We start from the raw sequence: 57671 nt of genomic DNA, 5'->3' as shown, positions 1-57671 counted from the left end.
CGACGGTGGTGGTGATCTCCAGATCGGCCGCGGTTTCGCGGGCGGTCTCCTCGGCGGCGGCGAGGATCGTCTCCCCATCGGCCCGCAGCGCCTGGTTGTCCAGGCCGACGACACTGATCTCCGGGCCGAATGTGACCGGTGCACCGATCGCGTGGACGAGGTGGAGTGGGCAGCAATGCAGCGCCGCGCGGCGGGCCGCCCAGCGCAGCGCGTCCAGGGAGGTGGGCGAACCATCGATACCTACGATGATCGGCGGTTCGGAATGTGTGGCCATATCGGATTGCCTCTCGCCTCGCCGTGCTCGGTGCGGCGGAATCGCGGGGCCGCGTCGTCCTCCGTCGAGGATATGGGCGGCGGCGCGACCCCGGCACGCATGCACCGGACCCGTGTCCGGGTTGTGGCGCAATCGCGACCGCACCGGCGGCGCCGTGAGCCGTGCCCGGAAACCGCAACCGGGCCGGTCCGTCACGGACCGGCCCGGTTCAGGACTGCACGATCAGCGCAGATCGAACCGATCGTTCTCGGCGACCTTGACCCACGCCGAAACGAAATCCCGGACGAAACGCGGTCCGGCATCGCGCTGGGCGTAGACCTCGGCCACCGAACGCAGCACGGAATGGGATCCGAAGACCAGATCGTTGGCAGTGGCCGTCCACTTGCGCTCACCGGTCCGCCGGTCGAAGCCCTCGTAGACGTTCTCCGCCGATTCCGAGGCCTTCCACTCGGTGCCCTGATCGAGGAGGTTGACGAAGAAATCCGTGGTCAGCACGCCGGGGCGATCGGTGAACACGCCGTGCGTGCTGCCGCCGTGATTGATACCGAGGACCCGCAGGCCGCCGAGCAGGACCGTCAGTTCCGGAGCCGTCAGGTCCAGCATGTAGGCGCGATCGACCAGCAGGGTTTCCAACGGGGCCTTCTCCCCTGTCCGCACATAGTTGCGGAAGCCGTCGGCCCGCGGTTCGAGTACCGCGGCCGATTCCACATCGGTGTTCTCCTGGGTGGCGTCCGTGCGTCCGGGCGAGAACGGCACGGTGATGTCGTATCCGGCGTCCTTCGCCGCCTGCTGGACACCCGCCGCGCCGGCGAGAACGATCAGATCGGCCAGCGAAACCCGCTTACCACCGGTGGCGGAACTGTTGAAGTCCTGCTGGATCCGTTCGAGGACGGGCAGTACCTGCGCGAGTTCGGCCGGTTCGTTGACCTCCCAGTTCTTCTGCGGTTCGAGCCGGATCCGGGCACCGTTGGCACCGCCGCGCTTATCGGTGCTGCGGAAACTCGCCGCCGCGGCCCAGGCGGTCTTGACCAGCTGTGCGACCGACAGGCCGGAATCGAGGACCTTGCTCTTCAACGCCGCGATATCGGCTTCGTCGATCAGCTCGTGATCCACCGGCGGTACCGGGTCCTGCCACAGCTGCGGTTCGGGCACCCAGGGCCCGAGATACCGGCTGATCGGGCCCATATCGCGGTGCAGCAGCTTGTACCAGGCCTTGGCGAACTGCTCGGCGAGTTCCTCGGGATGTTCCAGCCAGCGGCTGGTGATCTCCCGGTAGATCGGGTCCTCGCGCAGGGCGATATCGGTGGTGAGCATGCTCGGGGCGCGAGCCGGGCCGTCGAACGGGTCCGGGATGGTGCCTTCGCCCGCCCCGTCCTTCGGTTTCCACTGCCACGCACCCGCCGGGCTCTTGGTCAGCTCCCATTCGTAGCCGTACAGGTTCTTCAGGAAACCGTTGCTCCACTGGGTGGGGGTCGAGGTCCAGATGACCTCCGGGCCGCCGGTGATCGCGTCGCGGCCGGTGCCCGTGCCGTGCGCACTCTTCCAGCCCAGCCCCTGCTGCTCGATCGGCGCGGCTTCGGGTTCGGGGCCGACCAGGTCCGGATCACCGGCACCGTGGGTTTTGCCGAAACTGTGGCCGCCGACGATGAGCGCGGCGGTTTCCACATCGTTCATGGCCATCCGGCCGAAGGTTTCCCGGATATCGCGGGCCGCCGCCACCGGGTCGGGCCGGCCGTTGGGCCCCTCCGGGTTCACATAGATCAGGCCCATCTGGACATTGGCGAGCGGGCCGGAGAGTTCCCGGTCGCCGCTGTAGCGTTCGTCGCCGAGCCAGGTGTCCTCCGGACCCCAGTAGATCTCCTCCGGTTCCCAGATATCGGGGCGGCCGAAACCGAAACCGAAGGTCTGGAACCCCATCGAGTCCAATGCGACGTTGCCGGCGAACACCAGCAGGTCGGCCCAGGAGATCTGTGTGCCGTACTTCTGCTTGACCGGCCACAGCAGCCGGCGCGCCTTGTCCAGGCTCGCATTGTCGGGCCAGCTGTTGAGCGGCGCGAACCGCTGCGCGCCCTGGCCACCGCCGCCGCGTCCGTCGGCGATCCGGTAGGTGCCCGCGGCATGCCAGCTCATCCGGATGAACAGGCCGCCGTAATTGCCGAAGTCGGCGGGCCACCAGTCCTGCGAATCGGTCAGGACCGCCGCGACGTCGGCCTTCAACGCCTCGACATCGAGTTTCGCGAATTCCTTCGCGTAGTCGAAATCGGCGCCCAGCGGGTTGGACTTGGAGGAGTGTGCGTGCAGAACCGAGACGTCGACCTGGTTCGGCCACCAATCCTTGTTGGTACGCGGGCGGCCGTCGGTTTTCACGGTCGGCGCCGGAATCGCCGGATTTTCGCTTTCGCTGTTACTCGAAGTCCCGGTGTCGGGAGCAGGTGGACGGCTATCGGAGGTCACGATATTCCTTCCTGACGAGTGGTGCGGGCTGCTATCGAAAACGGTTCTCTTTCGCGCATTCGGGGCACAGGCCCCAATAGATGACCTCGGCCTCGTCGATCGCGAAGCCGTGATCGTCGGACGCCGTCAGGCAGGGGGAGGTACCGACCGAACAATCGACATCGGCGATCGACCCACATCCCCGGCAGACGACGTGGTGGTGGTTGTCGCCGACGCGGGTCTCATACCTGGCCACGGAACCGGACGGCTGGATACAGCGGAGCAGGCCGGCCGCGGTGAGCGTACGCAACGAGTCGTACACCGCCTGGTGGGATACGGCCGACAGGCGGGATCGCACGACGCGGATGATCGAATCCGTATCGGCGTGCGGGTTGTCGTGCACAGCGTTCAGCACCGCGACCCGCGGTGCGGTGACGCGTAGCGAAACCCCCCGCAGCATCTGCTGGAAATCCTCGGCCGTTTGCACACCGGAAAGTCTCGTCCGTTTTCTGGAATCGGTCAAGGATAGACGGCCTCGTGGCGTTGTGGCGTTCATCCCTGCCGCGCCGGATCACCCCGCGGACGCCGAACTCGCCGCCCGATTCTCCAGCAGGGTGATCGGCAGGCCGTCCTTGGGGAACGGCAGGGAGTGATAGTCCATCGGCGGTACATACGCGGGGTCGAGCGTCCAGTGGTAGTCGCGCAGCAGACGATGCATGATCGCCTTCACCTCGAGGCCGCCGAAATACAGGCCGATACATTTGTGCACGCCACCGCCGAACGGCTCCCACGCGAAGCGATGCGATTTGTCCTCGCGGCGGTCCGGGCCGAAGCGGGCGGGATCGAAGGACGCCGGGTCGGTCCAGTAGTCCTCCATCATGTGGGTGAACTGGACACCCACGATGACATCGGTACCGGCCGGAATCCGGACGCCCTGGATCACCGTGTCCTTCACTGCGTACCGCACCAGGACCGGCACCGGGGCGCGCAGGCGCAGCGCTTCGCGCATCACCAGATCGATCGAGACCAGACCCTCGAGTTCGGCCATGGTCGGCTCCGGGCCGAGCGCGAGCGACTCCTCGCGGCACCGCTGCTGCCATTCCGGATGCTGGCCGAGGTACTGCAGGATCGTGGAGGTGGTGATGGTGGAGGTGTCGTGCGCCGCCATCATCAGGAAGATCATATGGTTCACCACGTCGTCGTCGGAGAACCGTTCACCGTCCTCGGTTTCGACGTGGCAGAGCACCGAGAAGATATCGTCGGTCTGCTCGGCGCGTTTGGCGGGCAGATAGTGGCGCAGGAAATCCTCCAGCACCTTGCGGCCGCGGTAGGCCCGGCCCCACCGGGTGAAAGGGACGTTGGCGCGCACGATTCCGGCGGCGGCCTGGACGCAGGCGATGAATGCCTTGTTGATGCGGTCCATTTCGGCCTGGCTGGTGTCCTGGGCGCCGCCCATGAACAGATCGGCGGCGATATCGAGGGTGAGCTGCTTGAGCTTCCAGTACGACGGGAACTCCTTGCCGGGCTCCCAGCCCGCCACACCCTGTTCGATGGCGGGGTGCAGGCGGCGGGTGTAGGCGTCGAGGCGCGGGCGAGTGAAGGCTTGCTGCATGATCCGCCGGTGCCCGTGATGCTCTTCGAAGTCGATCAGCATGAGGCCGCGATGAAAGAAGGGGCCCACCAGTTCCGACCACGCCGGCCCGTTGGCCAGTGCCTTGTCCTTGTTCTGGAAGGCTTCACCGCAGGCGTCCGCCCCGAGGAGCATGACCGCCGATTTCCCGAGTGCACGGAACGGCGCCACCGAGCCGTAGCGCTCCCAGCGGCTGCGGCACAGCGCCACCGGATCCTTGGCGTATTCGAAAACCTGGCCGAGCACGGGCAGGCCCCGGTCGTCGCGGTGCTGAACCGGAATCGGCCGCGGCGCCGCGGTCTGCGCCGGTGCCGTTTCCTCGCGTGGTCCCAGGGCCTCGGCCGTCATGGTTCACCTCGTGTCGTGTGGTCTCTGTCACGTCCAGCCTGATTCAGGAAGGACGTCCTGTCAACCTTTCATCCGCCGGGCCTGTGGCATGCTGAAAAACGTGGCTGTGCAATCTGGGGTGTATCGGGGCGTCAGCGCCGCCGATCGCGCCGCCGAACGGCGCAGCCGATTGCTCGATGCCGCGCTGACCGTCTGGGCGGATCCGGCAACCCGGACGACGATGACCGCCGTATGCGCCGAGGCGGGCCTGAGCGAGCGCTATTTCTACGAGAGTTTCTCCGGCCTGGACGCGGCGCTCGAGGCGGTGCTGAACCATATCGCCGCCGAGATCGAGGAGATCAGCCGCCGCGCCGCCGACGGGGCCGGCCCGGATCCGGAAGCCCGGGTCCGTGCCTCGGTCCGCGCGTTCGTCCAGCTCCTGCAGGACGACCCCCGTAAGGGCCGAGTCGCCATCATCGAAGCCGTCGCCGTCCCGGAACTACGGCAGCGCCGCACCCAACTGCTCCGCCATCTGGCCCACGAATCGGCACTCGAGGCGCGGGAACATTTCGGCGGTTCCCGCCGCGGCGATACCGCCGACGAAACCGCCGGGCTGTTCTTCATCGGCGGGATGGCCGAACTCGTCACCGCCTGGCTGGACGGCAGCCTGCCGGTATCCGCCGACGAGATCGTCGACGCCGCGGTCCGCGTACTGCTCGGCCTCTATCGCTGACGAGTCCCGACCCCATACATAAGGGATCCACCGCTGCGCACGTTTCGACCGGCGGGTTCCGGGAACCGCGCCGGAAACCGAACGGAGAAGGAGGGTGGCCGTGCCGGACCATCACAAGAGCGCCGACAGCGAGCCGCGACCACAGCGGGTGGTCATAGTCGGCAGCGGATTCGCCGGGTTCACCTGTGCTCGTAAACTCTGCCGCACCCTGGCCGCGGCGGGCGACGATACCGAGGTCGTGCTCGTCTCGCCCACCGACTACATGCTGTACACGCCGCTGCTGCCGGATGTCGCCGGTGGGCTCATCGACCCCCGGTTCGTCGCCGTCTCGCTGACCGACGCGCTCCCCCGGGTCCGGTTGATCGTCGCGACCGCGGAATCGATCGACCTGGACAACAAGACGCTCACCGTGGCCGGCGAAAACCACGGCACCCGCGAACTGACCTGGGACCGGCTGGTGCTCACCCCGGGATCGGTGACCCGGTTGTTCGATGTACCCGGGCTGCCCGAACACGGCCGCGGCCTGAAAACCGTCGCCGAAGCGCTGTATCTGCGCGAGCAGCTGATCCGGCAACTCGAACTCGCCGACCACGAGGACGATCCGGATATCCGGCAGGCCCGGCGCACCGTTGTCGTGGTCGGCGCGTCCTACGCCGGGACCGAACTGGTCGCCCAGCTACGCGCCCTCGCCGACACCTACGCCGCGCGCCGCGGTTTCGACCCGTCCGAGATCCGTTTCCTGCTGCTCGATATGGCCGACCGGGTGATGCCGGAGGTCGGCGAGAAACTGAGCGATCAGGTGCTGTCCGTGCTGCGCGGCCGCGGGATCGATATCCGCCTCGGAATGTCGCTGAAGGAACTCGCTGCTGACCGCGTGGTGCTCACCGACGGCACCACCGTGCCGACCTACACGGTCGCGTGGGTCACCGGTGTGACCGGGGCGCCGGTGCTGAGCACGCTCGATCTGCCGATGGAACGCGGCCGGTTGACGGTGAACGCCGATCTCCGGGTCCCCGGCCATCCCGACGTATTCGCCGGCGGTGACGCGGCCGCGGTCCCGGATCTGACGCAGCCGGGAAAGATCACGCCACCCACCGCCCAGCACGCCACCCGTCAGGGCAAAGTCCTGGCCCGCAATGTGGCCGCGAGCCTGGGCATCGGGGCGCCGGTGCCGTACAAACACCGCGATATGGGACTGGTGGTGGACCTGGGTCCGCGTTTCGCCGTCGCCAACCCGCTCGGGCTTCGCCTCTCGGGCCTGCCCGCCAAAGCGGTCACCCGCGCCTACCACACGTACGCGGTGCCGCGCGGGCTCAACCGGTGGGCGATCACCCTGACCTACCTGACCAACGCCGTCACCCCGCGCCCCCTGACCCTGCTCGGTCTGGTCAGCCCCGAGGAGGCCAGCTTCCACGCCAGCGAAGGTATCCGGCACCAGGTATAGACCGGATGTCCGTTACCGGAAGCCGCTCACGAGATCGGACGATGCTGCCCGGCCTCGGGGTTGTCGACGGCGCCGTTCGGTGGCCGCCGAACGGGTGATTTCCTACCGCACCGCGACCACAGCCGGACCACCGGTGATCTGGGAGAGAACCTCGGCCAGCGCCTGTTCGACATCGGCGGTCTGGTCTTGCGGGCTGCCGCGGGTGTGGGCCGCGACGGTGAACCCCGGACCGAAGGATGCCGACGCGACCTCCGGCGGCGGAAGATCCGACCAGCCCCATTTACTGCCCTGGACGCCGGGCAGCCGCGCGGTACCCCAGTTCTGCTGGGTACCGTCGGCGGCGGTGGGCGGTGCACTCGCCATCCAGCCGAGAATCGGCGAGGTAGGATCGGTCGCCTGTTTCGCGGCGAGGAAATCGGCGAGATCGGCCGTACTGGTCGTGGCGGTGTTCCAGCCCGCGCCCGCTGTGGTCTGCGCCAGGCCGTACTCCACGGCGACCGCACCGATGGCCTGCGGATATTTCGCGGCCACGAGATCGGCGGCCGCATCGTCGGAGAGCCGGATCATGCGTTCGGCATGCATCCGGTCCGCCGGGAAACCGTCGCCATGGCGTAGTGCGTAATCGGCCAGGTAGAGCTTGGCCATCGACAGCGCGCTGCGGGTTTCGAATTCGTTCGGCGTCCCCCAGCGCAGCCCGTTCGGCCCGCGCACCGAAACCGCGCTCCGCGCCGGCATGCTCTCGGCCGGAGCGTCCGGCGGCGGTAACGGTTGCGCGACCGCCGGCACCGGACCGGAACAGGCGGCGGCGATCAGGGTCGCCAGGATCAGGGTGCGATAGCTCATCACTCGCCTCGTTCCGGTTCGGGACACTGCCGGCGGATCGCGCATACCCGCTCCGCCGGGAAACGAACCGGCCAGTTCCGCCAGGCGCCGCGGTCACCCGCCGATTTGTGCGACCGGGACCGGGAATGCGCAGCGGCGACGGTAGGGTGAGCGCACAGTCGACCGCGACGGTCGGCCGGCGGCGGTCACGGATGATCCACCGGCGAAACAACACCTGTGCAGAGATCGGTTACCACATGACGGCAAAAGCCGCCGAATACGCTGTTCCCGCCGACCGGATCGACGAACCGCGACGCGCCCGCACCACCCGGAGCAGCGACTATTCCGGGTTGTTGCAGCAGGTACGCGACGCCGGGCTGCTGGACCGCCGGCCGCGGTACTACATCTGGAAGGCCGCGGCCGTTCTGCTCGCGCTGGTCGCCGGGTGGACCGCTTTCGTCCTGATCGGCGAATCGTGGTGGCAGCTCGCAACCGCGGCGTTCCTGGCCGCGGTCTTCGCACAGCTGGCCTTCCTCGGTCACGATGCCGGGCATCGCCAGATCACCGGCCGCCGCAACCGCGACTATCTGCTGGGGATTCTTTTCGGGAACCTCGCGATCGGGGTCGGTATCGGCTGGTGGACCAGTAACCACAACCGCCACCACGCGCACCCCAACACCGAGGATGCGGACCCGGACATCATGGGGGTGCTCGCGCATTCGAGCCTGCGCGCCCGCACGGGCCAGGGGTTGCGCCGGGTGATCTTCCGGTACCAGGGCTGGCTGTTCTTCCCGATGCTGCTGCTGGAGGGCTGGAGCCTGCACTTCTCCAGCGTCCGCGCCATCGTGCGCCGCGATATCCCCCGGCGCGGACTGGAAGGCGCGACGCTGTTCGCGCACGCCGCCGGCTATCTGACCGTCGTGTTCCTGGTCCTGCCGCCGCTGCAGGCGCTCGTTTTCACCGTGGTGCAGCAGGGCCTGTTCGGCCTGTACATGGGTTCCACTTTCGCGCCCAACCACAAGGGTATGGAGGTGCTCCCGGCCGGTGACAACACCGACTATCTGCGCCGTCAGGTGCTCACCGCACGCAATGTCCGCGGCGGATTCGTCGTCGACACCGCTTTCGGCGGCCTCAACTACCAGATCGAGCACCACCTGTTCCCGTCCATGCCCCGCCCCAACCTGCGCCGCGCCCAGCCGATCGTCGCCGCGTACTGCGCCGATCTCGGGGTGCCCTACTGCGAAACCGGTGTCATCGCCTCCTACGCCCAGTCCATCGGGCATCTGAACACGGTCGGACGATCGACTCGCACAGCGGTCCCGGTGGGCAGCGCGCTGTAGAAGCTCGCGGCGGTCCCCGCATTCGTGCGGGCGACGCGCCTGATCAGCGGCGCGCAGTGCGTGGCGCCTTTTCCTCCCGCAACCGCGCCACGATGACGGCCGCGGCGATATCGGCCGCGTAGTCCGGTTACGGTCGCGGGTCCGCGTGTCGCGGCAGGCCGGACCCGTCGTCGGTCATGGGCGGCGGGGGCGGCACATCGACACCCAGATTCAGTAGTGACGAGCGGACCACCACGTCCCAGGCCGTGTGCTGAGAGGCGGCGAGGCGGCAGCGCTGTTCGGAATCGGCGACCACCCGCCGGTGTGCCTCCAGTTCGGCGGTCATGGCCGCGATCTGCCGGGACAGCGGTTCGACCATCTGCGCGGCCGCCTGCGTGAGTACCTGAACCGCATCGGCCCGGCGTTTACGCCTGCTGAGCAACCCGGCCGCGCAGACACCACCCACGCCGGTGACCAGGCCGCCGAGGACAGAAGCCAGTTCGGTGAGCATGCTGTCCTCCTCTCCGGCCGGATCGGCGCAGCCCCTCAGGCGCGCCGGTCGCTGGTGGGGTCGCGGAACCCGGGAATCTTCAGGGCCGCACCGATCACCCCGAGCGCCTCGGCGGTCGTCCGGTCGCCCAGGAAATCCCAGCCCGGGAAATCCGCGCCGCGGGCGGTGCCCGATCCGGCGAGCTGGTCCAGCGCGAGCCCGACATGTTTGTCGAGGTAATGCAGCATGGTCCGGACGGTGACCTCGTCACCGTGGTGGTTCGTGATCTTCTCATCGAGGAAGGCCATTTCTTCGCCCCTTCCGTCCAGTAGTGCCTGTACATCCCGGCGGAAGGCGTTCATATCGATACCCGCCGGGTCGATCTTTCCCTCGCTCGAGTACTCGTGATGGGCCACGCAATCGCCGGCGCCGCGGCCGAGGCGGCCCAGGATCGCGGCGCAGCCGCGTTTGTAGGCATCGAGCTGCGCCGGGGTCCAGTCCCAGGGCGGGGTGCCGCGGGAGACGGCTTCGATTCCGATCGTGTGATAGTTCGCGTTGTCGGTGGGCCAGCCCGGCCAACCGCCGCGGCCGGCGTGCCAGCAGACACCGACGGCGATCACCCGGTAGCTGCCGTCCTTTTCGAGCACCAGTTGTGCGAGTGGCCCCGGGAGCCCGGGGCGTCCGTTCTGCACGACGCGCCAGTCGTCCGGGCCGCCGCCGGCCGTGTGATGGCACAGGACGCCGCGGATATCGAGGAAATCGCCGTGGCCGCGTTCGCGCCAGCCGTCGTGTTCGATAACGGCGAGGCCGGCGTCGCGGAGCACATCGGCCAGCCAGATCGGGTCGCCGCTCCAGCTCATCGGACCCTCCTGCCCTCGTTCGAATTGCGCATGCACCGCGCGATTCCCGGTGCCGCCGGCAACCATCACAGTTCGAGGTTCTGAACTGCGGTGATAGTCACCCGCTCTACTTCAGAGTATGCCCGCATTGGTCGCTTTTCAACCTATTTCAGTCTGTAAATACCCCCGTACGGTCCCTTTGAAAGGAGACGCTCTGCACGCCGTGCCGAAGCTATCGGGCACTTGATTAAGACCCTGCCCCCTCCCAGAATGGTCGACATGAATGCGACGCCCGCCGAGTCGGAGGACGCGACCGCCGAGGAGGCGAGGCTGGACGCGGCGCTGGGCGCGGAGGTGCGTGCGATGCGCGCCCGCCGCGGCTGGACCCAGGAGGCACTGGCCGAGGCGACCGGCTACAACAAGAAGACCATTGCCCGGCTCGAACACGGCGAACGAGCGATGACCGTGACGCAGCTGTACAAGATCTGCCGGGCGTTCGGGATCCGGCCCAGCGAACTAGTCGGTGCCGCGGAGAAAGAAGTCGGCATCCAGTAACTGCGACGGATCCACACCGCGGCGACGCGCCTCGACGACGAACGACGAAACCGTTGTCGTAGCGGGGTCGTTGTCCAGACGGTCCGCCAGCGCCGCGGTGGGGTCGCGAGCTTCCTTGCCCATGAGCGTTTCCAGTTCCTACCGATCCACGCTCGCGAGGCCGATCCCGCATTCCCCATCGAGCCCGACAGTTCCTACTCGATACCCTCCACGAGGGCCAACGCATGGAGCCGGGCACAGGCTCTTCACCCGAACCCGACGCCGAGTGTAATTTCTCTCGCGCGATCCGCCCAGGCCCGGAAGGAACATCACGGCAATGCGTTTCGCCCACCACACGAACCGCCGGGTAACACGCCGTTGCCCGCATCGGCACACCGGCAAGGCCATCACCGAGCAAATCCGGGACAGCGCCTGTCGCCTGGCAGGTGGCGGCGCGCGAATCACCCTGCACCAGCGAATAGCCCGGCTACGTCGGCGGCGGTGGTGCCACACTATCGGCCGGGGACCACAGAGATCGGCGGGCACCTGGCCGAGTGAACTGCCGGGGCCGGCTAACCGTTATGCGCAACCGCTCCTTTCGTCAGCGGCAGGACCAGCCGCGACGGGTGGGCGGCGTCGCGATAGATCTTGTGGGTGACCGGGCGGCCGACCGGCAGGTGGAACGCATCCGGCGGTAACAGCGCATTGTGGTCGTCGGCCAGTGGTTCGTCACAGGACAGTTCCGCCACGAGACGATGCCCGGGGAGCAGCGTGGCCGCGAACGGGTACAGGCGCAGCACGTACTCCTCGATCGCTCCCGGCTCGACCGGTACCGCGCGGGTATGCGGATGGTACGGATCGCCTTCGGTGGTGCGCTCGTCCAGTTCGCGGTGTGAGGCCTTCAGGTAGCCGGTGGTGAGAAGTTGACGTGTACCGCCGGGGGCCTGGTCCCACAGCCGCAGGATGAAATTCGTATCGTCCTGATCGATTTCGGCGAAGATATGCGCGGCGCCGGTACCGATGAACTCGGTGGCTTCCGCGAAAGGTGCGGTGTGCCAGCGCAGCATCTCCACTGTGTCGGTGACCGTGAGCGGCGCCTGATAGAAACCTTCGGGCGCCGCGTAACGCGCGCCCATCGGTTCGGGTTCGGGCGTGAGTTTGCCGCGTGGGCGCAGGTACAGCGACGTGTGGCCGATTTCCTTCGGCGGCCAGCTGTCAGCGGTGACCCGCTCGCGTGAGCCCTCCACGAAGACCGTGACGGCGGGCTCGTCCATCACTCCGTTGTCGATACCTTTGAGCCAGTAGTCGTACCAGCGGAACATTTTGTCGTGTTCCTCGACGAAGGGACGCGACTGCATGGGCGGGTACGGGCCGATATCGAGCTTCTTGGGCCCGTTCAACCGGTGGAACAACTCGACGGTGCCGTCCATCGTCCAACCGCGCCCCTGATCGATCTGCAGGTAGACGGGGATGTCGATATTCGCGGCGAGATTGACCGGGTTGCGCTCCTCGTACCATTCGCCGTCCAGCTCGTTCATGACGATGTCGAACCAGGCTTCGTGGTGCTTCGGATAGTTCAGTACATGAACCAGGTTCGGCCAGGCGGCCACATCCGGGTCCGCGAGCCGGGCGGCGACGCGGGTGCGGATCTCCTCCGGCGAATACGTTTCCAGCATGCGTGATCTGGTGTTGTCGGTGAACGCCCAGCCCGAGTCGCCACCGCGGCCCTCGCGCGCGGCGCGCGGCATGAACCACATGATGCCGCCGTGGTAGGTGGTTTCGTAGAAATCGTAGTGGCCGCCGGAAACGAAGATCGCCTTCAGATGCGGCGGACGCTCCGCAGCGGCGATGACCTGCATGGAACCGAAATACGAGATGCCGATCATGCCGACATTGCCGTCGCACCAGGGCTGTCCGGCGACCCATTCGATGAAATCGTAGGCGTCCTGCCCGAGCGGTACCCCGCCGGCGTTGTAGTTGCCGATATGTTCGCCACCGGACCCGCCGGACCCGCGCAGATCACCGATCACGTGCACGTAGCCCTCACCGACGACGCGGGCGATATCACCGGCCTCGATACAGCCGTCCCACATCGGGCTGGGGCGTCGCTGCGGTGGCGTGGTGAGTGCGAGCGCCTGCAACTCCTTGCCGTACGGACTCAGCGCGACCAGCGCGGGCCGGGGCGTATCGGTGAACCCCTGGTAGGTGTCGGCGACCAGCTCGACCCCGTCGCGCATCGGCACCCGCAGATCCTTCCGGATATGGATGGTCTGCCCGCCGGCGTCGAAAGTGTGGAATTCGGCCATGAGTCGGTGACTCCTCTTCTGTGTCAGGGCAACTGGTCGAACCGCTGGCGATAGCCGTGCATCGAGGTGAAGAACGGCGAGGGTTCGAGGGTGGGGTCGCCGTGGTATCCGAGGTCGTCGGCGACCGATGCGAACGGCGAGTACACCGAGCCGGTGGCCGGCGACCCCGCACACAGGCACCGGTGAGTGGATTCGTGGACGCGGTTCTCGATATCGAGACTCTGGTCGAGGGCTTCGCGCGCCTGGCTGCTGTCCAGTTCGACCCCGTAGGGTTCGCCGTTCGCGCGACGGTACGGATGCCCGAGGTACAGGTGCCGCGGGCGGATTTCGTCGCGTAGGTAGCGCAGGCTCGCACGATAGGCGTCCGGGTCCGCGTAGCCGGGGAAACCGTTGGCGGCGCCGTGGACCTGCACGGCGTCACCGGCGAATACATCGTTCTGCCCGTCGAGGACGTAGGCGACCGAGCCCGGTGTATGTCCCGGAACGGAATGCACCGACACCGTGACCTCCCCGCCCAGCGACAGGGTCTCACCGCCCTCGGCCAGTACCGTGGGCTCCATCTCACCGGAGATGACCGCATTCGTGACCTCGGCCTGTTTCGCCACGCCCGCGGGGTCGTTCAGGTACCGGCCCCGGCCCGCCGAGTACTCGTCGATATGCGCCTGCCGTGACCGCAGCAGTGGCGCATCGGCCGCGTGGATCACCACCCGGGCGCGACGCCCGGTGAGTTCCCACAGGGCATACGCTCCGCCGATATGGTCGATATGCCCGTGGGTCAGCAGGATCCAGCGCACGTCGGCGATATCGCGGCCGAGTTCCGCCAGTGCCGGGGCCATGGCCCCGGCCGGTGAGGTCGCGATACCGGTATCGACGATGGCCGGTTCGGGTGCGTCGACGAAGAAGCTGTAAAGGCCGAACCGCCCCCACGGCGAGAAGAGCGGATGGACTGCGACTTCCCGGGTCACGAGGCACTCCGGCCGGTCAGGAACGCGGCGGTCTCCTCGAACACTCGCCGGTACTCGGGAATCCACGAGAAGTTCTGCACGAAACCGTGATTGGCGCCCGGGTAGCGCGTCACCTGCACCGCAACCCCGGCCTGTTCGAGTCGCTCGCCATAGCGTTCGCCTTCGTCGCGCATCGGATCGCATTCGGCGGTGACGATCAGCGCGGGCGGTAGCCCGGAGAGGTCGGCACGTTTGATCGGTGAGACGAGCGGGTCGGCGGGGTCGGCCCCGCTGCCGGTGTAGAAGGCGTTGAAGGGTTTCAGCGCGGCGGTTTCGAGGCCGTAGCCTTGCGCGTTCTCCCGTAGGGAGGGGTAGCGGCCGAGGTCGAAGTCCAGGTCGAGGGAGGGATAGAACAGCACCTGATGGGTGATGCTGTCGAAACCGTCGTCGTGGGCCAGCGCCGTGACCGCGGCGACCATCCCGCCGCCCGAGCTGTCGCCTGCCAGCGCGAGGGTCGTTCCGTCCCACCCCAGGTGGTGCGCACCGCTGCCCGCGACCCAGCGGACCACGCCGTAGCAGTCCTGGAGTCCGGCGGGATAGGCGTTTTCGGGTGCGCGCCGGTAGCCGACGGACACGACCTTGTACCCGGTCGCCCGCGCCAGGTGCCGCGCGATGTGGTCGTGGGTTTCGAGACTGCCCAGGAAGTAGGCGCCGCCGTGGCAGTACACGAGCACGCTGTAGCCCGCGGGGGCTCCGGACGGTTCGACCGGCGTGTAGATGCGCACGGGCACCTCCCCGGCCGGGGTCGCCGCGGTCATATCTTCGACGGCCGGCAACGGGAGGCGCTGGTCGAGCGGTACGACCTGTGCCTCCTCTCCTGCGCGCATAGCCGCCGGGTCCAGTGGTCCCTCCGGCGGGGCGGGCAGGTCGGCGATCACGCGGGCGATTTCGGGATGCAGTGGCATAGCTGTGTTCTCCTTATTCCGCAGCCTGGGCGGGGGTCTTCTGGCCGGGGAACACGTCGTCGACCTCGTCCTCGGTCCAGCCGCGGCGCGAAATACGCTGCAGTTCATCGGTTACCGGTTTGCGGGCCGCCTGATAGGCGGCCAGCGCCGCCGCGACCGAATCCGCTGTGGACAGGGCATCCGCGAGTGCACCGCCGTCCAGGATCGCCGAATTCGCGCCCTGCCCCTGGTGGTGCAGCATCGAATGAGCCGCATCGCCCACCAGGACGACCGACTCCGAATGCCAGGTGTCGACGGGGTCGATATCATAGACGGCGCGCACATTCACGGTGTCCATATCCAGTTCGCGCGCGATATTCACGATCCGCTCGTCGAATCCCTCGACGGTGGCGACGATATCGTCCCGGGTGACCCGCGGCGCCCAGGTTCCGTCGTCGCACAGCGCGGTGATATCGAAGGACACCTGGTTGCGGTGCCGCAGCGGCAGCAGATAGACCTTCGTCCCCTTGCCGATGTACATCCGGAGGTTGTCGTCGACGACCATTCCGTAGGCGTCGTCGGCGGAGATCACCGCCCGATAGGCGTGCTCCCCCGAGAACACCGGGTCTTTATCGCTGAACAGCTGCTGCCGCACCACGGATTTGATGCCGTCGGCGCCGATCGCCAGGTCGGCCTCGACGGTTGCGCCGTTGGCGAAGGTGAGCACCGAGTGGTCACCGCGGTCCACCACGGTGTCCAGCTTGTGCCCGAGATGCACCATGCCCGGCGGCAGCGCACCCAGCAGTGCATCGATGAAATCGCCGCGGTGGATCAGATGTGTGGTGGTCTGTTCGGTACGACCCGGCCATTCTTCGCGCATGATCTCGTCGCCGGTGGCGGTGCGGATCTCGAAGTAGTCGCTGCGCGAACTCACCGCCGCGATCGCATCGAAGATCCCCCACTGCCGGAAGCGTTGCATCGTGCCGGGGCGCAACCCGATTCCCGCGCCCACCTCCCGGATCTCGGTGGCCCGCTCGTACACATCGACCTGTGCCCCGAGCACACTCAATGCTTTGGCCGCGGCCGCGCCACCGTATCCGGCGCCGACGACGGCGATCTTCAGTTTCTTCAGGTCGGCGGCTTGCATGGTCCTTCTCTCTGGACGGGCGCGGCGGTGCGCCGGACGGATACGCGTGCGCGGCGGCGCACCGGGCGTGCTGCCTCCGCGTGCACGGTTCAGGCCTGGATGGTCAGGAACGCGGCGGGATTGTCGACGAACAGCGTGGTGAGGGTGGCCTCGTCGACCCCCGCGGCCCGCAGGTCGGGCATGAGGTCCTCGAAGAGGTAGTTCACGGTGTGGCCTTTCACGCCCGGCCAGCCCAGCGGGCTGCAGTTGGCGTCGGCGGAGGCGAGGGCCTTGTCCAGGTGGCCGTCGATGAAGCGGAGAAAATGGTCGAGGCGCTCCTTGCGGGGGCGGGCCCAGAACGGCGGGTCCTCGAGTTCGGTTTCGTAGCCGAAGGTGTCGAAGCCGACCCGGCCGCCCTGTTCGGCGATCCAGGTATCGCGGGTCTTCTCGGCGTTCACGCCGTCGTCGGCGTGGCCGAACAGGACGCGGTCCAGCGGAAGTTTCTCGTCGTGGAAAATCGCGATCGCGTTCTCGGCGTCGATGGCGAGATGGGTCAGGATGGGGACACCGGTGCGCAGTGCGGCGCGGGCGGCGGCGCGGTAGATGCGTTTGTCCAGTTCGGTCATCCGGCCGCCGCGGCTCACGCCGACCTTGATGACCCCGGCGCGGCTACCGGTATCACCGATACCGACGGTGATCTCGTGCACGAAATGGTCGGTCAGGTAGTCCACGCTCGCCCGGGCGAAGAACGGCAGCGCGGTATCACCGCCGACGAAACCGGTGCAGGCCACGATATGGACGCCGGTTTTCGCGGACAGCGATTTGTAGTAGTCGACGTCGCGGCCGTTGCAGATACCGGTGACTTCGACGAAGGTGCCGCCGCCGTACTCGTGGAACTTCCGCAGCTTCGGCACGGTTTCGGCGTAACGCTGTTCGGGGGTTTTCCACCACTGCGTGTCCAGCTCGGAGCCGGGCATGCCGTATCCGATGTGCTCGTGGACGGCCACGATCCCCAGTTCTTCGGCCGGGATCGGGCCCAGCACGGTATTGACTCTCGACACAACACTCACCTTCGGGAAAGACGGATTTCGATGGCCGGCGCTCAGCGCACCGACAGCAGGTCGCGCGGGTTGTCCACGAGGATTCGGTGGCGGTCCGCCTCGCTGAGCCCTTGCGCGGTGAGCAGCGGCACGAACGACGAAAGGACGTAGCCGAACGGGATATCGCGCCCGAGATGCCCTTTGGCGACGCCGATCGCGTTGCCCGACAGCAGGATCCGGTTCGCGTATCCTTCGGCGACGAGGTCGAGCACCAGGGTGGCCCGCTCCTCGTCCCGGATATATCCGTCGTCCGCCGTCCCCACGTTGTCCACGGCGATATAAGCCCCGCGTCGCACGATCTCCCGCGCAGCACCGGCGGTCACCGCGTCCGCACGGTCGAGCCCGCCGACCACGACACGGTCGGCCGGTAGGTTCTCGTCGAGGACGATGCCGAGGTCGTGCACCGCGTCCGCGCCGTAGCGCAGCGAAACCGCGACGCCGGTGGCCAGAGCGGCCCTGGCCGCGCCGCGCAGCAGGCTTTCGTCGGTTGCCGTCGTTCCCGTCCGCGTCGCGGCGGTCATCACGAGCCCTGCGGCGCCACGCCGCTCCACCCGGGGCACCACCATGCCCTCGGTGATCTCCCTGGTGAACAGGTCGGCGAACTTTCCGGCCGGCCACGGTGTCGGCGGGTTGGTCTGCGGGGTGAGGAAGTAGCCGCCGAGTAGCTCCTCCGGGCCCATTCCGGTCGAGGCGACGATATGCACACCGGTGGCCCGCGACAGTGCCTCGTACAGGCGCACGTCCCGGCCGTGGAACATCCCGGTGCTGTCGACGATCGCGCCGCCGCCCCGGGAGCGGAATTCTCGCAGCTTCGCGGCCAGCGTTTCGAAGATCTCGGCGCGGTCGAGGGGGATATCGAAGGCGTACTCCGCTCCCGGCAACACCGAGAGCAGGGCCTCGTGCACGGCCACAACGCCCAGCTCAGATGCGGGGACGGGGCCGAGCACGGTGGTCACGGTATTGCGCACAGCAGTCCGGTCGCCGGTCACTGGCATGTCCTTTCGATGCCGACGTGGATCACGTCGATGTCTTTCTTTCTCGAGCGCTTTCTCGAGCGGCTGCCTCGCGCTCCGATGGCGCCTCCGGCTCATGGCCCGCGGTCCGGGCCGGTGACTGCGGTCACGCCGTCTCCATGAGACGGTGCCACATTTCTTTACATGCTGTCAAGAAATCATCTTTTCCGTAAATCTTCTTTGCCCTTGCGCGGTGACTGGCAGCTCCTCCAGGAACGCCGGGAAACACACACGCCGGTTTACGCGGCGCAAAGAGTCCTACCGGCCCGTACTCACGACAGCCGGTGGGCACGGAACACAGTCACGGTGCATTAGGCTGACCTGCATGGCGAGGCTTCGTGAGGCACAGAAGGAGATGACCCGAAAGCTCCTGCTCGATGCCGGCGTGGAGCTGTTCGTATCGAAGGGATACACGGCGACCAAGGTCGACGAGATCGCCTCGGCCGCCGGGACGACGCGAGTCACCTTCTACGCGTACTTCCCCTCGAAGGTCGACCTGATGAAAGCCCTCATCGCCGAGCGGCTCAATGCGGCGCTCAACCGGATACCGTCCGCCGAACACGGAACGACCGAACGCGAACTGGTCGCCGTGGTCGAAGACGGGTCACGCGAACGGATCCGCGGCTGGCTCGCCGCCAGCGCACAACGCTGGGAAACGATCCGCCCCTACACCACCACGGCATTCGAAGCCGCCGCTGTCGATCCGGAGATCCGCGAACTCTTCGACGCCTGGCTGAACGAGGCCATCGGCGATATCGAGGACGGACTGAACCGCGCGGACCGCTTCCCCGCCGGCACCCGGCGGTTCCGCAGCGTCCTCGCGATCACCGAACTCGACCACGTCGCCCGGAACTGGACTTCCGGGCAGTGGGGGGCCGGATATGCAGAGATGCTGGACGTCCTCACCGAGAGCTGGGCCGGGACCATCGGACACCGCTGAGACCCGTCCCGCCACACATAGGCAACCCCTATGGCGCCCACTGACTTTTCGTCTTTGCTTCTCGCCCCGTTTCCGACTTACGCTCGAGAAGCCCGACGGGGAGCGAACATTCTCCCAAACTAATTGCCACTCAGGCATATTCAGGTATTCACGCCGGGCGGATCACTACGCAATCGAAAGGAACGGTGGCGATGACCACTGTCGGAAACGCGTCGGCAACCACAGAACTCGCCGGGAAACGGGCCCTTGTGACGGGTGGTTCCCGTGGAATCGGGGCCGCCGTCGTACGCCGATTCCTGGACGCCGGCGCCGAGGTGCTGGCCACCGCCAGGTCGGCCCCGGATACCGGGCCGGACGGTGCCACATTCGTGGCGGCCGATGTGCGGACCCGCACCGGTGCGGAAGCACTCGCCGGGGCCGTCGAAGAAACGCTGGGTGGGGTGGATATCGTCGTCCACAATGCGGGTGGTGCACGACCGCACCGGGGTAGTTCGGCCATTCCCGATGCGGAGTGGCAGGACGCGCTGGATCTGAATCTGCTGGCCGCGGTGCGGTTGGACGCGCTGCTCACACCGGGGATGCAGGAGCGGGGTTCGGGGGCGATCGTCCATATCTCCTCGGCCGCGGTCCCTGCCCCGGTGGCACAGTTCCTGCACTACACCGCCGCGAAGGCGGCGCTGGAGAACTACAGCCTGGGCCTGGCGACGGAACTGGCGCCGTTCGGGATCCGGGTCAACACTGTGTCGCCCGGACGGACCGCGACCCCCGGCGGCGAGACGACGCGGGCACAGTGGGCAGACCTCGACCCGGCGGCGGCGGGGGTCGACATTCCGGTCGTTCCGCTGGGACGTGAGGGCCGGCCGGGCGATATCGCCCACGCGGTGATGTTCCTCGTCTCCGATAACGCGAGCTGGCTCACCGGGGGCAGTCTCGTCGTGGACGGCGGCGAGTTCCACCGGGGCTGATACGTATGGCCGGTTCCGGCGGTGCGGGCCCACGGCCGGTCAGGGCACCGCCGCGAAGCGACCGGATTCGGTCCAGCTCTCCTGGCGCAACAGCTCGAGCAGAGCTGCTTCCGCCGGGCCCGCGCCCCGCCGGACCACCGCGACGACAGGCTGCGATACGACCGGGAACACCGGCCGTGCGAGATGTTCGTAACCGTGGGGTACCGCCGAGGCCGGCACGAGTGTGACCCCCAGTCCATGGGCGGCCCAGCGCACGGCCGTCGCCGTCTGCGATACCCGGCCGGCTGTGCCCGGGGTGAGCGCGTTATCGCCCAGCACGGCCGTCAGCACGCCGTCGAGCGCACTGTCTCGACCGAACCGTATCCACGGCTCCTCCCCCAGCTCGCGTAGTTCGACCCGGTCCGCGGCGAGCTGGGGGTGCCCGGCGCCCAGCACCACAACGAATTCCTCGGCACCGAGGGGATACGCGTTCTCGGGGGTTTTCTCACATTTCGCCATCAGGGCGAGGTCGAGCGCCCCCCGGCGGCACAGCTGGTCGAGTTCGGCGGCACTCGGCTCCTCGAAGACGGTGGCCTCCACCCGGGGAAAGCGGCGGCGCAGCGCGTCCAGTGCGCGCGGTAGCTGCCGTGCGCCGAAGCCCAGTTGTACCGCAACCACCAGTTCGCCGACCAGCTCGGCCGAATCGGCCCGGGCCGCCGCTTTCGCCCGCCGGGATGCGTCCACGGCGACCGCCGCCTCACGCAGGAACGCGCGTCCGGCCACCGTCGGTACCAGCCCGGCCGGGGTACGGGCGAACAGCTGGACGCCGAGGTCACGTTCGAGGCCGCGGATCTGCTGCGATATCGACGGCTGCGCCACATGCAGCAACTCCGCTGCCGCTGTCACCGAGCCCGCTTCGGCAACGGTGAGGGCGTACTCGTACTGGCGCAGCGTCATCCGTCATCCTCCCGAGGTGAACCCAGCTCACCCTTTCGCCGTGTGTCCGGTAACCCGGGAAGGGCGACCGCCTGCCCAGGGGCTCGCCCGGCGGCGCAGGCAATGCCCCAGTTCACCGGAACCGGATACCGGGCCGACCTATTCCGCGGCGGCTCGAGCCCGCGGCGCAGTCGGCGTGGCAGATCCGGTTCTGGCACGATCGAAACCGGTACCGCCGCCCGGCGCCGCGGCGGCAACGACGGCACGACGAGAGGACCGGCCCACACCGTGGATACGCATTCCGGGACGAGTGAGCACGCCCCGCACGATCGCAAGGCCGAGATCGTCGAGGTCTTCACCGATGCCTTCGGTGACATGATCGCCACCGATCCGGACGCCTTCCGCAAGAAATTCCGCAAGATGGCCGATAACCCTTTCGCGTTCTACCGCGGTTCGGCGTGCCTCTTCTACCACGATATGGCCGCCAGCGACGATCCGTGGGCCGATGAACGCACGGGCCGGATCTGGATCCAGGCCGATCTGCATGCGGAGAACTTCGGTACCTATATGGATTCCGCGGGCCAATTCGTTTTCGATGTCAACGATTTCGACGAGGCCTATCTCGGCGCATTCACCTGGGATATCAAACGGTTCTGCGCCAGTGTGGCGCTGCTGGCCCGCCGGAAAGCGGTCTCCGATGCCGATATCGAGGAATTGATCGCGACCTATGCACGGTCCTATGTGCGTATGGTGCGCGCCTTCCACGACGGCAGCCGCGACGAACAGGATTTCAAACTACATCTGCGGAATACCACGGGGCCGGTGCACGATGTGTTGCTGGATGCCCGGATGAATACGCGTACCGCATTGCTGGCCGGCACCACGGTGGTCGAGAACTACGAGCGCCGGTTCCGGCCGGGCAAAGGCGTCCGGACTCTGGACGACGACGAACGCGCACTGGTACTCGACGCGTTCACCCGGTACCTCGACACCATCCCGGAGCACAAACGCTTCCGCAGCATCACCTACGAAGTCAAAGATATTGTGGGCCGCAAGGGTTTCGGGATCGGGTCGGCGGGACTGCCCGCCTACAACATCCTCGTGGAGGGGCAGACCGAGGCCCTGGAAAACGACGTGATTCTCTCCATGAAACAGGGGAATGTGGCCGCACCCAGCCGGATCGTGCGCGACGAGCGGATCCGCAAATATTTCCATCACCACGGGCACCGCACCGCTGTCTCCCAGCGCGCGCTCCAGGCCCACGCCGACCCGTGGCTCGGTTACACCGAGATCGGCGCGGCGGGCTATATCGTCTCCGAACTCTCCCCGTATGTGAGCGATCTCGACTGGTCCGACCTCACCGAACCCTCCGAGATGCGACCGGTCATCGAGTACCTCGGCCAGGCCACCGCAGGGATGCACTGTGTCTCCGACGCCGACTCCGAGCAGACCCTCGTCGATTTCCAGAGCGAAGAAGCGATCATGGCGGCCATCGGTTCGCATGAGACGGAATTCGTCCGCGATATGGTCGATTTCGGTCAGAGCTATGCCCGCCGTACCCGCGCGGATCACGAGCTCTTCATCGACGCCTTCCGCAACGGCGAAATCCCCGGCCTGGAACGTGCGACCGGCGACGCCTGACCTACGCCCCCACCGGGTGGGGCCTGTCCGGACGGCAGGCCGGCTACTGTCCGCCCAGCGCGTCGCGTGCCTGCGTGAGGAACCGGCGTTCGGCAGTGTCGTGCGATAGGTCGATCGCCTTGGTGTAGGCGGCGTACGCCTCGCCCTTCCGTCCCAGTAGACCGCACAGATGGGCGCGGACCGCCCAGGCGGGCTGGAACCGCCGGTCGTCGACCTCGGAGTCGAGGATCGACAGCCCGGCGGCGGGCCCGTGTACGCGGGCGGCCGCGGCGGCGAGTGAGGTCGCGCTGCCGAGCGTCGGAGCGAAACGGTGCAGCGCACGATGGGCGTCGAGGAGAACGACCGGATCGGCGCCGGCGCCTTCGGCCGCCTGGATCGCGGCCTCGAGCTGATACCGGCCGAGGGTCGCGAACGAATACGCGCGGCGGAGATGGGCGTAGCCCCGCGCGACGAGATCGGCGTCCCAGCGACCGCGGTCCTGACGCTCGAGCGGAATGTAGTCACCCGCGGCATCGGTGCGCGCGTCCGCGCGGGCCGTGCACAGGTCGATGAGGGCGGCGAGGCCATGTGCCTCGGGGTCCTCGGGCAGGACCTGGGTGAGTACTTCGGCCAGGTGGAGTGCCTCCCCGGTCAGTGAGTCGTTCCGTTCGCGGCCGGTGGTGTGCCAGTCGATGGCGAATGCGCCGTAGACGGTTTCCAGCACCGCGTCCACCCGCGCCGGTAGTTCCGCCCGCTCGGGCACACGGAACGGTATGCGCGCCTGCCTGATTCGTTTCTTGGCGCGGGTGAGGCGGGCCGCCATCGTCGCGGTGGGCACGGTGAACGCCCGGCCGATCTGTTCGGCGGTGCACCCCAGCAGGGTGTTGAGCATCAACGGGGTCCGGGTCGGCGGATCGATGGCCGGGTGGGCGCAGACGAACATGAGCTCGAGCCGGCGGTCCTCCAGTGCGTCCGGATCGATCCGGTCCAGCAGGCCCGGATCATGGAGTACCGGGTCGAATGCGACGGTGCGGCGGGCGGGCGCCCCGGTGACGACATCACGGATGCGGTTGCGGGCCACCGTGAGCAACCAGGCGTCGGGGTTGGCGGGGATACCCTCGACCGGCCAGTGCCGCACCGCCCGTTCGAACGCATCGGCCAGAGCGTCCTCCGCCGTGGACACATCGCCGCAGCGGGCGGCGAGCAACGCCAGCAACCGGCCGTAGGAGGTACGGGCCGCGTCGGCGGCCCGCACCCTCGCCTCTGTACGGCTCACGCCGTCGACTCTCCGGCGACACACGACGCCGTCCATTCTCCGGCGATACACGCAGTGGCCACGGGCCGCACCTCCAGCGTCCCGTAGGTCGCGGCCGGGCATTTCTCGGCCCAGCCGAGCGCGGCATCCAGATCGGGGACTTCGAGGACGAACACTCCGGCCAGCGCCTCCTTCGTCGCGGCGAACGGGCCGTCCTGCACCTGCAATGTGCCCGTGCGCCTGGTCACGGTGGTCGTCGCCGCCTGCGGGAACAGGATATCGCCGCCGATCAGCACCCCGGCCTCCTGCAACGCCCGCCCATAGGCATCGAATGCCCGCTGCATCTCCTCGATCGCCGCCGCGGGGATCTCCCCCTCGGCCGGTTCCTCGTTGTGGATCAGAAACGCGTATCGCATCGGTTCCTCCTTCATCAGGGGCCGGATCCAGTATCCGTGCGTTCACCCTTGCGCAGACATGACGATCCAGTACCGGGCAAATCGACACTTCCGCGCAGAAAAGCCGGCCGGACCGTAATCCGTGCCCCGCGACCGCTCGAACCGCACCCGGCCCGAACCGCGACCGGCCCGGTCCGCACCGAACCGGCCTGGAGCCTCATCCGCGTAATGACCCGGGCGGAGCGGGGCCGTCCCAGGTCATCGCGGCCAGCTCACACCATCCGCGCCGGCGGAGCTTCCGACGCCCCGGCACACCCTGTTCGGGTCGCCCCAACGCGATAGGTTCGGCTCGATTCGACTCATGAACTCGCCCGATGATCCGGGAGGAGCAGCCAGGCCACCGACTGAGCATCGCCCAGCTCGAGCAGTCCGTGCTCTCGGAGCATCCGCCGCCGCGGCACCCCGACGCTGGCCCGACCGGCTCGGTACGGAGCATTTCACACCTGACGGCCTGGCCCGGCCGGCTCGGGCGATATTTCACCGATCGAGTACCTCCCGGCTCATGCGGTCCGGCCCGACCGGGCTTCCGGCGTCGCGGCACGCCCGCACACCCCGTCCCGGATCTCGAGCCGGGTGCCCTCGAAGCGTTCGCGTATCCGGCGGTCGTGGGTGACCACCACCAATGCGCCGGATAGCCGGTGAGTGCCTCCTCCAGTTCTTCCACCAGCGCCGGGGACAGGTGGTTGGTCGGTTCGTCGAGTAGCAGCAGATCGACCGGGGCGCTCACCAGGCGCGCCAGCTCGATCCGGCGGCGCTGCCCATACGACAGCTCGCCGACGCGCAGAGCCAGGTCCTCCGGCCGGAACAGTCCCAGCCGCAACAGGTCGCCGGCGTGCTCCTCCGGATGCCACGGGCGTCCGTGGGCGAACGCCTGCAGCACGGTCATCCCCGTGGGCCAGGGAACCTCCTCTTGTCGTAGAAAGCCCACGCGGCCGGCCACCCGCACCGAACCGGTATCGGGTGGCAGTTCCCCGGCGAGCAGCCGCAGCAGTGTGGTCTTCCCGGCACCGTTGGGCCCGGTGATCAGCAGCCGCGCACCGGCGGCGAGGGTTATCTCGCCGACCTCGAGCCGGCCGCACACCCGCACGCCGGTCATCTCGGCCACCGGCCCCTCCGGAATCCGTACGTGGCCGTCGAGGTCCGGGGTGAAATTCAGCGGGTCCGGCGGCGGGGCGACCGGGTTGCCGGTGAGCCGCTCGAGGCGTTCTTTGGCGTTGCGAATCCGGCCGCGAGCACCGTGGTCGCGGCCGCGCGCCCGGAAAGGTCCCGCCGCGAACACCGCCAGCGGGAGTTTGCGCGGAATGGCATCCAGCCGCGCCACATTCGACTCCGCCAGGCGTCGATTACGGGCCAGTTCCTCCTTCCATCGCTGATATTCCTCCGCCATCCGCCGCCGTTGCGCCGCTTTGGCCCGCAGGTAGCCGTCGTATCCGTCACCGAACCGGGCAACCTGTCCGTCCGCGACCTCGAGCACCACAGTCGTGATGCGTTCGAGGAAAACCCGATCATGTGTGACCGCGACGATGGTGCCGCGGTGGCCGCGCAGATACCGTTCGAGCCATCCCACCGCGATATCGTCGAGATCGTTGGTGGGTTCGTCGAGCAGGAGCAGTTCCGGCGCGGCCGCCAGGGTGGCCGCCAGCGCGAGCCGGGACCGCTGCCCGCCGGACAGGGTGCCCAGCAGCCGGTCTCGTGCGAGGCCGGGCAGCCCGAGCCCGGCGAGCGCGGTATCCACGCGCTGGTCGGCCTGATATCCGCCGCGCGCTTCGAACCGTGCCAGTAACTCCGCGTAACGGTCCAGCGCCGGTCCCAGCGGACCGTTACCGCCCAGTTCCGCTTCCGCACTGCGCATACGCATTTCCAGTTCGCGGATATCGGCCAGCGCCAGGTCGATCGCGTCGGCGACGGTCGCGGTATCCGGCAGTGCGAGTGTTTGCGGTAGATATCCGATCCCGCCGGGCGCCGAAACGCGGACCTCGCCGTTGTCCGGCAATTCCTGCCCGGCGAGCAGCCGCAACAGTGTCGATTTACCGGACCCGTTGTCGCCGACGATACCGACGGTTTCGCCGGGCCGGATCGATTGCGAGACGCGGTCCAGAACGGTGCGGTCACCGTAGCGTTTGGTGATTTCGGAGAGGGTGAGTTGAGCAGCGGTGAGCATATGTCCTCCTGTTCCCGGCCCATGGCCGTGATCACGGGAACCCACACGCGAGAGGAGCCGGCCGGGGCCGGAAGGCGTGGTGGGTGAAGAAACGCGGAGGCTCACTCATCAGCGGAGTGGCGCTCGACGCGTCGGGGGCGTGATTACAGGAAGAACAACAAAGTACCCATGAGGCGGCTGACATTATCGGTGCGGGACCGGACTGTCAATCCCTGCGCCGATACTCCGGGCGCGAAGGGCGGTCCGTCCGGGAAGTCACCGCTGCCGCTGGGGGTTTACGAGCTGCGCATATGCTGACGCGCCCAGCTCGCGAATCCGGTGAGCGGAATCCCCAGTGCCCGCGCATATTCCGGCCGGGCGGGCTGGCCTTCGACGTTCATGAAGGCATGGGAGGCGCCCATCGGTGGCATTCCGGCGGCCACCGCCTGCTCCTCGGTCATATCCGGAGCGGCCAGCGGTGTACCGAGAGCTTCCGAGAGAATCTCGGCGATTTCGGTCATCGACAGATAGTCGCTCGCCAGTTCCAGTTCCACCCGATCGAATCGTTCCGGTTCGGCGACGGCCGCGGCTGCCGCCCGCCCGATATCGGCCACCGCGGCCAGCGACAGCCGCGTACCCGGTTTCAGCACACTTACCAGGCCACCTGCGATTCCGCGGGGGAAGAGGAAGGCCATTTCGGGAAGGAAATTCTCCATGAAGAACCCCGGTTTGAGAATGGTCCAGCGGTCGAACCCGGCGGCGCGAACCTGTTCTTCGATGGCTTGTTTGGTGTTCAGTGACGGCGCGACCGCATCCCAGCGGCCCTCTGCCCAACCGGGGATCTCGGTATGCCGGCCGGCACCGGATACCGACGTGTGCACGAACTGCGATACCCCGGCGGCCCGCGCACCCTCCAGCAGATTGACGGCCTGGTCGAATTCCCCGGCGAAGTCGAAACCGGATGCCGTCAGCGGCGCCTGCTGTATCGAGAAGACCGAGCGGGCACCCGCCGCGGCCCGGGATACCGAATCCCGGTCACGCAGATCGCCCACGACCAGTTCGGCCCCCAGCGCGGCGACCGCACGCGCCGGCTCGGCGGCCGGATCGCGGACCAGAGCGCGGACGGGAATACCGGCCGCGAGCAGTGCACGGGCGGTGGCACCCCCCTGTTTGCCGGTGGCTCCGGTTACCAGGACGGGCGCGGTTCCTACAGACATGAGTTTTCCTCCATCACGGCGAAACACTAAATGGCGGGGCCCGCCGTTTAGCTTCCGATAGAATACGGCGGGCCCCGCCACTTAGCAATCCCGAGAGGAAAAGCGATGCCGGATCAGCAGCGCGCCGACGCCCGGCGCAACTACGCGCGCATCCTCGCTGTCGCCGAGGCGGAGGTCGCCGCCCACGGATCCGCGGCCTCACTGGAGCAGATCGCCCGCACCGCCGGGGTCGGCTCGGCCACGGTGCGCCGCCACTTCCCCACCCGTCGCGCCCTACTGGAAGCGGTCTCCCACGAACGGGTCGAGGTCCTGCGTGCGCGTGCCGAGGAGCTGACCGGCGCCGCCGACAGCCGGGCGGCGCTCCTGGACTGGCTGGGCGATGTCGTGACCTACTGCGTCGAGGCCCGGGGCCTGGCGGCCGCGCTGTCCTACGACCTCGAACCCGATTCGCTACAGGAGAACTCCTGCGCGGCAACGATTCACGAGGCCGGCGACCCACTCCTCCGGCGCGCGGTCCGCGACGGGGCGGTGATCGCGGACGCCACCATCACCGATGTGATCACACTCATCATCGGCATCACCCTGGCCACCGAATCCCTCCCCGACCCCACCGGCCGCGCACACCACTTGTTCCGCCTCGCCATCACAGGATTGAGCCCGCGCCCCTGAGCCCGGCGCCGGAAACCCCGCCCGGCACTCAACTCGACCGGCGACGAACCTCCCGCGCACATGCCTGCGAGAACTCCCCGGGGTCGAACCCGAGTACCAGGGCGATCGCCTCCAGCGACCTGCGCGACAGCTTTCCACCCCGTTCGGCATGCATGGTCGTCCCCGGCAGCAGGAACGCGGCATTGTCGAGCTCCAGGCAGGTGAGACCTGCCGCGCGACGTTCCAGTGACAACTGTTCGCCGACCACCCCATCGGTGCCCGCGAACAGTCCCAGGTCGTCCATGTCCACGCTCCCAGTGTGAACCTGCACACCCTCCGGCATGGACGGTTTTGCCGAGGTCGCCGGAAACTTCCCACACTGTGTTCAGGGCCGGTGACCCGGGCGCAGCATCCCGTTCCGGCGGCGGACTCCGCCGGATACCAGCCGCGCGAAGATGGACGACCCGCGATCGCGGCGGCCCCTACGCTTGACCCCATGCCACTCGTTGCCGGTGTCGATTCGTCCACGCAGTCGTGCAAGATCGTTGTTCGCGATGCCGAGACCGGTGCGTTGCTGCGGCAGGGTCGCGCGGCCCATCCCGCAGGCACCGAAATCGACCCGGCGCATTGGTGGTCCGCCTTCGAGCGGGCGGCGGCCGCGGCCGGTGGACTCGACGATATCGACGCTCTGTCGGTCGCTGCCCAGCAGCACGGCATGGTGCCCCTTGCCGAGGACGGCAGCTGTGTCCGGCCCGCCCTGCTGTGGAACGACACCCGGTCGGCGGGGGCGGCGCAACAACTCGTCGCGGAACTGGGTGGCGCCGGCGCGTGGGCCCAGGAGGTCGGTGTCGTACCGCTCGCGGCCATCACGGTCGCGAAATTGCGCTGGTTCGCCGATACCGAGCCCGCGGCGGCCGATCGGACAGCCGGCGTCTGCCTGCCACACGATTGGCTGAGCTGGCAGCTGGCCGGCGCCGGAGGTATCGAGTCGATCGTCACCGACCGCGGTGACGCGAGCGGTACCGGCTACTACGCGACGGCCACGGACCGATACCGGCCCGATCTGCTCGAACTCGCCTTCGGCACCCGGCGGCCGGTGCTGCCCCGGGTCGCCGCCCCGAACGAGATCGCGGGCGCCGCAGCGCGAATCGCGTCCGGCGCGGCGCTGGGTCCCGGAACCGGCGACAATGCGGCCGCCGCTCTCGCCCTGGACGCTCGCGAGGGCGAGGTGATCGTGTCGCTCGGAACGTCTGGGGTCGTCTCGGCGGTCAGCTCGACCGTCGTCGGCGACGCTTCGGGCGCTGTGGCCGCGTTCGCCGACGCCACCGGCAGGCAACTTCCGCTGTTGTGCACCCTCAACGGCGCTCCGGTGCTGGATGCGGTGGCCGGGCTGCTCGGCGTCGATCACGAGCGCCTCGCCGAGCTGGCGCTGAACAGTACGAGTGACGGTCTGGTTCTCGTCCCGTACCTCAGTGGCGAGCGCACACCCGATCGGCCCGCTGCCACCGGCGCAGTGCACGGACTACGCCTGACCAACGCGACACCGGGACATTTCGCCCGGGCCGCGTTCGAAGGGCTGCTGTGCGGGCTCGCCGACGGTCTCGATCGGCTTCGCGCGCAGGGTGTACGTACAGACCGGGTACTGCTCGTCGGCGGTGGTGCGCGTTCGCGGGCCGTCCGCGAACTCGCCCCGGCGATCTTCGGGATGCCGGTCGCGGTACCCGAACCCGGCGAATATGTCGCCGACGGCGCGGCGCGCCAAGCCGCCTGGGCACTTTCGGGCGCGGCCACCCCGCCACCGTGGCCCCGCCCGGCCGTCACGGTTCACGAGGCGGAACCGGCTCCGCGTATCCGGGAACGGTACGAGGCCGTCCGCGATCTCACCGACGGTTCACCACTGCTCGGCTGAGGCCGCGACCGTCGCATGCGCGCCGTTCTCGTGCAGCGACCGCAATGCGGCCAGGTAGGGCGCGACGAAGGCCGGCTCGTCGACGAGGCCACCGAATACGCCGCGTTCGGTGAGGAAGGCCGTGGGTTGCGCGCGTTGCCTCCGGGCCAGCGCACCGAGACGCTCCCGCAGTGGATCGACGATTTCGATCGGTTCACCCTGCTCGTCCACGCCCTCGGCATACCGCGCCCAGCCGGCGACCACCGCCGCCGCGCAGGTGATATCCCCACCGTCGCGTAATCGGCTGCGCACCACCGGTAGCAACCATTTGGGGATCCGGTCCGACGATTCGGCGCACAAGCGGGCGATGGTATCGCCGATGGCGGGGTTGGCGAATCGTTCGATCAGGGTGCGCTTGTACACGTCCAGGTCGACGCCGGGCACCGGACGCAGGGTAGGCGTCGCCTCGGTATCCATGTACCGCAACAGGAATCGCTCGAACACCGGATCCTGCGCAGCTTCGTGGACCAGCCGGTATCCGCTGAGGTAGCCGAGATAGCCCAGCGCCTGATGGCTCGCGTTCAGCAGGCGGAGTTTCATCAGCTCGTAGGGCGCGACATCGGCAACGGTTTGGACTCCCACCTTCTCGTAGGCGGGCCTGCCGAGGGTGAATTCATCCGCCAGCACCCACTGGGTGAACGGCTCGGTCACCACCGGCCAGCCATCGTCGATCCCGTAGCGCCGCGCTACTTCGGCGGCTGTCCCGGCGGTCGAGGCCGGGGTGATCCGGTCGACCATCGAATCGGGAAACGCGCCGGTCCGCTCGATCCATTCCGCCAGACCCGGATCGCGCAGCCGGGCGAACGCGGTGAAAACGGTACGGGCGATCTGCCCGTTGCCTTCGATATTGTCGCAGGACATGATCGTGAACGGCGCCAGTCCGCGCGCCCGGCGCCGGGCCAGCGCTTCGACGACGATCCCGAAGGTGGTGGCGGGGACGGCCCCGGGTGCGAGGTCGGCGACGATGGCCGGGTTGTGCGCATCGAATTCACCGGTCGCCGCCGCGAAGTTGTAGCCGCCCTCGGTGATCGTCAGCGAAACGATGCGGGTGCGTTCGTCGGCCAGTTTCGCCAGGACGGCCTCCGGATCATCGGGCGCGTACAAATATTCCACGATCGAACCGACGACCCGGGTCTCCCAGGTGCCGTCGGGATGGGTGGCCGACAGCGTGTACAAGCAGTCCTGATCGCGCATGACATCGCGCATACGCCGATCGGACGGAAGTACCCCGACCCCGCATATCCCCCAGTCGCGAGCCTCGCCCAGTTCCAGCAGCCGATCCAGATACATCGCCTGATGGGCCCGGTGGAACCCGCCGACACCGAAATGCACGATGCCGGTTTCGATACCGGATCGGTCGTAGGACGGTACGGAGACGACCCCGGCGAGTTGCTCGATCGCCGCGGCGCACAACCGCACCGGTCCGGAAAGCACCGATTGTCCTTGCATCGCATTCCTTCCCGAGCTTTCGGCACCCACTCGTCAAGCCCTCCGGCGGATTTCTGTTGTGTACGTCACAACCGGAATGCTACCTTGTGTGAGCACCCGTTCATGGTCTGATCATCTGCTCACGGATGTTCGGCTCATCGCGGCACCGCCGGGATGCCGCCGCGAGCCGGGTCCGTTCCCCGATCCGGCCGCCGACCGGCCCGCTCACCGAGGAGTGCCCGTGACCACCGAGCCGCCCCGTCCGCTCGCATCCGAAGATGTCCGGCTGGCACTGCGCGCGGCAACGCTCTACCACCTGGAGGGCGCCACCCAAGCCGAGATCGCCGCGAAACTCGGAGTATCGCGGCCCACGGCGGGCCGGCTCATCGCCCGGGCTCGCGCGCAGGGACTGATCCGTATCGAGATCAGCGTCCCGGACGAGCTGAGCGCGACCGTGCACACCGAACTCGAACGCGAGCTCGAGCAGATCTTCGGTCTCACCGAAGCCGTCGTCACCAATGCCGTACCCGACGGATCCCCGGCCGGGTACTACGCGCTGGGCCGGGCCGCGGTGAGCGTGCTCACGCGGCGGCTGCGCGAACGAGACACCCTCGGCTTCACCTGGGGTCCGGAAACCGTCGCCGTGGCGCAGGCGCTCAAACCACGATCGGCGCGCTGCGCGACTGTCGTCCAACTGGACGGGTCGATGACCACCACGAACTATCAGACCGGTGTCGATTTCACCCTCGGCACCTGCGCGCAGCTGTTGCAGGCCGACCCGGTCCGGCTGCACGCGCCGCTGTACGCCGACGCGGCGACGGTCACCGCGCTGCACAACGATTCGCTGATGAGCCGCGCGCTCGAGGTCGGCCGCAACGCCGATGTGATGATCTTCGGAATCGGACCGGTCTCCACCGCGACGACCCTGTTCGAGGGCAGCTACCTCGATACCGCGCTACTGGACGAACTGCGCAGGCTGGGTGCCGTCGGCGAGATGGGCGGGCGGTTCTACACCCGCGAGGGCGCCGATATCGACAGTTCGCTCACCGCCCGCACGGTATCGGTCCCGCTCGACGCGGTACGCGCCTGCCCGGCCGCCGTGCTGGTATCCGGCGGTGCAGCCAAACACGAGGCGATTCTCGGCGCACTCAACGCAGGGCTGGCCGACATCGTGGTCACCGATATCGACACCGCGCGGTGGCTGGTAGAACACAAGGAGGCAGCGCCCCGATGAGGATTCGTTCGAAATATCTGGCCGCCGCGATCGCGGCAACGATGACGCTGACCTTGTCCGGTTGCGCGGGCGCCGGCTCGTTCGTCGGCGGCGGCGCCGATGCGGTGACCATCGCGATCATCTCGAACTCACAGATGCAGGACGCCATCGCCCTGTCCGACCGGTTCGAACGCGAGAATCCCGGTATCGAACTGAAATTCGTCTCGCTCTCGGAGAACGAGGCCCGAGCGAAGATCACCGCATCGGTCGCCACCGGCGGCGGTGAATTCGATGTGGTGATGATCAGCAATTACGAAACCCCGCAGTGGGCGGAAAACGGCTGGTTGACCAACCTTTCCGAATACGCCGACCGAACACCCGGCTACGACGAGGAAGATTTCATCCCCTCACTGCGCGAATCGCTGTCCTACGAGGGCAGTATGTACTCGGTCCCGTTCTACGGCGAGTCCTCGTTCCTCATGTACCGCAAGGACCTGTTCGAACAGGCCGGCCTCGATATGCCGGCCGAACCCACCTGGGAACAGGTGGCCGGATACGCCGCCGCCCTCGACGCACCCGGTGAGACCTCCGGAATCTGCCTGCGCGGTAAACCCGGCTGGGGCGAAATGCTCGCCCCGCTCAACACGGTGATCAACGCCTTCGGCGGACGCTGGTACGACGAGAACTGGAACGCGCAGCTCACCAGCCCCGAGACCGTGCGGGCGGTGCAGTTCTACGTCGATCTGGTCCGCACCCACGGGCAATCCGGCGCCGCGACGAGCGGTTTCAGCGAATGCGCCACACAGCTCGCCCAGGGCCGCACGGCCATGTGGTACGACTCGACCGCCGCGGTATCGGTCCTCGAGGATCCCGCGGCGAGCCGGGTCGTCGGCAAGATCGGCTACGCCCCGGCTCCCGCCGCGGTGAAATCCGATACCGGCTGGCTGTATTCGTGGTCGCTGGGTATTCCGACCACCAGCGACAAACCCGACGCGGCCTGGAAGTTCGTGTCCTGGATGACCGATAAGGACTATCTCGAGATGGTCGGCAACGAACTCGGCTGGGAGCGGGTGCCGCCGGGTAGCCGGTTGTCCACCTATGCGATCCCGGAGTACGAACAGGCGGCCGCCGCCTACGGCCCACCCACCCTGGCGGCGATGGAGAAGGCCGATCCCGAGAACCCGACGGTTCAACCAGTCCCCTACACGGGCGTGCAGTTCCTGACGATTCCAGAATTCCAGGATCTCGGTACCCGGGTCAGTCAGCAGATCAGCGCCGCGATCGCCGGCCGGATCAGCGTCCGTGAAGCGCTCGAACAGGCGCAGCAGTATGCCGAGGTCGTCGGCGAGACCTACCGGGAGGCGCAGTAGCCATGTCGAGCACCACCACAGCAGAAGCTCCCCCGGCCGACCCCGGGCCCGACAAAGCGATACCGCCGTCGCGGCGACGCGCCGTCTCCCGCGCGGAAGGCTGGCGGCGCCGCGGTCCGTTGCTGCCCGCACTGATCTTCATGATCGTCGTCACCCAGATCCCGTTCCTGGTGACGGTCTACTATTCGACCCAATCGTGGAACCTGGTACGCCCCGGATCGCAGCAGTTCAACGGCCTGAACAATTACATCGACGTCTTCTCCGACAGTCAATTCCGCACCGTCGCAATGAATACCGTGCTCATGATCGCCGGTACCGTCGTGATCTCGGTGATCCTCGGACTGCTGCTGGCCTTGCTGCTGGACCGGAAATTCTTCGGCCGCGGAATCGTGCGCACACTGCTGATCACCCCGTTCCTGGTCACCCCGGTCGCCGCGGCCCTGATCTGGAAGACGACGATGCTCGACCCCGTCTTCGGCCTGGTCAACTTCGCGCTGCAGCCGTTCGGCGTCGGCGAAATCGACTGGATCAGCAAATTCCCGCTCCCGGCGGTGATGGCGAATCTGGTCTGGCAGTGGACACCGTTCATGATGCTGCTCATCCTCGCCGGACTGCAGTCCATGCCCCGCGATATCGTCGAGGCGGCCCGGGTCGACGGCGCCGGCGCGTTCGCGATCTTCCGCGAGCTGACCCTGCCGCATCTGCGCCGCTTCATCGAACTGGGCGCCGTCCTCGGCGCGATCTACCTGGTCAACACCTTCGACGCCGTGTACATGATGACCTCCGGTGGACCGGGGGTGGCCAGCGCCAACCTGCCCTACTACATCTATCAGCGCGCGTTCCTCGGATTCGATATCGGGCAGGCGGCTGCCATGGGCGTGGTCACCGTAGTCGCGACGATCATCGTCTCGACCCTGGCGTTGCGCCTGATCTTCAAGAGTTTCACCGGGAACGAGGAGGCGGCCTGATGAGTACCGCTGCTACCGCAGATATCGACGACACCGCGGCGACACCTCTGCGGCCCACCCGGCGCCGCGCCCGTGACTCGGTGTGGGCGGTTCTCGCCTGGGTGATCGCGCTGGGTTTCTTCTTTCCCGTCCTGTGGATGGTGCTCACCGCCTTCAAGGAGGAAGGCGACGCCTACACCGACCCGCCGAAACTGTTCTTCACCCCGACACTGCAGCAGTTCCGCGATGTCCTGGACAGTGGTATCGGCACGACCCTGTTGAATTCCGTTTTCGCGACCGGTATCTCGACCCTTCTGGTCTTGCTCCTCGGGATCCCCGCCGCATTCGCCCTGTCTCTGCGCCCGGTACGTAAGACCAGGGACGCACTGTTCTTCTTCATCAGCACCAAAATGCTGCCGGTGGTCGCGGCGATCATTCCGCTGTATGTGATCGTCGGCGATATCGGGATGCTCGACAATATCTGGACGCTGGTCATCCTCTACACGGCCATGAATCTGCCGATCGCGGTGTGGATGATGCGCTCGTTCTTCCTCGAGGTTCCCGGCGAACTACTCGAAGCGGCGAGTATGGACGGCGCCGGCCTGTGGACCTCGGTCCGGGAAGTGATCCTGCCGCTGGTGTCCCCCGGGATCGCCGCGACAGCGCTGATCTGCATCATCTTCTCCTGGAACGAATTCTTCTTCGCGGTGAACCTGACGGCCGTTCAGGCGCAGACCGTCCCGGTGTTCCTGGTCGGTTTCATCACCGGTCAGGGCCTGTACTGGGCGCAGCTCTCGGCGGCGGCAGTGCTCACCGCACTACCCGTGGTATTGGCCGGGTGGATCGCGCAGAACAAACTCGTGCGCGGCCTGTCGTTCGGCGCGATCAAATAACCTCCCCGCCTTGCAGAATCAGGAGTAATCGTTATGGCCGAGATCTCGTACAAGAACGCGTCGTGCGTCTATCAGGGCGCCGACCAGCTCGCGGTCGATTCGCTGAATCTCGATATCGGCGACGGTGAATTCGTCGTCCTGGTCGGCCCGTCCGGGTCCGGGAAGAGCACGGCCCTGCGCATGCTCGCCGGGCTGGAGGAAATCGACGGCGGCACCATCACGATCGACAACGAGGATATGGTCGGTGTCGCGCCGAAGGACCGGGATATCGCAATGGTGTTCCAGAACTACGCGCTGTACCCGAACAAAACGGTCGGCGAGAACATGGGCTTCGCCCTCAAAATGCGCGGGATACCGCACGAAGAACGTAAGCGCCGGGTCGCCGAGGCCGCGAAACTGCTCGACCTCACCGAATACCTCGACCGCAAACCGGGCAAACTTTCCGGCGGGCAGCGCCAACGAGTCGCCATGGGACGCGCCATCGTCCGCGAACCGCGCGTGTTCTGCATGGACGAACCACTCAGCAACCTCGACGCGAAACTCCGGGTCCAGACCCGCACCCAGATCGCCGCACTACAACGGCGCCTCGGCACCACCACCGTCTACGTCACCCACGACCAGGTCGAGGCCATGACGATGGGCGATCGGGTCGCGGTCCTGAAATCCGGCCGGCTCCAGCAGTTCAGCACGCCCACCGAACTGTACGACCGCCCCGCCAACGCCTTCGTCGCCGGATTCATCGGCTCCCCCGCCATGAACCTTTTCACCGCCGCCCTCACCACCGGCGGAGTGGAGGTCGGGACGACAACCCTCGAACTGCCCCGCGCCGCCCTGACCCGCCTGGCCGAAACCGGCCTGGAGCGGGTCACGGTCGGCATTCGCCCGGAACATCTCGAATTGCGCCGGGACGGCATCGGTTTCGGTGTGGTCGTCGAACTGGTCGAGGAGCTGGGCAGCGAATCCTACGTCTACGCCCGCGGCGCCGGCGGAGCCAACCCCGCACCGAACGGATTACCGATCACCTTCGTCGCCCGGTCGGCGACCAGGTCACCGGCGAAACTCGCGGAGAACGCGACGATGGCTGTCCGCCCGGACGCCGCCGTCCACCTCTTCCATCCTGTATCCGGCGAGCGAATCGGCGACTGACGCACAGTCCGGCCCGAGCGCCTCCGACGCCGCTATCGTGCCGGGGGAACAGTACGGCGTGGCTGTTGCTCGGCTTCGAGTTGCGCCGCCAGAGCTGCTCGCTCGGCCTGGTGCCGGGCGAGCACATCGGCGCTGAACTCACCCCAGGCCGCATCCTCCGCGTCCGACATGGGCAGATCGTCACACTCGACTTCCGGATGAATATCCAGGAATCGCCGGTACAGCTCCCCCATCTCCCGGCTGTGCCGCCGGTTGAGTTCGATCCGTCGTGGGTCCATCTGCTCACCGATCCTCGATAGGCCAGGCGCCGGCGAATATACCGTGCCGAGGCCGGATCGCGCCCCGATGTCAGGGCAGTGGATGGTTCCCGAAGAGCTGCCATATGCGGTTGCGCAGGTCGGCGCCCTGGTTGCCGCCGGGCCATCCGTGGCCGCCGGCCTTGTACTTGCGCCATACAACGTTGGCGCCCTGTTCGCAGGAGTACCGATATCCTTCGGCCACCTCGGGGCCGGTCTCGGTCGCCGCATCGTTGCTGCAGCCGATGGTGCCGCGCCACTGGAGGTGCGCCGCGAAGACCGTCGGCTGGGTGAAGTCGTTATCGGCGGTGAAGAAGCCGAACGACAGTTTGCGCACCGGGACACCGTCTTCGCATCCGCCGTGCGAGCCACCCGCATACATCGCCACCGCGCCCAGCTGCGGCGAGGCCGCGCACGCCATCCGGGAGGTCATCTGGCCGCCGTTGGAGTGGCCCGCCAGATGGACCCGCTTGATGTCGACGCACCAGTTCGACTGGATATCGGCGATGACTCCCAGCAGAAAATCCACATCGCGGCGGTCGCCGTTCTCGTAGTACCAGCTACGGTCGTCGGGCCGTTGCGGATCGCTGATATCGTCCTTGCCGCCCCGCGGGTAGGCGACGATGAACTTGTGCTGTTCGGCGAATGCCGTCCAGCCGGATTCCACCTCGTGCTTACCGGGATTGCTGCCGCCGCCGTGCAGCGCCACCAGTAGCGGCGCCGGGCCGGTCAGACCGCTCGGCACACGGAGCAGATACGGCTGTCCGGCGATCTCGCGGGTCACCGAGGTGGGGGCCGTCGAGCACGCCGCCGGGACAGTGTCTTCCCCACCCGGCACGGGTTCGGCAGCGGCGACCGTCCCCGGAGTCGCCAGCGCGAAAACAGTGCATAGAAGGGTCGCGGCTGTTCGACTCGCGGCTCTCGGTATCCAACGGGGCAAAGGGAAGTAACGCACCGGAAACTCCTGTCGGGCAAACGAATTGGATCTATAACTGCCGGATCCTATCGCCGCATTCGATCTTTCACCGCGGTTCGCGTGTCCCTTGTGACGTTTCCCAGGGTCGACCTCCCGATATATCAGGGGCGCCGGTGAGTTGCCCAGGCGATCTGCGCTATGTCCGGATACCGTCCCGGATCAATCGGGTCTCATCCGACGCCGGTGCGTGCAATAAACCGTCCCATGCATCGATGAGGGACGACAGCTCGCCTCGATCCGGCGCCGTGTTGGAGCGGTTGTAGCGGGCCAGGGTGTGCAGCACGCTCTCGTACACCATGCCGATCCGCTGCCGGCGCAGCTCTTCCGGCACATCCTCGAGTGCAGCGTGCAGGGCGCGGTTCACCCCGAACCCACTCGCGGTCATCTCCGGATCGACGGAACCGAAGGTGCGCGCGAGGATTTCGGTTTCCATCAGCCGGTCGAGCAGGCCGACGTAGTTGTTGCCGTCGCGCAAGGTATTCGCCAGCGGCTGCACCATGATCCACAAGGCCGCGCGGGTTGCCGGTGCGCCGTCGTCCGCCCGCGAACTCGCGACCAGCGCTTCCCGGTCGGCACTGATCGAGGGCAGCCGGTGCGCGAAAATCGCGTCCAGCAGGTTCTGCTTGGAACCGAAGTAGTACCCGATCACCGAGGCGTTGTGCTGCCCCGCGGCGTGGCGGATATCGGCCAGGGTGACACCGTCGTACCCTCGGTGCGCGAACAGGCGCTCGGCTGTTTCTATCAGGAGAACCCGGGTTCCTTCACCCGCACCGTAGCGGCCGCGTCTGGCGGTCATGGCCGTTCACCCTACCGCCCCGGCAACGGTTTCCGGCTCGCGGCCGGACCGCGGCCGAGCAGCGCGCCCGCCGCCCGGCCGCGGTGCCGGAGAACCCATTCCGCGTGATGCGCGCAAGCAAAAATCATCGGGATCGCATTCATTATCAAATTAATGCGGCGCGATTACTTTGACGTTCGGCCCGCTTTCCGGCCCGATCCGATCCGGGGCCGACCCACCGTTCGACCGTCAGGAGACCACCGTGACCACCACCGAGAGTCGTCCCGTCACCGCAGCCGATATCTACGCCGCCGGCGGTATCACCGTCACCAAGCTGGGCGAGAATATCGGCGCGCTCATCGAGGGCGTCCATATCTCCGGCGATATCGGCAGCGAGACCGCGTTCGCCATCCGCTACGCCCTGGCCACCAACAAGGTGGTGGTTTTCCGCGGCCAGCACCATGTCGACGACGACACCCAATACCGGTTCGCCTCGACGCTGGGCTCGCCGACCACCACCCATCCGACCCTCACCTCCGAGGACAACCGGACGCTGGTGATCGAGGGCGCCGCGAACAGCTGGCATACCGATGTCACCTTCATCGACCGCATCCCGAAGGCGTCCATCCTGCGCGCCGTGGATATCCCGCCCTACGGCGGCGCCACCACCTGGGCCTCCACCACCGCGGCCTACGATCAGCTGCCCGAACCACTGAAGGCGCTGGTCGAGAAGTTGTGGGCGGTGCACAGCAACGAATACGACTACGCCGGTGTCCACGCCGACCCCAAGGCCCGGGGTCTCGCCGCGTCGAACCATATGCAGAACTTCACCCGCATCGTGTTCGAAACCGAACATCCGGTGGTGCGTATTCATCCCGAAACGGGTGAGAAGTCGCTGCTGCTGGGACATTTCGTCAAGAATTTCGTGGGTCTGAAGACCTCGGAATCGGCGGCGCTGTTCCAGCTGCTGCAGGATCGCATCGTCCGCCTGGAGAACACCCTGCGCTGGGCCTGGACCCCGGGTGATCTGGTGATCTGGGACAACCGCGCCACCCAGCACTACGGGATCGCCGATTACGGCGACCACAAGCGCAGTGTGCACCGGGTGACGCTGGCCGGCGATATCCCGGTCTCGGTGGACAACGAGCCCAGCCGTATCCGCACCGGCGATGCCTCGCATTTCTCGATCGTCGATCCCGTGGATCGTTTCCCCGGATTCGACGCCTGATCCATCCGCTGCCCGATCGGACCGGTTCCGCACCCGCGGGGCCGGTCCGCCCGGCCTCGAAAGGACTTCCCGTGTTCAGCCGCATCGCGTCCGTACGCGCCCTTCCGGTTCTCGCCCTGTGCCTGGCTGCGATCCTCGCCCTGGCAGGTTGCCGGTCTGCGGTGGACCAGGCGGGTTCCGGGGCCGGCGCAGAGGTCACCGACGGTGGCGTACTGCGGATCGGCGATGCCGGCGATCTCACCCCGGCCTCCCTGTACGCGGGTGCGCCGGCGCAGACGATGATCACCGGACTGGTCTACGACACACTGATCACCTATCCCCCGGACAGCCTGGCCCCGCAACCGGCACTGGCCGAATCCTGGCAGATCGCTCCGGACGGCCGGACCGTCGATATCGAGCTACGTGACGATGTGACCTTCCACGACGGCCGCCCCTTCACCTCCGCGGACGTGCAGTTCAGCCTCACCACCTACGCCGACCCCACTCGCGCCGGTCAGCTCGCCCGCACCGCCGCCCTGATCACCGGCTACGACACCGCCGACCCGCATGCGATAACGCTCGCACTCGCCCAGCCCGCCGGGAACATCCTGGATCTCCTGGAGATCGTCCCGATCATCGACCGCCACACGCTCGCGGATTTCGACACCGGCCGCGGTTACAACGGCACCGGTGCCTTCCGGTTCACGGGCTGGAAACCGGGTGTGTCGATGGATTTCGAGGCCAATGACCACTATTGGGGCGGCGCACCTCATCTGGACGGGGTCGAATACGTGATCGTGCCCGATCCGCAGACCCGTATCTCCCAGCTGCGCACCGGCCAGCTCGACCTGCTGCTTTCGGTCGCGCCGCGGGACGCGGACGCGCTGGCCGCCCGATCCGCGCTCCAGGTCGTGACGCAGACGGGAGTCGCACACAACTGGTATCTCGGCGCGAATGTGCGGGCACCCGGGTTGAGCGATGTCCGGTTGCGCCGGGCCATCGCGTACGCGGTGGACCCCGAACGTCTTCTCGCCGATGTCTACCATGGGCACGGAACGGTCGCCGATCTCCCGTGGCCCGACTACTCCCCCGCCTACGATGCGAGCCGCAACACCACCTACGGCCACGATGTGGAGCGGGCTCGGGCCCTGGTCGCCGAAGTCGGTGATATTCCGGTGATCCCGATCGGTTACACCACGGGATCACTCGATTCCGAGGCCGTCGCCCAGATCATCCAGGCCGATCTGGCCGCCGCCGGAATCGAGACCACGCTCCAGCCGATGGACTACCCGACCACCCTGGAACATCTCATCGGTGGCACTTTCGGCGGCCTGTGGATCACCGCCCACACCTACACGCAGTACACGCCGGTAACACTGCCCACCGGCGCCTTCCCGTTCAACGCGCACAAGAACACCTCCAACTTCACCGATCCGGACTATTTCCGCGCCGTCGAATCCGCTTGGCGCGCTGTCGATCCGACCAGCCGCGAAGCACAGGAGGCCTACCGGGCACTCAATACCGAACTGCTCGACAACGTCTTCGTTATCGAACTGTTCAACAAGGAGAACGAACTCGCCATGTCGCCCGCTCTGCACGGTGTGACCTGGTCGAAGCGGTCCGAGCTCGACCTGAGCGACGCCTACCTGGAGAGCTGACCACATTGCTGAACTACAGTCTGCGGCGGATTCCGTCCGCACTACTCGTCCTGGCCACCGGTTCGGTGGTGATCTTCACGCTGCTGCGGCTGGTCCCGGGCGATCCGGCACTGATCCTGGCCGGCCCGGATTCCTCCCCGGAAGCGCTGGCCGCGTTACGGGAAGAGCTGGGGCTCACCGGTTCCCAGTTCGGTCAATACTTCGCCTGGATCGGCGATATCGCCACCCTCGATTTCGGGCGCTCACTGATCCTCGGCGGCGATATCGCCACCCTGCTGCTCGATGCCCTGGGCAATACGCTGATCCTCGCGGTGACCGCACTGCTGCTGGCGATCGTGATCGCGTTCACCGCCGCCATCGGCTCGGTGATCGCCCACCGGAAATGGCTCGACAATGTGGTCACCGCGTTCGGCACCATCGCGGTGGCCGTCCCCAATTTCGTCACCGGCACGATCCTGGTGGTGCTGTTCGGTGTGGTCTGGATGGTGCTGCCCGCCGGCGGTATACCGCGCCACGGCTTCCTCGACGATCCGGCGATCTCGGCACAGTATCTGATCCTGCCCGCGGTCTGCCTGGCCCTGCCGATCGCGGCGGCGCTGACCCGCTTCCTCACCGAATCATTGCGCAGCCGGCTCGCCGAACCGTATGTCACCACCGCCCGGGCGCTCGGCATTCCGCGGTATCGCATTGTGCTCACACAGGTTTTGCCGAATGCGTTACCGGCCACCGTCACCGTGCTCGGCATCCAGATCGGACATCTGCTCGGCGGCGCCGTTCTCGTGGAGGCGATCTTCGCCTGGCCGGGACTCGGGCATCTGATCGAACGCGCGATCTCGAGCCGGGACTACCCGGTGGTGCAGGTGATGCTGCTGTTCTCGGTGACCCTGTTCGTGGTCGTGCAGTTGATCACCGATCTGGTGAACGCCGCACTGGATCCGCGAATCCGGCTGGGAGCCACGGTATGACTCTGCACATCCGGCCCGCATCTGCGGACGACGCCCCCGAAACCGGCGAGCACGACCGTGACAGCCGCTGGGACGCACTGCGCACCGGTCGCGGTCCGGCCGGGCTGATCCTGGTGGCGCTCGTGGCCGGCGCCGGGCTGCTCGCCCCCTGGCTCGCACCGCACGCACCGGATCAGCAGTTCGCCGGCGCCACCCTGGCCGGCCCGAGCGGATCGCATCCGTTCGGCACCGATTCGGTCGGCCGCGATATCTTCTCCCGCACCCTGTACGGCATCCGGATCGATCTACTCGTGATCTTCCTGGCGGTACCGATCGGCGCGGCGCTCGGCGCACTGCTCGGACTGGCCGCCTCCCGCTCCGGGCGCATCGATACCGCGATCCAGCGGTCCTTCGACCTGATCCTCGCCTTCCCCACGATCATCCTGGCCATCGCCCTGACCATGATCGCCGGCCCGGGTGTGGGCACCATCGGCCTCGTGATCGTGCTCGCCGAGATCCCGGTATTCGGCCGCCTCACCCGCACCTCGGTACTCACCGTGCGGCAGCTGCCCTACGTCGAAGCGGCCCGGGCCCTGGGGGCCGATGAGCGCTGGATCCTGCGACGGCATGTGCTGCCCAACTGCCTGGAACCGCTGACCGTCCAGCTCGCCCTGGCCATGTCGGTCGCCGTATTCATCGAAGGCGCGATGAGCTTCCTCGGGCTCGGTGTCACCCCGCCGCCGCCGTCGCTCGGCACCCTCATCAAAGAGGGAGCCCAGAGCGCCTACCATTCCCCGTTCTTCGTGGTCGGCCCGCTCGCCGTCGTGGTGGTGCTGGTGCTCGGCCTGCTGCTGATCTCCCAAGCACTCGCCGCCCGGTCCCGGCGGCAGTGACCCCACCGGCTCGAAGGAGCTCCCGTGCCCACTCCCGTCCCGGCGTCCACCGCCCTGCTGACCGTCCGCTCATTGCGTCTCGCCTTCGGGCACAGCCAACCCGCGGTCGACGGAATCTCGTTCGCGGTCGACCGCGGTGAGATCGTGGCCTTGGTGGGCGAATCCGGTTCCGGTAAGTCCCTGACCGCCCGCGCGATCCTGGGGCTGCTCCCCGGCGGTGCCGCCGCCACCGGGGCGATCACCGTCGACGGCACCGATATCCTGGGCGCCACCGAAACCGAGCTGAACCGGTTACGCGGCACCAAGGTAGCGCTGGTCTTCCAGGACCCGCAGAACGCCCTCAACCCGGTACGCCGCGTGGGCTGGCAACTGCGCGAGGCGATCCGCGCCCATCGCCGCATATCGGCCGCCGCAGCCGATCGGCTCGCCGTCGAACTGCTCGACCGCGTCGAGATCCCCGATCCGGCCCGGCGAGTGAAGTATTACCCGCACCAGTTGTCCGGCGGGCAGAAGCAGCGGGTCGCGATCGCGCTGGCCCTGGCGGGCGAACCCGATCTGCTCGTCGCCGACGAGCCGACCACCGCGCTCGACGTCACGGTGCAGGCCGAGATCCTCGCCCTGCTCGACCGGATCCGCCGGCGCACCGGTATGGGGGTCCTGCTGATCACGCACAATATGGGTGTCGTGGCCCAGTACGCCGATCGTGTCCTGGTGATGCAGGGCGGCCGGATCGTCGAAACCGGCGATACACATTCCCTGTTCGACACCCCCACCCATCCGTACACCCGTGCCCTGCTGGACGCGGTGCCCCGGCTGCCCGAACACCCCGGCTCGACGGCACCCGGCGCCGGGCCCGCGACTCCCGCGGTTCTGGAATTCGACGCGGCCACCGTCACCTACCCGGCCCGCCACGGGCAACCCGCCTTCCGCGCCGTCGAATCGGTGAATCTCACGGTCCACGGCGGCGAAGTACTCGGCCTGGTCGGCGAATCCGGTTCCGGGAAAACCACACTCGGCCGGATCGCGACCGGCCTGGAACCGGTCACCGGCGGCCGGGTACTCGTCGACGGCCACGATCTGGCCGCCCTGCCCCCGCGCCGGTTGCGCGAACTACGGCGCGATATCGCGGTGGTGCCACAGGATCCCGCGACATCCCTCGACCCCCGGCTCACGATCGCCGCCAGTGTTCGCGAACCCCTCGACGTGCACAAGGTGGGTACGCCCGGCGAGCGCCGGCAACGGGTCCTCGATCTCCTGGACGCGGTACGCCTGCCCACCGCCTTCGCCGGCCGATTCCCGCACCAGCTCTCCGGCGGGCAACGCCAGCGCGTCGCACTCGCCCGTGCCCTCGCGCTGCGCCCACGCCTGCTCATCGCCGACGAACCCACCAGCGCCCTCGATGTCTCCGTCCAGGCCGAAGTCCTGACCCTGTTCACCGATATCCAGCGCGACGTGGGGTTCGCGTGCCTGTTCATCAGCCACGACCTGGCGGTGGTGCATCAGGTCGCCGACCGGGTCGCGGTGCTGCGCTCCGGGTCGGTACTGGAGGTGGGCCCGGTCGACACCGTGTTCACCCACCCGCGCCGATCCCACACCCGCGCTCTCGTCGCCGCCGTGCCCTCACCCGATCCGGCCCGCCGCCCGGTTCCGGCGACAGAGTTGCCCGCCGTCGCGGTGTGATCACCAGGGCCACGTCGATGCCGTTGCCGAAGCCGGAACGCTCTCGGCGACCGGGGGCGGCTTCGACACCGGCGTGCGCTCCTGCCTCACTCCCGCACGCGTGCACTCGGCGCCCACCGGCAGCTGTAGCGACCATACTGTCCCACTCCCAGGCACGGCCGCTCGACAGTAGCGGTGATCGGCAGGAAGGATGAGCGGGTGGTCAGCCGCCGAGATCAGATCAAACGTGTTGCCGCCGGGCTGTTCGTCGAGAACGGAGTGGCGGGCACCAGCGTCCGGGATATCGCGGAGGGGGTCGGTATGCTGTCCGGCAGCCTCTACCACCATTTCCCGTCGAAGGATGCGATCGCGTTCGCGATCCTCGATGATTTCCTGACCGATCTGAACTCCCGCTACCGCTCCGTACTGCCGCATGTGAGCGGGATGCGCGAAGAGTTGCGCGCGCTGGTCTACTCGTCGATCGAGATCGCCGAGATGCATCCGTACGCCACCGAGATCTATCAGAACGAGATGTCGTACCACGGGCCGGGCGCGCCCGATGCGATCGCGGAGGCGGTGCGTACGGCGCATACGTTCTGGATCGACGCCGCCACCCGCGCGAGCGCGAATGGAGAGCTACGCGCCGGGCTCGACCCGGTCGATTTCGCGCGGATGCTGCGCGAAGGCGTGTGGTGGTCGATCCGGTATCACCGCGAACATCTGTCGGAGCGGCGTGACGAGGTGACCGACACCGTTGTGGCGGCCTTTGTCGACGGTGGCGCGGCCCCGGCGGCCGTGGCGAGCGGCGGCCCGGACAGTGCCGAGCGTCCGATCATCGACCGGCTCGACCGGATCGAGCACCGGCTCGACGAACTGGCGAAACGCCTGGTCGACGAGCCGTAGCCCGCTTCGTGCCCGTGCAGCGCACGGTAACTGGTTGACAGAAGCAGTGGCACAGGCCACACTCTCAAGCGATCGCTTGGTTCATACCAAGCGCCTGCTTGATTGGTGGTGGTCTCATGAGACGTGCCCGGGTACTCGCCTGGGTGCTGGCCGCGGCATTGTTGCCGGCGGGATGTGCCCAGGTCCGCGAACCGGTGGACGATTACATCGTTATCGGGATGGACGAGGATTCGACCGGACCGGGGGCGTCGTATTCGACGATCGCCGGCAATACCGTCCGCGCCGCGGTGAACCGGCTCAACGCCGACGGCGGTATCGGCGGCAAAGAGGTCCGGCTGGTGGTGGAGAACGACGAGAGCAGTCCGACGAATACGCCCTCCATCATCCGCAAACTGGTCGACCAGGGCGCCTCCGCGGTCATCCTCGCCACGGGGAGCGGTTCGGCGTTGCAGGCCAAGCAGATATCGCAGTCCACCGAGGTCGTCACCATCGCACCGACCGCGCTGACCGATGCGGTCGCCGGGCCGCCCGGTAACGAGTACGCGTATATGGTGCCCAATCCGCTGGCCCAGTACGCCGACGTCTACTGCGGCGCGTTCGCGGCACAGGGCAAGAAGCGGCTCGGGGTGCTGGCCGATTCCAGTCCCGCGATCGCGGGCATTCTCGATACCCTCTACCCGAAATTGCGGGAGTGCATCGATATCGTCGGCACCGCGAAAGCCGCCGTCGACGCTGCCGATCTCACCGCCGGAGTGAGCCGGCTACTCGACAGCGACCCCGATGTGGTGCTCGTCGCGAGCGTCGGCGGTAATTTCGAGCTGCTCGCGCAGAACACGGTGCACCGGCTCGCGCCCGGGTTGCAGCGCTTCTCGCTGGCGTCGATCGGAAACCAGCCCCAGTCGTGGAAACTCGCGGCACCGGGTTCGCTCGACGGTCTCGTGTACATGGGCAGTCTGAGCGACAGCAACCCCCGGACCGCGGAACTGCAGGACTGGCTGCGGACCGTCAAAGGACCGGACTACTCGCTGACCGCCTACGACGCGCAGGCCTACGACTCGGTGATGTTGCTGGCGCGGGCGATCGAACTCGCCGGAACCCATACCGACCGGCAGCGGCTCAACGAGGCGATGCAGCAGGTCCGGGATGTTCCGGCGAGCTTCGGGCAGGCACCGCTGACCCTGTCGTTCGCGCCGGACGACCATATCGCCCCCGATTCGGCCTGCGGTCTGGTGCTCGTCGAATTCGGCCCCGATAACGTTCCCACCGGCCCCTGGCCGGAATACCAGCCGGAATGCACGCCGAAGGGAGCCGGTCGATGACTGATCCGCAGTTGTGGCTGGCCGCCATCGAAATCGGCTGTTTCTTCGCGCTCGTCGCCTTGTCGATCTATCTGGTCGTGGTGGGCGCTTCGTTCTTCAACTTCGCCGCGGGCCCGTACGCGATGGCCGCCGCGCTCCTCGCCGGCTACGCCGCCGCGCACTGGGGTGTGCCGATCCTGATCGGCGCGATCCTGGGTATCGCGGTGGCGGTGGTGATATCGCTGGTCACCGAGATCGTGGTGGTGCGGCCGGTGCAGCGTCGCTCCGGTGGCGCCGAACTACCCGCCCTGGTCGCCGTCACGGCGACGCTGTTCGCGATTCAGCAGCTGGCGGGCACGGTGTTCGGCCGGACCCCGGTCTCGGTGCCGAATCTGCTCGGACTGCCCGATTTCCGCATCGGGTCGGTGGGCGTGCAGGGTACGACGGCGACCATCATCCTGGTCACCGCGGTCGCGCTCGCGGCCACCGTGTTCTGGCTGCGTTCCACCGCCACGGGCCAGCTGTTGCGCGCGGTCGGTGACAACCACGATGCGGCCCGGATGATCGGCGTCGATGTGAACCGTGTCCGGTTGTGGGCCTTCGGCCTGTCCGGCGCCATCGCCGGAATCGCGGGGATCATCTTCGCGGCCAAATCCGGCGCCCAGTTCACCAGCGGATTGTCCTGGACGCTCACCGGATTCCTCGCCTTGGTCGTCGGCGGCACCGGAAAGCCGTGGGCGCCGCTGATCGGCGGGCTCGCGCTCGGCTGGGTGCAGGTGTTCGGCAGTTTCTATTTCGGCGCGACCGGTAGTTCGATCGCCATCTTCCTCGTCGCCCTCGTGTTCTTCGCGTTCCGGCCCGAAGGCCTGTTCCAACGAAAGGTGCGGGTGTGATGGCTGTTGTCACGACCACCGAAACCGCTGTCCCGGCCACCAGAACCGGTACGACCGCGGCGCGGACCGTACTCGGGGAGCTGGGTATCTGCCTGGCCGTCCTCGCCGCGGTACTGCTCTGGATGGGTCCCAGCCTCTACCGGCAGGACCTGGTGTTCCTGGCCGCCACCTACGCACTGGTGGCGCTCGGTATGTACCTGCCGTTCGTGCTGGCCGGTTCGCTGTCCATGGCCTACAGCGCCTATGCGGCCATCGGCGCCTACGCTGTCGCGTATCTGTCGGTGAAACAAGGGCTTTCACCCTGGTGGGGCTGGCTCGCGGGTATGGCGATCGCCGCCGCGGTCGCTCTCGTCCTCGCCGTGGCGACCAGGAAGTTGTCCGGGTTCTATCTCGCCGCGGTCACCCTGCTGTTCGCCATCGCTTTCGAGCACTGGCTCGGCGACGCCACTTCGATCACCGGCGGCTCGTCGGGAATCGCGAATATTCCGGTGCCGTCGCTGTTCGGCTGGGAACCACCGCGTTACGCCCAGGTGGTGGCCGCGATCGTCTTCGTCTGCGCGGTCGCGGTGCTGATCGATCGGCTACGCCGGTCGGCGTGGGGACTTTCGCTGTCCGCGGCGCGGGAGAATGCGCCGGCGGTGCAGTCCGCCGGGATCTCCCCGACCCATCTGACCGTGGTGGCGCTGGCCGTCGGCGCGGCCATCGCGTCCACGGGTGGTGCGCTGTTCACCGTCTCGGTTCAGGCGGTGACACCGGAGACCTTCGGGCTGGACCTGGTGTTCCTGGCGATCTTCATGCCGATCATCGGGGGCCGCGGATCGGCGTGGGGCGCCCCGCTCGGGGCGTTGATCGTCGTGGGAGTCACGCTGAACATGCCCGGATATCAGGGGTCGGGTGAGTTGCTGCTGGCCGTGGTCGTTCTGGTGATTCTCCTGCTCGCACCCGGCGGTGTGATCGGCTGGGCACACCGGCTTCTGCAACGGCTCATACCGTCCCGGACCAAGGACAGGAGGTGACGACGATGGCATCCACAGCTCTGCTGTCCGTGACCGGGTTGACCAAACGCTACGGCGGCGTCACCGCGGTCGACGCGGTGAGTTTCGATCTGCCCGCGGGCCGCGTGCTCGGGCTGGTCGGGCCTAACGGGGCGGGAAAAACCACCTTGGTCGACTGCATCGTGGGCACCCAGACCCCCGACGCGGGCACCGTGCACGTCGACGGCCGGGTGCTGCCCGATGGTCCCGCGGTGCGGGCGCGGGCCGGGCTGGCCCGCACCTTCCAGCATCCGCAACTGGCGCTGGAACTCACCCCGGTCGAGAACATCGTGCCCGGTATCGTCGGACGGTCGATCGGCTCCTACGGTGCCTCGCTGCGGGCGCTGCTCCATGGACTCGCGGGCACGCCCCGGACCGTGCTGGACAAGGCGGCGGCGGTGGCCGCGGAGTACGGGGTCACCACCGACCGGGTACCCACCGGCAGTCTCGGTCTGGGCTCTCAGCGGCTGGTCGAAATCGCCCGCGCAATGGCCGCCGAGCCGCGTGTCCTGCTGTTGGACGAACCTTTCGCCGGCTCCGATACCGAAGGGATCGCGGCGATCTCCCATGCCGTGCACCAGGTCCGCGAGGCGGGGCATTCGGTGGTTCTGGTGGACCACAATGTCGACCTCATCGCCGAACTGGCCGATTCGGTGGTGTTGCTGGCCGACGGCGCGGTCGCGTTCACCGGCAGCCCGCAGGACTGTATGCGCAGCGCGGAAATGCAATCCGTGTACTTCGGCACCACCGAGGAGGCCCGATGATCAGCGCCCACGGACTCACCGTCCGCTACGGAAAAGCCGTCGCCGTCCGCGATGTGGCGTTCGAGGCCCGTTCGGGTGAGGTCACCGCGGTGGTGGGGCCGAACGGGGCGGGTAAGTCGAGCCTGCTGTCGGCGGTGTTCGGCAGTACCCCGGCCACCGGGACCGTTACCGTCGACGAACACGATCTCGGTGGCGCGCCGGCCCAGAAGCGGCTGCGCACCGGCGTCGCCTTCGTCCCGCAGGGCCGGCAACTGTTCCCGCGCTTGACCGTGCGGGAAAACCTGGAGATCGGTGCCCGGTTACTGGGCGCCCGCAACGATGTCCTCGACTCGGCGTTCGACCGCTTCCCCATTCTGCGGACCCGGGCGAAACAATTCGCCGGTGTACTGTCCGGCGGGGAACAGCAGATGCTGTTGCTGGCCCGAGCCCTGCTGGTGCAGCCGCGCGCGCTGCTGCTCGACGAGATGACCACCGGGCTCTCCCCGAAGATCGCCGGTGAACTGCTCGACCACGTTCGCGCACTGGCGGATTCGGGTATTACGGTGCTCGTTGCCGAACCGGCGCTGTACCGGGTGGCCCGGATCGTCGACCGCGGGTACGTCATGATCCGGGGATCGCTGTCCGAGCCGAAGGACACCGCCGGCGCACTCGATACCGCCTACCGGGCATCCATGGGGATGCTCGAGGAAGCTCTGTGATGGAACACGTTCCCCTAGCCGAAATCACCCCCGAGTTCACCGCGGACCCCGAGGCCTGCACCGGATACTCCGTCAGCGACCTCGTCCGCCGATGGGCCGACACCCGCGCGGACGAACCCGCGTATATCAGCCCCGCCGGCGCCACCACCTGGGCCGAATACGACCGCCTCGCCGACCGCGTCTGCGCCGCGCTGCGCGCCCTCGGCCATATCGCGGCGGTCACGGTGTACCTGCCCGATACCGCGGAGTTCCATGCCGCGCTCGTCGGCGCCTACCGGGCCGGAATCCTCGCCGTCGCCGTCGGCGCCCGTTCGGGGCCGGCGGAATTGGCTCATCTGATGTCGGCCTCGGGGTCCTCCGTGCTGGTGACCGCGGGCGAGAACCGCGGTGTGCCGGTCGCCGAACTGGTGCAGGAGCTGCGGCTGCGCGATACGACACCGGCGCATGTGGTCCTGGTCGAGGGAACGCAGGTCACCCTCGACGGCGCCGCGGCGCCGAGCGATCGAGGCCCGGATGTCCCCGGGTTCTCGGTGGACGATATCTGCCTGCTCAACAGCACCTCCGGCACCACCGGGCGACCGAAACTGGTCATGCAGACCCAGCGCCGGTGGAGCACGTTCGCCGCGATCGCCTGCCGCAACGCCGCTATGCGGCCCGCGGAGGTCGTCGCCGCATTCGTTCCCGCACCGTTCGGTTTCGGGCTGTGGACCTCACATTTCCTGCCCGCACTGCTCGGCCGGCCGGCATTGGTGATGAGCCGGTTCGATCCGGTGGTCGCAATCGATCTGATGGCCGAACATCGCGCCACGATTCTCGCCTGCGTGAGCACCCAGTTCCGGATGATGTTGCAGACTCCGGACCGGGACGTGGCACGAGCCGACGCGTTACGTGCCATGTTCACCGGCGGCGAGGCCGTGCCCTATGCCGAGGCCAAACGTTTCGAGGAAGCCACCGGGGCGCTGGTCCTGCAGTTCTACGGCTCCAACGAAACCGGGGCGGCGAGCGGCACCACCGTCCACGACGACGAGGAGACCCGGCTCGGGACAGGCGGGCGCCTGATTCCGGAGATGAACGTCCGCATTCTCGACGACGGGACCGGTGCGGGCGGCCCGGGTATCCGGCGCGGACAGCCCGCGGTACACGGACCGCTCATGTCCCCCGGGTACTGGAACGACGAGGCCGCGAACGCTGAACTGTTCACCGACGACGGATGGATCCGCCTCGGTGACATCGTCGAAGTCGACGAGAGCGACCGGCTGCGCGTGGTGGGCCGGCTGGCGGATCTGATCATCCGCGGCGGGAAGAATATCTCCGCGCTCGAGGTGGAGGACTTCATACGCGAACATCCCGCCGTGGAAATGGTCGCGGCGGTGGGGGTCCCCGACCCGCTGTTCGGTGAACGGCTCTGCGCCGCCGTCACTCTGGCCCCGGAGGCCGGGCAGCTGACGCTCGCGGACCTGAACTCGTGGTTACGCGACCAAGGCATCACCCGGGAGTACCTGCCGGAACGGCTGCGGGTGCTCGACCGGATGCCGCTGGCGCCAGGCGGAAAGATCGCCAAGGCGCAGGTCAAGCAGATTGTCGAGAGGAGTATGGACGATGCCGCCGGACAACACCAGGGGTGATCTCGAGGGTCGCACCGCAATCGTCACCGGCGCCGCGCGCGGCCAGGGTCGCGCTATCGCGCGGGCGCTGGCCCGCCGCGGCGCCACCCTCCGGCTCGCCGACCTGTGCGCGCTCAGCGATACCGCCCCGTATCCCCTGGCCACCGCGGACGATCTCGCGGAAACCGCCCGCCTGATCGAGGCGGACGGCGGACACTGCACCACCTCCGTCCTCGACGTCCGCGATGCCGCCGCCGTCACAGCTTTCGCCGATTCCGCCGCCGAGCAGTCGGGCCGGATCGATATCCTCGTCACCTGCGCGGGAATCGTCGGCTTCGCACCCGTCACCGAACTCTCCGACGCCATGTGGTCGGATATGCTCGCCACCAACCTGACCGGGACATTCCACTGTCTTCGCGCGGTCCTGCCCCATATGACCGGCGGATGGGGCCGGATCGTCGCCATCTCGTCGATGAGCGGGCGGCAGGGCACCCCGAATCTCGCGCATTACTCGGCGTCCAAATGGGGTGTGATCGGCCTCGTCAAATCCGTCGCTCTCGAATACGCCGAAACCGGTGTGACCGCGAATGTCGTCTGTCCCACCAATGTCGACACGCCGATGCTGCACAACCCGGCCCTGTATTCCCTGTTCGCCCCCGACATGGACAACCCTGCCAGGGAAGAGGTCGAACCACGGTACGCACGGATGAGCCCCATGCGGATCCCGTGGTGCCCACCGGAGGCGATCGCCGACGCGGTCGATTATCTGGTCGGTGAATCCGGGCGCTATACCACCGGGTCGGTGGTCGACGTGGGACTCGGCGGGACCGCGCGGATGCCCTGAGGATCACGGGTCGGTCCTCGGTCAGTCCAGGTCGGACAGGTCCAGCACGAAACGGTAGCGGACGTCGTTGCGTTCGAGCCGGTCGAGGGCTTCGTTCACCCGCGCCGACGGCAGGACTTCGATATCGGCGGTGAGGTCGTGCCTGGCGCAGAAGTCCAGCAGCGCGGTGGTGGCGGGGCGGCCGCCACTACCGGCCGAGCCGAGTTTCTTGCGGCCGATGAGCAGATCGGTGGTCTGCACGGTGACCGGGCCCAGGTATCCGACCTGGCTGAGTGTTCCGTCGAGGGCCACCAGCCGCAGATAGGGGCCGAGGTCGTGCGGGACGGAAATCGTATCGATCACGACATCGAAACTGTCCGCGGCGGCACTCATTTCGGCATCGTCGGTGGAAACCAGGAACTGGTGGGCGCCGAGCCCGTGCGCGTCGGCGGCTTTGCCCCGGGATCTGCTGACCACTGCAGTCTCGGCGCCCAGCGCGACGGCCAGTTTCACCGCCAGATGGCCCAGGCCACCCAGTCCGACAACCGCGACCCGGGTGCCCGGCCCGACCCCGAGTGCGCGCAGCGGCTCCCATACCGTGATTCCGGCACACAGCAAGGGAGCCGCACCGGCGGGGTCGAGACCGCCGGGCAGGCGGTAGGCGAACCGGTCGCGAACCAGGTATTCGCGGGAGTAGGCACCCAAGGTGGCCGAGCCGTCGCGCCGGTCGGTGCCACCGTAGGTGAGCGTGGGAAATTCGCGGCAGAAGTTCTCCTGACCGGCCCGGCACATGGCGCAGTCACCGCAGGAGTCGACGATATTGCCGACAGCGACCGGATCGCCGATGTCGAATCCGGCCACATCACTGCCGACTTCCGTTACCACACCGGTGAATTCGTGCCCGGGGACGAGTATCGAGCCCGGCTCGCCGCGATAACCGCGGACGGCGTGGAGGTCGGTATGGCAGACACCGCAGTAGTCCACGCGCACCGCGATATCGTCCGGGCGCAGTACGCGACGCGGGACGGGCATCCGCTGTAGCGTCGCGGCGTCCGTTGCGTGCCAGCCGACCGTTGTTCTCATATCGAGCTCCTTAAACAGACTGTTCTGTCTATCGAGCGTAGCCCGGAATCGGCGATCGGTAAACAGACTGTTCTGTTGTAGGTTGGATGGATGACCGATCGGCCCCTGACCGCCCGCGGCGCCGCCACCCGCGACCGCATCCTCGAGGCGGCGACCCGCGAGTTCGCCGCACACGGTATCGCCGGGGCCCGGATCGAACGAATCGTCGCGGAAGCGCGCACGAACAAAGCGCAGCTCTACGGCTATTTCGGCAATAAGGAAGGCCTGTTCGACGCGATCTTCACCGGTTCACTGGAGCGGATCGTGAACGTCGTGCCCATCGACGCGGCCGATCTCGCGGACTGGGCAGTGCGGTTGTACGACGAATACCTCCGCCGCCCCGACCTGATCCGGCTCGCCACCTGGGCCCGCCTGGAGCGCCGGCCCGCCGGGCACCTGGTCGACGATGCCGACCGGCTCGACGATCACAAACTGCGCGCCATCGCCGACGCGCAAACCGCGGGCCTCGTCTGCTCCGGCGACCCCTTCGACGTGATGGCCTTGGTGATCTCGATGTCCATGGCCTGGTCCCCGGTCAGCAATGTCTACGCCGCCACATCGGAGGAACCGCGGGAGACGCACGACCGGCGTCGCGCGCTGCTCCGCGAAACCGTCCGGCGCGCCGTGATGACGACCTGACCCACCCCGATACGCGTTCACCCGGGCCGCGTCGCCCCGCCGGGAACCGTGCGGCACGAGAGGCGGCGGCTACGGTGACGGAACCGGTGTGGACAGGAGTCGCTCATGGTGCGGTTGGATCATCTCGTCAACGTGCTCGGCGGATACGGCGTGCGGTTGCGCTGCTGCCCGGTATCGCGGGCGACCATGATCCGCAGCGTCGCGATGCACGATGCCACCGGTTCCGAAGCCGCGCCCGGCGATATCTTCCTCGCCGTCGGCGCCGGGTCGGTGAGTGAGGCGGTGCTCGGGGCGCGGGCGGCGAAAGCGGTCGCGGTGCTGGTGCGCGGCGGCGCCGACGCCGAACGGGAGACGGCCGCGATCGGACCCGGCGGCGGGGTCGCGGTGCTGGTGGTGGATCCCGCGGTGTCGTGGAGTCAGCTCGCCGGTGTGGTGTACGGGCTGGTGCTGGAAGGGCGTGAAACCGCGTCCGGACGTGGGCCGACGGATCTCTTCGCGCTGGCCGACAGCCTGGCGGACGCGGTCGACGGCGCGGTCACCATCGAGGATCCGCTATCGCGCGTGATGGCCCACTCCACCCTGCACGGCACCGCCGACCGGGCGCTGGCGGAGACCGTCCTGCATCGGCAGCAGCCGGTTGCGCTGCGGGAACTCTTCGAAACACGCGGTGTGCCCGCGCATCTGCTGAGATCCGACGAACCGCTGTTCGTCGAGCCGGATACCGGGCTCGGTCTCGACGGGCGGATGGTGGTCGCGGTGCGCGTGGGCCGCGAACTACTGGGCTCGGTGTGGGTGGCCTGCACGAAGCCGTTGCCCCGCACCCGCCGGGGCGCGCTCACCGACGGTGCCCGCACGGTGGCCCTGCATCTGCTGCGGTCGCGGGCCAGCGCGGATCTGGAGCGTCAGGTGGAATCGGAGCTGGTGATCCGGCTGCTGGAGGGCAGCCCCGACGCGGCGACCGTGACCGGCCGGCTCGGGTTGGCGCCGGCACCGTTGCGGGTGGTCGCGGTGCGCGCGCAGATCGCGACCGAACGCCATGCCGGTTTACTGCTCGCCTTCGAACAGGCCACCTTCGGTTTCGGCTGGTCCCGCCCGGGACGCAGCACACTGTCGGACAACACCGTCTACACGATCCTGCCCGGCGAGCAGGTCCGCACCGCCCGCGACTGGGTCGCCGCCCTGCGGGCCGCACTGCCCGCCCGAGTCACGCTCTCGGCCGGAATCGGCGGGCCGGCCACGGCTACCGATCTGCCGGCCTCGCGGCAGGAGGCGGACGAATGCCTGGCATTGCACGAACAGGGGTCGACCGAGAGCGACTCCCCCGCCTACGACGAATCCTGGGGCGAGATCCTGCTGCAACGGTTGCGCACCGCCGCACAGACCGGCCGCATACCGGCCCGCGGTCCGGTCGCCGAGCTGCGCCGATACGACAGCGTGCACGCCACCGCCTACGTTGCGACGCTGCGCGCATGGCTCGACGCCCAGGGTGATCTCGCCGAAGCCGCCGGCCGGCTCGGCGTCCACCCGAACACCGTCCGCAACCGGATGCGGAAAATGCGTGAAGTCGCCGTCCTGGACCTGGAGGATGCGCGCACGCGCCTAGCGATGACGATCGATCTCGCCGCATTCGGCGACGACCGCCCGTCGTTGTAGAAATCGAACAACCAGCGGGACCAAAACTGTGCCCTGCGGACATGCGTCCCGGTGGTTGCCGCGTCATCATGGCTGTAAAGCGCATCGTTCGACGTGGAGGTGAGCATGGCGCGCGTAACGAGTCGGCTCGACCGCGAACGAGCAGCACGGTGCCGGGTGGTGAACCCGGCACCCGGCTGAGCCCTTCGGCCATTCCCCCCAATCCGTGGGCGCGGTGTGCGGAGCAACCGGCACCCCCGAGTTAAGGCCGGGGGGGGGGGGGCGGGGGGGCGCCGCCCCGGCGCCCCGCCGCGCGGCGCCCCACCCCCCCGCCCCCCGGGGGCGGGCCGGGGGGGCCGGCCCCCCCCCCCCCCCCCCCCCCCCCACGTGTCACGCGCGCTGGCTGCTGACCGAGACCACCTCACCGGTCAGGTAGGTGGTGTAATCGCTGGCCAGCATGGCGATGGTCGCGGCC

At 67.8% G+C, this 57671-nt stretch carries 53 protein-coding genes and 2 pseudogenes (1 of these 55 running past the window's edge); 29 read left to right on the top strand and 26 right to left on the bottom strand.

The genetic code is table 11. From position 1 onward, the window contains the following. From QH196_RS25430 to QH196_RS25415, 4 genes are all read right to left on the bottom strand, one after another. Positions 1–274, bottom strand: partial view of a universal stress protein gene (locus QH196_RS25430; protein WP_280418353.1) — the beginning only. 593 nt of this gene lie to the left of the window's left edge; only the first 274 of its 867 coding nucleotides appear in the window; the start codon lies at positions 272–274; its stop codon lies beyond the left edge, outside the window. Between the two features lie 222 nt (positions 275–496). Beyond that, a complete protein-coding gene (katG, locus tag QH196_RS25425) occupies positions 497–2728 on the bottom strand; it encodes a catalase/peroxidase HPI (protein ID WP_280418352.1) in 2232 nt (743 codons plus the stop codon). Positions 2729–2759: 31 nt separating this feature from the next. Beyond that, entirely contained in the window at positions 2760–3167 is a 408-nt protein-coding gene (locus QH196_RS25420) for a Fur family transcriptional regulator (protein WP_280418368.1), read from the bottom strand. Between the two features lie 111 nt (positions 3168–3278). Next, a complete protein-coding gene (locus QH196_RS25415) occupies positions 3279–4685 on the bottom strand; it encodes a cytochrome P450 (protein ID WP_280418351.1) in 1407 nt (468 codons plus the stop codon). 100 nt (positions 4686–4785) lie between these two features. Here QH196_RS25415 and QH196_RS25410 point away from each other — a divergent pair, with 100 nt between their 5' ends. Next, positions 4786–5397 (top strand): TetR/AcrR family transcriptional regulator, encoded by a 612-nt coding sequence (locus tag QH196_RS25410; RefSeq protein WP_280418350.1) that lies wholly within the window; start codon positions 4786–4788, stop codon positions 5395–5397. Between the two features lie 100 nt (positions 5398–5497). Beyond that, positions 5498–6841, top strand: coding sequence for an NAD(P)/FAD-dependent oxidoreductase (locus tag QH196_RS25405; protein ID WP_280418349.1), 1344 nt, complete (start codon positions 5498–5500; stop codon positions 6839–6841). A 102-nt stretch (positions 6842–6943) separates the two neighbouring features. On the opposite strand, the gene QH196_RS25400 is transcribed toward QH196_RS25405, so the two are convergent. After that, entirely contained in the window at positions 6944–7684 is a 741-nt protein-coding gene (locus tag QH196_RS25400; protein ID WP_280418348.1) for a hypothetical protein, read from the bottom strand. A gap of 236 nt (positions 7685–7920) precedes the next feature. On the opposite strand from QH196_RS25400, the gene QH196_RS25395 reads away from it, so the two are divergent. Continuing rightward, entirely contained in the window at positions 7921–9003 is a 1083-nt protein-coding gene (locus QH196_RS25395) for a fatty acid desaturase family protein (protein ID WP_280418347.1), read from the top strand. A 127-nt stretch (positions 9004–9130) separates the two neighbouring features. Here the strand turns inward: QH196_RS25395 and QH196_RS25390 are convergent, their stop codons facing one another. After that, a complete protein-coding gene (locus tag QH196_RS25390) occupies positions 9131–9493 on the bottom strand; it encodes a hypothetical protein (RefSeq protein WP_280418346.1) in 363 nt (120 codons plus the stop codon). 35 nt (positions 9494–9528) lie between these two features. Continuing rightward, on the bottom strand, positions 9529–10332 hold the full coding sequence (locus QH196_RS25385; protein WP_280418345.1) for a peptidoglycan recognition protein family protein: 804 nt from the start codon (positions 10330–10332) through the stop codon (positions 9529–9531). A gap of 258 nt (positions 10333–10590) precedes the next feature. Here QH196_RS25385 and QH196_RS25380 point away from each other — a divergent pair, with 258 nt between their 5' ends. Next, a complete protein-coding gene (locus QH196_RS25380; protein ID WP_280418344.1) occupies positions 10591–10866 on the top strand; it encodes a helix-turn-helix domain-containing protein in 276 nt (91 codons plus the stop codon). Here QH196_RS25380 and QH196_RS25375 read toward each other — a convergent pair. The 7 genes from QH196_RS25375 to QH196_RS25345 all read right to left on the bottom strand — a co-directional run bounded on the left by QH196_RS25375 (position 10828) and on the right by QH196_RS25345 (position 18260). Continuing rightward, positions 10828–10989 (bottom strand): hypothetical protein, encoded by a 162-nt coding sequence (locus tag QH196_RS25375; protein WP_280418343.1) that lies wholly within the window; start codon positions 10987–10989, stop codon positions 10828–10830. The two genes, QH196_RS25380 and QH196_RS25375, sit on opposite strands and share 39 nt — an antisense overlap. Positions 10990–11417: 428 nt before the next feature. Next, positions 11418–13151 carry a CocE/NonD family hydrolase gene (locus QH196_RS25370; RefSeq protein ID WP_280418342.1) on the bottom strand — a complete coding sequence of 578 codons (1734 nt, stop codon included), beginning with the start codon at positions 13149–13151 and terminating at the stop codon, positions 11418–11420. Positions 13152–13174: 23 nt separating this feature from the next. Further along, complete coding sequence (locus QH196_RS25365; protein ID WP_280418341.1) at positions 13175–14116, bottom strand: MBL fold metallo-hydrolase; 942 nt, start codon at positions 14114–14116, stop codon at positions 13175–13177. Next, on the bottom strand, positions 14113–15060 hold the full coding sequence (locus QH196_RS25360) for an alpha/beta hydrolase (RefSeq protein WP_280418340.1): 948 nt from the start codon (positions 15058–15060) through the stop codon (positions 14113–14115). The genes QH196_RS25365 and QH196_RS25360 overlap by 4 nt, the downstream gene beginning before the upstream one ends. A gap of 13 nt (positions 15061–15073) precedes the next feature. Beyond that, positions 15074–16186, bottom strand: a complete 1113-nt coding sequence (locus tag QH196_RS25355; protein ID WP_280418339.1) for an FAD-dependent monooxygenase — start codon at positions 16184–16186, stop codon at positions 15074–15076. Between the two features lie 89 nt (positions 16187–16275). Further along, complete coding sequence (locus QH196_RS25350; RefSeq protein WP_280418338.1) at positions 16276–17226, bottom strand: phosphotriesterase; 951 nt, start codon at positions 17224–17226, stop codon at positions 16276–16278. Between the two features lie 41 nt (positions 17227–17267). Then, positions 17268–18260 (bottom strand): phosphotriesterase, encoded by a 993-nt coding sequence (locus tag QH196_RS25345; RefSeq protein ID WP_280418337.1) that lies wholly within the window; start codon positions 18258–18260, stop codon positions 17268–17270. A gap of 343 nt (positions 18261–18603) precedes the next feature. Here QH196_RS25345 and QH196_RS25340 point away from each other — a divergent pair, with 343 nt between their 5' ends. Beyond that, on the top strand, positions 18604–19218 hold the full coding sequence (locus tag QH196_RS25340; RefSeq protein WP_280418336.1) for a TetR/AcrR family transcriptional regulator: 615 nt from the start codon (positions 18604–18606) through the stop codon (positions 19216–19218). 191 nt (positions 19219–19409) lie between these two features. Further along, positions 19410–20183, top strand: coding sequence for an SDR family oxidoreductase (locus QH196_RS25335; RefSeq protein WP_280418335.1), 774 nt, complete (start codon positions 19410–19412; stop codon positions 20181–20183). 39 nt (positions 20184–20222) lie between these two features. Here QH196_RS25335 and QH196_RS25330 read toward each other — a convergent pair whose 3' ends face one another. Then, positions 20223–21119, bottom strand: a complete 897-nt coding sequence (locus QH196_RS25330; RefSeq protein WP_280418334.1) for a LysR family transcriptional regulator — start codon at positions 21117–21119, stop codon at positions 20223–20225. Between the two features lie 354 nt (positions 21120–21473). Here QH196_RS25330 and QH196_RS25325 point away from each other — a divergent pair, with 354 nt between their 5' ends. After that, positions 21474–22739: a DUF2252 domain-containing protein gene (locus QH196_RS25325; RefSeq protein ID WP_280418367.1), complete on the top strand. Its 1266-nt coding sequence runs from the start codon at positions 21474–21476 to the stop codon at positions 22737–22739. Between the two features lie 43 nt (positions 22740–22782). Here QH196_RS25325 and QH196_RS25320 read toward each other — a convergent pair whose 3' ends face one another. The 4 genes and pseudogenes from QH196_RS25320 to QH196_RS25305 form a co-directional block, all read right to left on the bottom strand. Beyond that, the gene (locus QH196_RS25320) at positions 22783–23994 is read right to left on the bottom strand and encodes an RNA polymerase sigma factor (protein WP_280418333.1); all 1212 of its coding nucleotides are present in this window, start codon (positions 23992–23994) and stop codon (positions 22783–22785) included. Further along, a complete protein-coding gene (locus QH196_RS25315; protein ID WP_280418332.1) occupies positions 23991–24389 on the bottom strand; it encodes a YciI family protein in 399 nt (132 codons plus the stop codon). The genes QH196_RS25320 and QH196_RS25315 overlap by 4 nt, the downstream gene beginning before the upstream one ends. Positions 24390–24928: 539 nt before the next feature. Beyond that, positions 24929–26589 (bottom strand): annotated as a pseudogene (locus QH196_RS25310) (TlrC/CarA/OleB/SrmB family ABC-F type ribosomal protection protein). A gap of 275 nt (positions 26590–26864) precedes the next feature. Beyond that, positions 26865–27785 (bottom strand): NmrA family NAD(P)-binding protein, encoded by a 921-nt coding sequence (locus QH196_RS25305; RefSeq protein ID WP_280418331.1) that lies wholly within the window; start codon positions 27783–27785, stop codon positions 26865–26867. Positions 27786–27890: 105 nt separating this feature from the next. Between QH196_RS25305 and QH196_RS25300 the strand changes: the two genes are divergently transcribed. Further along, positions 27891–28454, top strand: a complete 564-nt coding sequence (locus QH196_RS25300; protein ID WP_280418330.1) for a TetR/AcrR family transcriptional regulator — start codon at positions 27891–27893, stop codon at positions 28452–28454. A gap of 28 nt (positions 28455–28482) precedes the next feature. On the opposite strand, the gene QH196_RS25295 is transcribed toward QH196_RS25300, so the two are convergent. Then, positions 28483–28743 (bottom strand): hypothetical protein, encoded by a 261-nt coding sequence (locus QH196_RS25295; protein WP_280418329.1) that lies wholly within the window; start codon positions 28741–28743, stop codon positions 28483–28485. Between the two features lie 186 nt (positions 28744–28929). On the opposite strand from QH196_RS25295, the gene QH196_RS25290 reads away from it, so the two are divergent. Next, entirely contained in the window at positions 28930–30342 is a 1413-nt protein-coding gene (locus QH196_RS25290) for an FGGY family carbohydrate kinase (RefSeq protein ID WP_280418328.1), read from the top strand. On the opposite strand, the gene QH196_RS25285 is transcribed toward QH196_RS25290, so the two are convergent. Beyond that, positions 30325–31800 carry a mannitol dehydrogenase family protein gene (locus QH196_RS25285; protein ID WP_280418366.1) on the bottom strand — a complete coding sequence of 492 codons (1476 nt, stop codon included), beginning with the start codon at positions 31798–31800 and terminating at the stop codon, positions 30325–30327. The two genes, QH196_RS25290 and QH196_RS25285, sit on opposite strands and share 18 nt — an antisense overlap. Positions 31801–32044: 244 nt before the next feature. Between QH196_RS25285 and QH196_RS25280 the strand changes: the two genes are divergently transcribed. Genes QH196_RS25280 through QH196_RS25260 form a run of 5 tightly spaced genes read left to right on the top strand, consistent with a single transcriptional unit; the run spans position 32045 to position 37378 of the window. Continuing rightward, on the top strand, positions 32045–33043 hold the full coding sequence (locus tag QH196_RS25280; RefSeq protein WP_432279554.1) for a sugar-binding transcriptional regulator: 999 nt from the start codon (positions 32045–32047) through the stop codon (positions 33041–33043). Continuing rightward, a complete protein-coding gene (locus QH196_RS25275; protein ID WP_280418326.1) occupies positions 33040–34392 on the top strand; it encodes an ABC transporter substrate-binding protein in 1353 nt (450 codons plus the stop codon). Before QH196_RS25280 ends, QH196_RS25275 begins: the two co-directional genes overlap by 4 nt. A gap of 2 nt (positions 34393–34394) precedes the next feature. Further along, positions 34395–35360 (top strand): carbohydrate ABC transporter permease, encoded by a 966-nt coding sequence (locus tag QH196_RS25270; RefSeq protein WP_280418325.1) that lies wholly within the window; start codon positions 34395–34397, stop codon positions 35358–35360. Further along, on the top strand, positions 35360–36232 hold the full coding sequence (locus tag QH196_RS25265) for a carbohydrate ABC transporter permease (RefSeq protein ID WP_280418324.1): 873 nt from the start codon (positions 35360–35362) through the stop codon (positions 36230–36232). Before QH196_RS25270 ends, QH196_RS25265 begins: the two co-directional genes overlap by 1 nt. Before the next feature lie 33 nt (positions 36233–36265). Beyond that, positions 36266–37378, top strand: a complete 1113-nt coding sequence (locus QH196_RS25260; RefSeq protein ID WP_280418323.1) for an ABC transporter ATP-binding protein — start codon at positions 36266–36268, stop codon at positions 37376–37378. Positions 37379–37410: 32 nt separating this feature from the next. Here QH196_RS25260 and QH196_RS25255 read toward each other — a convergent pair whose 3' ends face one another. From QH196_RS25255 to QH196_RS25245, 3 genes are all read right to left on the bottom strand, one after another. Beyond that, complete coding sequence (locus tag QH196_RS25255; protein ID WP_280418322.1) at positions 37411–37656, bottom strand: hypothetical protein; 246 nt, start codon at positions 37654–37656, stop codon at positions 37411–37413. A gap of 70 nt (positions 37657–37726) precedes the next feature. Continuing rightward, positions 37727–38458 (bottom strand): alpha/beta hydrolase family esterase, encoded by a 732-nt coding sequence (locus tag QH196_RS25250; RefSeq protein WP_280418321.1) that lies wholly within the window; start codon positions 38456–38458, stop codon positions 37727–37729. Positions 38459–38786: 328 nt separating this feature from the next. Continuing rightward, a complete protein-coding gene (locus tag QH196_RS25245) occupies positions 38787–39446 on the bottom strand; it encodes a TetR/AcrR family transcriptional regulator (protein WP_280418320.1) in 660 nt (219 codons plus the stop codon). A gap of 241 nt (positions 39447–39687) precedes the next feature. Here QH196_RS25245 and QH196_RS25240 point away from each other — a divergent pair, with 241 nt between their 5' ends. The 13 genes from QH196_RS25240 (at position 39688) to QH196_RS25180 (ending at position 53824) form a co-directional block, all read left to right on the top strand. Then, positions 39688–40653: a TauD/TfdA dioxygenase family protein gene (locus QH196_RS25240; RefSeq protein ID WP_280418319.1), complete on the top strand. Its 966-nt coding sequence runs from the start codon at positions 39688–39690 to the stop codon at positions 40651–40653. A 71-nt stretch (positions 40654–40724) separates the two neighbouring features. Then, positions 40725–42290: an ABC transporter substrate-binding protein gene (locus tag QH196_RS25235; protein ID WP_280418318.1), complete on the top strand. Its 1566-nt coding sequence runs from the start codon at positions 40725–40727 to the stop codon at positions 42288–42290. Between the two features lie 5 nt (positions 42291–42295). Beyond that, complete coding sequence (locus QH196_RS25230; protein ID WP_280418317.1) at positions 42296–43255, top strand: ABC transporter permease; 960 nt, start codon at positions 42296–42298, stop codon at positions 43253–43255. Then, a complete protein-coding gene (locus tag QH196_RS25225) occupies positions 43252–44127 on the top strand; it encodes an ABC transporter permease (RefSeq protein WP_280418316.1) in 876 nt (291 codons plus the stop codon). The genes QH196_RS25230 and QH196_RS25225 overlap by 4 nt, the downstream gene beginning before the upstream one ends. A gap of 24 nt (positions 44128–44151) precedes the next feature. Next, entirely contained in the window at positions 44152–45807 is a 1656-nt protein-coding gene (locus QH196_RS25220; RefSeq protein WP_280418315.1) for an ABC transporter ATP-binding protein, read from the top strand. A 198-nt stretch (positions 45808–46005) separates the two neighbouring features. Beyond that, entirely contained in the window at positions 46006–46689 is a 684-nt protein-coding gene (locus QH196_RS25215) for a TetR/AcrR family transcriptional regulator (RefSeq protein ID WP_280418314.1), read from the top strand. 116 nt (positions 46690–46805) lie between these two features. Next, positions 46806–48008 (top strand): ABC transporter substrate-binding protein, encoded by a 1203-nt coding sequence (locus tag QH196_RS25210; RefSeq protein ID WP_280418313.1) that lies wholly within the window; start codon positions 46806–46808, stop codon positions 48006–48008. Further along, entirely contained in the window at positions 48005–48880 is an 876-nt protein-coding gene (locus QH196_RS25205; RefSeq protein WP_280418312.1) for a branched-chain amino acid ABC transporter permease, read from the top strand. Before QH196_RS25210 ends, QH196_RS25205 begins: the two co-directional genes overlap by 4 nt. Next, positions 48880–49896: a branched-chain amino acid ABC transporter permease gene (locus QH196_RS25200; RefSeq protein ID WP_280418311.1), complete on the top strand. Its 1017-nt coding sequence runs from the start codon at positions 48880–48882 to the stop codon at positions 49894–49896. The genes QH196_RS25205 and QH196_RS25200 overlap by 1 nt, the downstream gene beginning before the upstream one ends. A gap of 5 nt (positions 49897–49901) precedes the next feature. Next, entirely contained in the window at positions 49902–50678 is a 777-nt protein-coding gene (locus tag QH196_RS25195; protein WP_280418310.1) for an ABC transporter ATP-binding protein, read from the top strand. After that, positions 50675–51376, top strand: coding sequence for an ABC transporter ATP-binding protein (locus QH196_RS25190; RefSeq protein WP_280418309.1), 702 nt, complete (start codon positions 50675–50677; stop codon positions 51374–51376). The genes QH196_RS25195 and QH196_RS25190 overlap by 4 nt, the downstream gene beginning before the upstream one ends. Further along, on the top strand, positions 51376–53001 hold the full coding sequence (locus QH196_RS25185) for a class I adenylate-forming enzyme family protein (RefSeq protein ID WP_280418308.1): 1626 nt from the start codon (positions 51376–51378) through the stop codon (positions 52999–53001). Before QH196_RS25190 ends, QH196_RS25185 begins: the two co-directional genes overlap by 1 nt. Beyond that, on the top strand, positions 52976–53824 hold the full coding sequence (locus QH196_RS25180; RefSeq protein WP_280418307.1) for a mycofactocin-coupled SDR family oxidoreductase: 849 nt from the start codon (positions 52976–52978) through the stop codon (positions 53822–53824). Before QH196_RS25185 ends, QH196_RS25180 begins: the two co-directional genes overlap by 26 nt. 21 nt (positions 53825–53845) lie before the next feature. Here QH196_RS25180 and QH196_RS25175 read toward each other — a convergent pair whose 3' ends face one another. Further along, positions 53846–54886 carry an NAD(P)-dependent alcohol dehydrogenase gene (locus tag QH196_RS25175; protein WP_280418306.1) on the bottom strand — a complete coding sequence of 347 codons (1041 nt, stop codon included), beginning with the start codon at positions 54884–54886 and terminating at the stop codon, positions 53846–53848. 90 nt (positions 54887–54976) lie between these two features. Here QH196_RS25175 and QH196_RS25170 point away from each other — a divergent pair, with 90 nt between their 5' ends. Together QH196_RS25170 and QH196_RS25165 are read left to right on the top strand one after the other, a co-directional pair. Continuing rightward, positions 54977–55564 (top strand): TetR family transcriptional regulator, encoded by a 588-nt coding sequence (locus tag QH196_RS25170; RefSeq protein ID WP_280418305.1) that lies wholly within the window; start codon positions 54977–54979, stop codon positions 55562–55564. A gap of 105 nt (positions 55565–55669) precedes the next feature. Next, positions 55670–57217, top strand: a complete 1548-nt coding sequence (locus tag QH196_RS25165) for a PucR family transcriptional regulator (RefSeq protein ID WP_280418304.1) — start codon at positions 55670–55672, stop codon at positions 57215–57217. Between the two features lie 369 nt (positions 57218–57586). Here the strand turns inward: QH196_RS25165 and QH196_RS25160 are convergent. Continuing rightward, positions 57587–57671 (bottom strand): annotated as a pseudogene (locus tag QH196_RS25160) (short chain dehydrogenase); the annotation flags it as partial.

It is taken from the genome of Nocardia carnea (assembly GCF_029868325.1).
Classification (GTDB): domain Bacteria; phylum Actinomycetota; class Actinomycetes; order Mycobacteriales; family Mycobacteriaceae; genus Nocardia; species Nocardia carnea_C.
The sequence above is the reverse complement of the archived record's forward strand: the minus strand, read 5'-3'. Positions and strand labels throughout refer to the sequence as shown.

Bases quoted from the DNA above. Each gene is read 5' to 3' on its own strand.
- QH196_RS25325 (WP_280418367.1), top strand. From the start codon at position 21,474: ATGATCGCCACCGATCCGGACGCCTTCCGCAAGAAATTCCGCAAGATG.
- QH196_RS25420 (WP_280418368.1), bottom strand. From the start codon at position 3,167: ATGCTGCGGGGGGTTTCGCTACGCGTCACCGCACCGCGGGTCGCGGTG.
- QH196_RS25180 (WP_280418307.1), top strand. From the start codon at position 52,976: ATGCCGCCGGACAACACCAGGGGTGATCTCGAGGGTCGCACCGCAATC.
- QH196_RS25380 (WP_280418344.1), top strand. From the start codon at position 10,591: ATGAATGCGACGCCCGCCGAGTCGGAGGACGCGACCGCCGAGGAGGCG.
- QH196_RS25340 (WP_280418336.1), top strand. From the start codon at position 18,604: ATGGCGAGGCTTCGTGAGGCACAGAAGGAGATGACCCGAAAGCTCCTG.
- QH196_RS25335 (WP_280418335.1), top strand. From the start codon at position 19,410: ATGACCACTGTCGGAAACGCGTCGGCAACCACAGAACTCGCCGGGAAA.
- QH196_RS25375 (WP_280418343.1), bottom strand. From the start codon at position 10,989: ATGGGCAAGGAAGCTCGCGACCCCACCGCGGCGCTGGCGGACCGTCTG.
- QH196_RS25385 (WP_280418345.1), bottom strand. From the start codon at position 10,332: ATGAGCTGGAGCGGCGACCCGATCTGGCTGGCCGATGTGCTCCGCGAC.
- QH196_RS25315 (WP_280418332.1), bottom strand. From the start codon at position 24,389: ATGCGATACGCGTTTCTGATCCACAACGAGGAACCGGCCGAGGGGGAG.
- QH196_RS25400 (WP_280418348.1), bottom strand. From the start codon at position 7,684: ATGAGCTATCGCACCCTGATCCTGGCGACCCTGATCGCCGCCGCCTGT.
- QH196_RS25190 (WP_280418309.1), top strand. From the start codon at position 50,675: ATGATCAGCGCCCACGGACTCACCGTCCGCTACGGAAAAGCCGTCGCC.
- QH196_RS25300 (WP_280418330.1), top strand. From the start codon at position 27,891: ATGCCGGATCAGCAGCGCGCCGACGCCCGGCGCAACTACGCGCGCATC.
- QH196_RS25200 (WP_280418311.1), top strand. From the start codon at position 48,880: ATGGCTGTTGTCACGACCACCGAAACCGCTGTCCCGGCCACCAGAACC.
- QH196_RS25255 (WP_280418322.1), bottom strand. From the start codon at position 37,656: ATGGACCCACGACGGATCGAACTCAACCGGCGGCACAGCCGGGAGATG.
- QH196_RS25165 (WP_280418304.1), top strand. From the start codon at position 55,670: ATGGTGCGGTTGGATCATCTCGTCAACGTGCTCGGCGGATACGGCGTG.
- QH196_RS25290 (WP_280418328.1), top strand. From the start codon at position 28,930: ATGCCACTCGTTGCCGGTGTCGATTCGTCCACGCAGTCGTGCAAGATC.
- QH196_RS25395 (WP_280418347.1), top strand. From the start codon at position 7,921: ATGACGGCAAAAGCCGCCGAATACGCTGTTCCCGCCGACCGGATCGAC.
- QH196_RS25175 (WP_280418306.1), bottom strand. From the start codon at position 54,886: ATGAGAACAACGGTCGGCTGGCACGCAACGGACGCCGCGACGCTACAG.
- QH196_RS25330 (WP_280418334.1), bottom strand. From the start codon at position 21,119: ATGACGCTGCGCCAGTACGAGTACGCCCTCACCGTTGCCGAAGCGGGC.
- QH196_RS25415 (WP_280418351.1), bottom strand. From the start codon at position 4,685: ATGACGGCCGAGGCCCTGGGACCACGCGAGGAAACGGCACCGGCGCAG.
- QH196_RS25345 (WP_280418337.1), bottom strand. From the start codon at position 18,260: ATGCCAGTGACCGGCGACCGGACTGCTGTGCGCAATACCGTGACCACC.
- QH196_RS25185 (WP_280418308.1), top strand. From the start codon at position 51,376: ATGGAACACGTTCCCCTAGCCGAAATCACCCCCGAGTTCACCGCGGAC.
- QH196_RS25370 (WP_280418342.1), bottom strand. From the start codon at position 13,151: ATGGCCGAATTCCACACTTTCGACGCCGGCGGGCAGACCATCCATATC.
- QH196_RS25205 (WP_280418312.1), top strand. From the start codon at position 48,005: ATGACTGATCCGCAGTTGTGGCTGGCCGCCATCGAAATCGGCTGTTTC.
- QH196_RS25360 (WP_280418340.1), bottom strand. From the start codon at position 15,060: ATGCCACTGCATCCCGAAATCGCCCGCGTGATCGCCGACCTGCCCGCC.
- QH196_RS25225 (WP_280418316.1), top strand. From the start codon at position 43,252: ATGACTCTGCACATCCGGCCCGCATCTGCGGACGACGCCCCCGAAACC.
- QH196_RS25260 (WP_280418323.1), top strand. From the start codon at position 36,266: ATGGCCGAGATCTCGTACAAGAACGCGTCGTGCGTCTATCAGGGCGCC.
- QH196_RS25275 (WP_280418326.1), top strand. From the start codon at position 33,040: ATGAGGATTCGTTCGAAATATCTGGCCGCCGCGATCGCGGCAACGATG.
- QH196_RS25195 (WP_280418310.1), top strand. From the start codon at position 49,902: ATGGCATCCACAGCTCTGCTGTCCGTGACCGGGTTGACCAAACGCTAC.
- QH196_RS25355 (WP_280418339.1), bottom strand. From the start codon at position 16,186: ATGCAAGCCGCCGACCTGAAGAAACTGAAGATCGCCGTCGTCGGCGCC.
- QH196_RS25270 (WP_280418325.1), top strand. From the start codon at position 34,395: ATGTCGAGCACCACCACAGCAGAAGCTCCCCCGGCCGACCCCGGGCCC.
- QH196_RS25265 (WP_280418324.1), top strand. From the start codon at position 35,360: ATGAGTACCGCTGCTACCGCAGATATCGACGACACCGCGGCGACACCT.
- QH196_RS25170 (WP_280418305.1), top strand. From the start codon at position 54,977: ATGACCGATCGGCCCCTGACCGCCCGCGGCGCCGCCACCCGCGACCGC.
- QH196_RS25245 (WP_280418320.1), bottom strand. From the start codon at position 39,446: ATGACCGCCAGACGCGGCCGCTACGGTGCGGGTGAAGGAACCCGGGTT.
- QH196_RS25210 (WP_280418313.1), top strand. From the start codon at position 46,806: ATGAGACGTGCCCGGGTACTCGCCTGGGTGCTGGCCGCGGCATTGTTG.
- QH196_RS25305 (WP_280418331.1), bottom strand. From the start codon at position 27,785: ATGTCTGTAGGAACCGCGCCCGTCCTGGTAACCGGAGCCACCGGCAAA.
- QH196_RS25390 (WP_280418346.1), bottom strand. From the start codon at position 9,493: ATGCTCACCGAACTGGCTTCTGTCCTCGGCGGCCTGGTCACCGGCGTG.